The following is a 57,671-nucleotide window of genomic DNA, read 5'->3' as shown; positions in this document are numbered from 1 at the left end:
TGATAAAGGTCAGGGTTCCCATAATGAAAAGAGTCCTGGGTTCAAAACTTCTGGAAAGGAGAAGAAAAAGGTCTATTCCGATAAGCAAAATTAAGGTTACAAACGTCCCCACGTAAGAAAATAACACCGTCTCGAAGGCTTCAAGGTCAAAACCGGTAAACCGGAGGGCGTCTCTGTACTCAGGACTCACGCTTTTTTCGCATTTCCTGCTGAATGCATCCGGGTCCTGAACAGTCCATCCCCACTGCTTTGTTGTGGTTTTGCAGGCTCTTACATACCAGCTGCTTTCTTCCATTTTCCTGACCTCAGACAGTTATTTTTACTTCTGGCAGCTGTTTTTCTTCTGATCTTTGTTTTATCTCAGATGATTGTTTTCCTTTTCCGGCCCGTACACGGGAAAAATTTTCAAACCAGGTTTCCCACTGCCTGTAAAGCTCTTCAAGATCGGCTCTTGAGGTCGATTCGGGACCTGTTTCAAATCCTCTGTTACCTGTCTTGATGGAATCCGAAAGCAGCCAGAACATATTGTTTGCCTCGCTTACGGCTTCGGCTTCAAGCAGGAATGGACTGTGAACTCCTTCAGCCGCAATCCTTTCTTTTATCCGTGTCCTGAGTTCGATATTTTTCAGGGCACTGTCAATGGAAATTCCCCATTTCCGGGCAATCTTTCCTATAAGTTCGGACTGTCCCTGTTCAAGCACCTTTCCTGCAAGCAGGCAGTCCTGGGAGGCATCATAATGCATGATGTCGGTAAAGAGCTCGGAAGGTTCGGGGTTTTCTATCGATGTACCGGTCACTTCTGCAATCCGGCTCACCCTTTTTATCTTTTTCATGCTCCCCCCGGGCCTGATGCCTGAGCATATTATCACCGCATCGGTTGCCTTAAAAGAAGCAGGAGGGACTCCAAGGGTGTGTACGACTCTCTCGTATACGTTTTCAACGGATGAACCGTGGATGGTCCCTATAACGGAATTTCCGGCATTTCCTACCTGCATGGCTTCGTAGAGCACTTTAACTTCAGGCCCCCTGACCTCTCCAAGCACCAGAGAAGAACTCCCAAGCCTCAGGGCAGCCCGAAGTGCGGTTTCAGGGCTCATTTCCGCTCCGGACTTCAGGACCGAAGAATGGGAACTCATCCCCAGCACCTTCCAGCCCAGGTCCTGGAGCTGTTCTGTCGGGAGTTCGTGGGTGTCTTCAATTGTAAGGATCCTGTATTTCTGGGGGATTTCAAGCAGCATTGCCGAGAGGAGAGATGTTTTTCCGGCTCCCACTTCTCCGGCAACAAGGACCGAAGCCTGCCCGTCCATAAGAAAACTCAAAAACCCGGCTGCAAAAGGAGAAATAGAGCCTGTATTGATCAGTTTCGGCAGGGTCCAGGGTGTGAGGGAGTGTTTTCGGAAGGCGTATGCAAGCCCGTTTGCACTTAGCGGGTCTCCGATTACGGATACTCTTACCCCGAAAGCTTCAAGGTTAAGCTCAAGCACCGGGACCGCTTCCCCAAAGGGTCTGCCGCTAATGGTCCTGAACCTTGAAACAAGAGAATCAAGATCGTCCTGCGAGAGAAATACGTTGCTTGTACATTCTTCTCCATCCATCACAACGTGCACAGGGTTCGTATCGGCAGGGGCATTGATGTATACGTCTGTTATCCCGGCATCGGAAAGGAGGTCTTCTACGATCCCGAGCCCGTTCGTGTACCTTGCAAGGAGGTCGGCATAGCTTTCAAGTTCATCCGGACTGCAGGCTTTCCCGTTTTCCAGCAGTTCTTCGCCCAGCAGGTCTTTTGCCATGCGTTTGAAGTACTCCCTGGCTCCGGTCGGGTCTGCAAAAGCAAGATCCTTTGGCCTGTGCCGGATCATCCTTTTCCTGACCGTCTCAAGCAGCCTGAGTTCCTCCTGCCGCAGGTTATACTCGGGAGGCCTGAGCATGTACAGCTTTTCCGGCCTGTCGGTGTAGCGGTAAATAGAGACCTCAAGGTTTCTTCCTTCCCTGCCGTTTATGTCATAACATTCGAGAAATTCGGTATTTTCAGGAGCCTCAGTGTAAATTCTCGAACTGGAAAAAGGCGGTCTGACGTGAGATTTGATCCTGCCTTCGTAATCAAAAAAATCCTCATCTGGTCTTTTATTCTCTTGTTTTTTGTTATCTTGTTTTTTGTTCTCTGGTCTTCTATTTTCTTGTCTTCCATTCTCCTGTCTTTTGTTCTCTGGTCTTTTATTCTCGTTTTTCTTTCCAGTGCCGGGAAATGAGAACGGAATTTTTCCGGATAAAGAAGCAGGGTTTACTTCTCCCGAAATGTCTTCTATCAGGCTTCCGGTTTTCTTTCCTGCATTTCCTCCAATTGTTACCTTTAATTTTTTCCATTCCTTTTCTTCTGAACGGTTTACATTTTCTTCCGTACTTTCTAACCAGCCTGCTTCCAGACAATAACCGGACTTTTTGAGGACAGGAACTTCAGGAAAGCCAGACATTTTCTCTTCGATTTCATTCAGGACGCTGTAGAAACACTCCGAGCATGCGAGGCAGACAGGAGTTGCATCCTGAACTCTACCAGCCATTTTTCCATGAATAATCTTTCTCAGTTCCAGCCGGGCTTTTAATGGGTCAGTTTCCACGGTTTCGGCAAGGGCAGAAATTATCTCTTTTCTCTCAAGGCTGCACTCCATTTTATCGGGCCGGTCGCATGCCTCAGGCACAACTTCAGTGCTCCTGTACGCTGTAATAGTTCCCTTGAAGCCTGCCAGAGCATAAAGCAAAGCCAGGGATTTTCCTTCGTAGTCCCTTTCATAGAGCCTTGAGAGTACAAAACAGTCGGCATGAATTTCTCTTTGGAGGATGCCGAAAATGTTTTTCCTGCAGTGAGAATCATTAAGTGAAGACCCTGCATCACATTCCTTGCAGTTGATAGCAATCGTTTTTCGATTTTTCGTCTGCTTTATCCTGTGCGGGCAGCTTTCTTCTTCCTCTTTGTTTTTTCCTTGAAGCAGGCCCGGACTGAAGCTGTTAACAGCGTCCTGCAGGCTGCTGGCAGCATCCTGAAGTTTAAGCATTATATCCAGAATTCAAACCCCCATTTCCCCTAATTACTTTGAAATTTATATTCAAATGTATTAAACTTTTTCTATTAATCGCCCTTTTTATTTTTGTAGATTTAAGTTTGCTAATTTATATAAGAAGATACTTCCCGTTAAACCCTGATCCATGCTCTATTATTCGCGTGCAGGAAACGCTAAAATACCAAAAGTGGACGTTCAGATCCTCTGTCTGCTTGAGAAATAATTCCCTTTCCCCGGGAAGCGCTTTTCAATCCACAATTAATAGGACGCCTCCGCCAGCTTGTCTGGAGATCCTTCATAAAAAGAACTAAAGGTGAAAACAAGACTTGAAAATGAGTGCTATTAATGCGTATTTAATTCTGTTTTGTGTTTCTACGCACCGATGTCCTATGTCACTTATTATATTTGCTTTTTTATGCCACTTTTACTTTCTGGCTTTTTCTCTTCTTCTGTCTCTTTTTTGTCTGAAAGGCCGCTCTCCTGCGTCGAGCGTGACAAAAATGACGAGAGACAGCGAATGATGTTGTATGGGTCGAGAGATCTATAAATTAGTCCGCTTGAACGAGCGGAGCGAGTGAAACGGACCGCGTACTCCCGAGGCGCAATTCGGGCGAGGCGCAATTCGGGCGAGGCGCAATTCGGGTGGGTCAACTAAAGTATCTGTTTTTAGGTCTTACGTTAGGGGGAAGAGATACCAGAAAGCGACATTGACGTCCTGGTTGAGTTTGCCGAACGGAAAAGCCTGCTCACTCTGGTAAATATAGAACTGGAGCTTTCTGACTACCTGGGCATAAAAGTAGACTTGCTTACTGAGAAATCGATAAGTTCTTACCTGATTGATGGAATTAAAAAAGAAGCTAAAGTGATCTCTGAATGAAAAAGGACGATAGATTATATCTCAGTCACATTATAAAGTCAATTTATTAATTACTTTTACAACAGTTGTTCTCCTGTGGTTACTCGATGCAGGGTAGGTGCTCCAGGATGTACGCGACCCGGTCTTCCGGAGACATTCCTCTGGCTACAGCTGAATTTTCGGCGAAAGCTTCATAATAGATCGCAGGATCGGTCCATTCTGCGGGAAGATGAGGAATAATATCTTTTTCGCCGATGGTTTTGATGACCTTTCCCCCTGTCATGACAATAGACAATTCCGGGACGTCTCCGGTTATCTCCGCACCTGCCGCTATGATCGAACCTCGTCCGATCTTAATCTTTCGTCCGTCCGCGAGAACCGTAGTGCCGGCGCCAACCCAAACTTCAGGATCGAACTCGATGTCCCCTCCATTTTTGGAAATGACCTTTACTCTGGGCGCGAGCAAATCCCATGGAGAAAAGTTCAACGTGCATCCGGGATCCGTATGAATGTAGCTTCCCTGGTTTACTGTCATTCTTTTTTTGAGGACCGGAATGTCACCTTCTATTGTGACGGGTCCGGGGATAAGGCATATGCGAAGAGCTTCCTTTGACGAATTGCTAAAAAATATAAATAAGTCGTCCGAAGGCTCTATACTTTTTACTCTGTAAATTTTGGCATCGGACATCAGTGGAAGATCCAATGATCTGGTGAGGTCGGCGCTTACGTCTTGCGAGTCCAGATGCGCAAGTCCCTCGGGTGTCAAACGGCTTTCAAGAGTCAGGTGTTCGTGTGCCGAAAGATTCTCTATTGGACGGAAAAAGTTTCTGCCTTGCAGAAGAATTTTGTTCGCGTCGCCTACGACACAGTAGGATGGAATGTCTTTCGTAATGATAGTGCCAGGAAGAATAATGGCCTTTTCACCGATAGTAATAGCTTCGGCTTTTCCACTATTGACGACAACCGTGCCGCTCCCCAGCAACACACCGGAACCTACGTCAATCGGCCCCATTTTGTGCAAATGACGCTGGCTGGGGTGAAAAGGATGCCCAACAGTAATCAACAAAGCCTTTTGACCTATAACAGCTCCATCTCTTAGTGAAAGCCCACCATGCGCCATGAGGAGGGCTTCAGCGCCTACGCTGACGTTGTGGCCCAGCATGGTTCTGGAAAACATGTCTCCAGCAAACGGTATTTCCGCTTCCGGATCGAGCCTGAGGCTGTCGACATTGTTGGCTTTGTCCAAAATGTTGAAGACTCTTTTGAGGTTTTTCAGGCTCTTATCGGCAAGAAATTTTAGATACCGATCGCGCTGTTCGAACCAGAGAACCCGGATCGAAAGGTCCGAGGGATTCAGCAGCTCTCCCTTTGCTCCAAGTATCTGTCTTTCAAAAGAAATATCATTCACGTGGGTATCTCCTCAAAATATTGCGTAACACTTGTGGAAACTAGATTCCTACATAAAAAAATTTTGGCGTCATAGTCCCGTTCATAGAGCCTTGAGAGTACAAGACAGTCGGCATGAATTTCTTTTTGGAGGATTGAATCTTACTGATGATAATTATCAGACAGCCTGTTTAGGGTAAGGTGGCTGCACGCAATATTATTTGAAGATATTTAAAAACGCTATCAAGAAAATATATTGATTTTTGAACAAAATACTATGGAACCCTAATTTGACATATTCTGCTAATTAATACAGTATTTTCTTACACAAAACACATCGCATTGACATGCTATATTTTAGTAAAATGGATAATGTCCGGAAATCATAAGATGAAAGACAGAACTTTGAATTGTATTAAGAAAACAGAAACATGAAGCCCATTTTAACATTATAAAATGTGTGCTTCTGTCAAATATGGGATGGAATGTAGATTTCAAAACTATATGGTTGAATTACCGAGGCGCTAAATTATGGGGCTCGCCAAACGCTACACAAAAAACTTTCAACCTGAACCGAAAATATTAGCTTTTTCTCTCTAATTTTCTGGAATTTGCTCTTCTGCGAGACTGGATTTTCAATACTCAAAAACAGCTTCAATCGACAGCTCTGCCAGTTTCAGCACATCTTCTTTAAAGGCGAACAGGTTCTCAAAAACAGCTGAATCTTGTCCTCTCAGGAGTTCCTGCTTAACTCTCTTGCCCACGATATCATCGCTTCCCTCTATCAGCCTGAGAACAACCGAGCCGGGAAAGATTTTTGTCTCACAGGTGACATTATCGCAGTCCCCGTCTGTGATTCCAATGATCGGGATTCCAAGCCTGAAAAGGATGTCTCCTGCTATGGCTGTGGTGTCGTCTCCGATGGTGACTGCAAGTTTAGCCCCGGAAGCCAGTTCATAGGAATTTTCGGCGTCATGGTCTATAAGTACAACTTTTCCTGTCCCTGCCCCTGCCCAGGAAATAGGACCTGATTTTCGGGCGCTGGGATCTTCTTTTCTGGCATCCGGGAGTAAGGAATTGCTTCTTCGGATGTCCCCGCTTTTTACCCAGGCTCCGGCAAGGTCAACAGGGTCCCTTTTTTCGTAATTATGAAGTTTTTCGAGCCCGTGCTCCTTTATTTCTCCGCCTTCGATTGAGATAATGAAACCGTTTTCAGCAATTATTCTTACCCCGGAAGATAGGGCTTTTCCGATTACAAGCCCGTTTACAAGGATGTTTTCTCCGGGAAAAACACCTGAGATTTCGCGGATGATTCGGGCTTTTCCGGTTTTCGAGACGTTTTCTCTGGAAACAGGATTATGAAAGCTCAGAAGCTTTTCGGCAGGAAGTCCAAAGGCTTCAGAGAGTTTTTCAATGTAGCTGCCGGCTTTTTTGTTCAGGGGTATTAGCTTCCCGCTGGTACAGCCCGGGCTTTCTATCTGGATCAGTGGTTTCTTTTCAGGGTCCTTCAGGCGAGAGGCAACCTTTGCTCCAAAAATCATGCCTGTTTCGGGCGTTTTCCCCCTGTTAAGGAGGCATACAAGGTCTGAGGTTTCAAAAAAGGATTCAATGCAGGCGCTCGGCTTCAGGTGCCGGCTTATGTCTATAACATTTTCAAGCCCTGCGTCAAGGACAGCTGTCTTTCCCATGGTTCCGCCAAGCTGTGTCTCTACTTCACCTATGCAGGAAAGCTTTTCCAGAACGATTTCCGCTTCTCCCGAATCGATTACTTCGGGCCCGTGGATTACCAGACTGATTTTCATTCTCACTTGATTAACACTTAAGGGCACATGTTATATTACCCTTTATTCATCCCCTTGTGTGCTCCTTATACCTGCCTGAACAACGTGTTGTATAATAATTATCCGATTATTATCGAAAATTACATTACGCATTGTTACGTTCTGACAAAAACATAAGGAAAGAGGCAAAGAGATGGCTGACGTAAAAATTACCTGGCTTGGGCATGCTGCTTTTTTGCTCGAAGCCGAAAAGAAATTGCTGATTGACCCTTTTATTTCCGGAAACCCGAAAGCTCCATGCACCCCTGACGCTCTGGACCCCGACATCATAGCCGTAACCCACGGGCACCGTGACCACCTTGGAGATGCCATCGAGATCGGAGCCCGTACCGGCTGCCGGATCATCTCGATTCATGAGGTTGCAAACTATATAAAATCAAAAGGAGTCTTTGCCGAAGGCATGAACAAGGGAGGCACAATGGAAGTGGAAGGGGTGACCCTTACCATGACTCAGGCGCTTCATTCTTCCTCAATTGATGCTTCAGGCTTCAGTTTCGACGGAGGCAGCCCGGCAGGGTTTTTGATAGGTATTGGCGGGCATTCCTTTTATCATGCCGGAGATACGGGTGTTTTCGGGGACATGCAGCTTATAGGAGAACTCTATGAACCCGAAATCGCCCTGCTGCCCATAGGAGACAGGTTCACCATGGGAATAAAGGAAGCCGTAAAAGCTGTGGAACTGATCCAGCCCAAAATCGTTGTGCCAATGCACTACAACACCTTCGATGTCATCAAGCAGGACCCTGAAGAGTTCAGAAAAGCTGTGGAAGCAAAAGTTGATACGAAAGTAATTATTATGGAACCCGGAGAATCGATCGAGTTTTGATTTTCAGGGTTTTTCTTTTTTCTTTCTTCTTTGTTCCGTTTCGTTCTTTTTTTCTTTCGTTCTTTTTTTCATTCCTTCTATTTCTCAATAAAAATGAAGTGGAAAAAATAGAAGTAGAAAACCCGGGATTTCAGATCCCGAGCTTCTTTCTCTTTTCCATGATGTGCTGTTCGATCCCTTCAACTGCTTTCACTGCATCCATTTCCACGCTCATGACTCCGCCTGTAACTTCCCGGCAACCTTCTGTCAGCAGTTTGACAAGGTTCGGGCCTCCGGTGACGGTCGGGACAGGATTTACATAGGTGTAGAGCCCGAGCGCCAGGGCAAAGATGGCGTCGATTGTGGCTTTTTGCTCCATGTATTCGGGGGCTGCGGCAGCAACAGGAAGGTCCGGGACAGGGACTCCTCCGAGGGCTCCGGAGATTGCTCCCAGGAGGTCGGCAAGCCGTCCGGTGTCGGTGCAGGTCCCGTAACTGAGTACTGGAGGGACTCCGAGGGCTTCACATACGGCTTTCAGGCTGTCCCCTGCAAATTCCCTGGCTTCGGGGGAGCAGAGGCCTGCAACCTGCATGGCTCCATTCCCGCAGCCCATAGACAGGACCAGGATGTTCCTCTTGATCAGTTCTTTTACCACTGCAACGCTGTGCACATCCTGCCCGGAGTCCCTTAATGTAGTGCAGGATACCATTCCGACCACTCCTTTGATTGCACCGCTTTTTATGGCATCAAGGAGAGGGTCGAGGGTACCTCCGAGGGCGTCAAGAATGCTCTCGGTTGAAAAGCCGACAACTGCCTCTTTCATCGGGAGTTTCAGGGCGGTTCCAACCGAACTTTTCCTGTGTTTGAAGTTTTCAATTGCCATATCCAGGAGTTTTGCTGCCTGCTGATCGGCTTCTACCGGGTTGTAGTTCAGGCGCTCGGTGATACCTTCAAAAGCCACAAGTTCGCTTACGGGCATGAGTTTGAAGCCGTATTTCTTGGCGTAGAGGGGGGCTACCGGAAGCGAGCAGTTCATGTCTGCGGCAAAAAGGTCCACACTCCCGCTTGCGAGCACCGCTTCCTGAGAAATCCAGTTTCCGGTAAAACCGTAGAACACATCGTCTTCCTCCCACCTCTGGATCATTTCCTGCCCGGTTTCGATGCTGGCAATGATCCTCAGGCCTTTTGCCCCGGCTGCTTTTGCTTTCTCCTGCCACTCGGGCTTCCGGGCAAGCTGGACCATGGCAAAGCCTATGAAAGGTTCGTGCCCGTTCGGAAGCACATTTATGTACTCAGGGTCCAGCACGCCAAGGTCAACCCTCATCATGTGAGGCCTTGGGATGCCGAAAAGGATGTCCTGGCAGTACTCATTTACAATCTGGCTCTGGTATGCCATCGCAACTCCCAGGCGCATGGCTTTTAAGGCCAGGCTCACGTAGTACCCATCCACGTTTGTCAGGCAGGAGCTTGTTGAAAACATCATCTCCCCATAGATCCCGCCCGGGAAGATGTCCAGTTCCTTCCACTTCTCTTTTCTTTCCGGGGGGGCAAGGAGCTCCACAATCCGGCTCGGCTCGTAAGCCGGCCTGTTAAATTCTTTTTCTACAAACTCGCACAGGCGAAGGGCAACTTCGGAGTCCGTCCCGCTGGTTTCTAGCCCCAGCCGGCTTGAAAATGTCCTCAACTTTTCAGGTTCACTTATTTTGTAAGGGGTGTTGCCCTTTGCGGTTTCCCTCAAAGTCCGGATTGTCTGGTCTGTATGGTAGTGATAAGTCGAAGCCCCCATTACGTTCCTGAGCAGCATCATCCGCATTGCCATCCCGTCAGCAGTGATCCCGCATACCCCTCTTTTGTCCTTTTCAGCGTCCGAACGACAGGGCCCGTTGGAACACAGGTCACAACGGGCTCCTGCCATACAGAAAGTGCACCTCTTGTCCGGAACTCCACCTATTCCCTGAGCCTCATAGCGGTCCCAGACATTTGTCATATTATCTTCCTTTATCCGCTCATACATCTTTTGAACGGACTCGTGATAGGAAATCCTTTCTTTGTCCATGGTTATTACTCCCCGGTTAACTGCCGCTCCCTTCTCCTTCTTACCTCAAAGATCAGGAGGTCCCCTCCAGGCATTACATTGTATGAACATTTTCTTATGAAGCAAATATCAATCAGTAAGCCTGGTTGCAGTTATCAGTATATCGGCGCAGGAAATATTTACAATTAATTAGAAGCACGGTAGCTGTTAAGGAAGTATGCGGACTGTTTGAATAAGAAATGTGTTGACTGTTTGAATAAGAAATGTGTTGACTGTTTGAATAAGAAATGTGTTGACTGTTAAAATTAGAAGCGTGCTGACTGTTATACTGCATTATACCGAATTTGAGAAAAGGTACGGAAAAAAAGCTAATCCCAGAAGGTGCAGAAAAAAAGGCTGATCCTGGAAGGCACAATAAGAAAGGAAGAAGTTGTACTTGCGTTAGTTTTTTGTGCCTTCCATGGTTTGTGGAATTTATACCTTACTCAAAGTTATACATTATTCAACACTGTTTTCAAGACTGTTTATATATATATCTTATAAGTGTGGTTGTCCTCAACCCGGAAAGTTATTGATTCATCCTGTTCCGTTTCATAATCGAGGGACTTTTCGAGTGTAGTGTCGTAGACCTGTGTATTGTTTCCTGCGGTTATGTTTACGTTTACAAGAGCGCTGGCACCATTTGTATGTGCGTCGAATGCAACCAGTTTCTCATTATATTGCAGGTTTTCAAAACTTGCATCATATGTATTCCTGCTGATCTGGTTGTATTCATAAAATGACACTACGGTCATGTTGTTTGATTCATAGTTATCCACCCAGTTCTGGAACTTTGAGCGGCTTATTGAGTATTTTATTGCAGGTTCCAAATCAAGTTGATGGGAGAATACCGGATAGGAAATGCCTGCTTTTGATGCTGGCTCCCACCATTCCCATGTATCATCGTATAAGTTTCCTACATCCCTTTCCGCGTGAATTGCTGCGTCTCCGTTTCTCCAGGTCATTCCTAAGTTTTCGTATGCATAAATTGCATGCGTAAGGTTATCGCGATTTCTCAGGCAGCACCAGCTTGTTGGTTTCTGGCCTATTTTTTCAGACACGTACAGGTATTCTTCATCCATTACCCTGTATGCTTCTTCAAGTGGAAGGCTGTTTAACTCCTTTGTATAGTGTATGCCAACTTCCCAGGAATCGTTAACAACCAGATTGCGCAGGTACTCAACGTATGTGTCATTTGATTTCTCAAACATTCCCTTATCAAACCACATTGTACCTCTATACCCTTTGCTGTTCAGGTAGTCGATTCCTTCCCCGGTTGTATTCATTGGTAAAGGTCCGTCAAGTCCGAACGGGATCATCTTACTATCCCCGATTGCAGTTACGAGTTTCCTCTCCGTTGTCTGGTTTATATCGTATATGTCAACATCAAGGTAAGTTCCTTCTCCAAGGATAAAAGCGGTGAACTTGATATATCCACTTGAAAAATCGATATAAGGAAGCTTTTGCCTATCTAGATTATAGAACGGGGTAACGATGGAGTTTCCATCCTGTGCGTAAATTGTGTTTGTTTTGTTATAACCGTCAAATATTATTTTGAAATTTGTTTTTTCTGACGCGTCACCTAGAATAACTTTTTCGTATTTGGTTACTCCAGAAGAGTCTCTGTAATAACTTTTAAGTATAGTCTGACCCTCGCTTTCTCGTATAATCAGTCTTGAACCCGGACTATCCAGTTCAACAAAGCTTTGCGGGTCATCTGCATTTATGTCCATTGAGATTTCATAGGCACATTTTACCATTGGTGTAAGGTTGCATATGTACAGGGCCCCTGCCTGCCTTGGTTCCTCGAGGTAGTGAATTATCGGGACAGAGGTACATTCACAAAAAGTAAAAATATCCAGGGTGCTTCTAAAGTGCTCCAGGTATTCATTGATTCCAAAACAAGAGATAGTATCCATACCCGGAAGCAAACTGCATGGAATTAGAGGAAAGTCTCTTACATTATTATACTTCAGCCCTGTTGAAGTATTATTGAAAAACAGTTCTGATTCTTGCGTTGCATATATACTTGAATATAGTTTATCGTAAGCCTTTTCTCTCTGAACCTTTGCGATAAAAACATTAGCTGGAAGATTATTTATTTCAGAGTAGTTCTGTGAAAACAGGATGATGCTTCCCTGATTAATATTCTCAACCATTTTTGAGCTATCCGTATCCGGGGATGCGTATGCCTCTCCTATCCACAGGTAACTTATCATAAGTAGTATGAACATAAACACTTTTAGATGACTACAATTCCTCACTAAATCACCAAAATTAATTTATAATTTCCATCTCTACACTCACCATGAAGTTTTATACCTTTTGACTCAACAACCTTCGGAAGGGTATTCTGGAAGCTCTCCGCTTAACTGTTTTTAAAATTATATTTGGAATGTTTGGGTCTTGCTAATGTATGTAAATTTTTTCATTATCCTAAATTTATATTTTCCAGTAAAAACTTCGTTTTATCTATTATCACCTGTAAATTAATGTTTTCTTTTCCATTCGATTTGTTTTTATATAAATATACACGTGAAATTCCTCAAATAACAGGCACAAGAAAATGAAAGTACTTCTCAAATCACAGTATTTTCATGCCAGGAAAGGAATCACAGGGTTATTGAAACAACTACTAAAATTTATTGACAATTTTCTTAAATCTCTCAATAACGGTCTGAATCTGGGGTTTAACTAAGATGGGAAGTCCCTTCCTCGGAGCGAAGCAACAGGTGGGGTAGTTCACAGCGCAGATTTAATTTATATTTAAAACATAATTGTAACTATTGTTTACCTATAACATTTTATAGCATCAATACGAAATCACCGGCATGAACATGACGACAAATATAAAACAGATTCCACTCGCGTTCGGAAGCGGGGTTTTTGAGCTGAATATCCCTGAAAAAAACATTTCCAGCTTGATCCTGCCTTCGGAACCTATTAAAAAGGAGGATGGGGCTCTTTTAATCAGGAAAGCGCTCGAGAATCCCATAAAAAGCAAGAGACTTTCCGAGATTGTAAACCCGGAATCCAGGATTGCAATTATTGTAAGCGATGTCACGAGGCCCACTCCCACCGCAAAAATTCTTCCTCCTCTGCTTGAAGAGCTTTATTCAGGGGGAGCAAGGGATGAGAACATCACAATTATCTTTGCTCTCGGGCTTCACCGCCAGCAGACTGAAGAGGAGTCAAAGAAACTGGTCGGGGAGGATATCTACAAAAAAATCCGGTGCATCCAGCACGACACTTCCAGGTGCAAACGGATTGGGGTAACCAGCCGTGGCACTCCCATTGAGATCTTCGAAGAAGTTCTTGATGCTGATTTTGTTATTGGGACAGGGGGAATCGAGTTCCATTACTATGCAGGATACAGCGGTGGAGCAAAGTCCGTACTTCCCGGTGTAAGCTCTGAGGAGTCTGTGCTTACCAACCACAAAATGATGATCGAGGAAAATGCGGTTTCCGGAAGGGTAGACAGTCCTGTAAGGCAGGATATGGAAGAAGCTGCAAAGGTCTTTGGCCTTAAATTTATTCTTAACGTTGTGCTTGACAGCAAAAAAGGAATAGTTGCTGCCGTTGCAGGTGATTTTATCGAAGCCCACAGGAAAGGGGTCGAGATTGTGGACGCCATGTATAAAGTGTCCGTAGAACCTGCAGATGCTGCGGTCGTTTCCTGCGGAGGTTATCCTAAGGACATCAACCTCTACCAGGCAAACAAAGCCCTGGACAACGCAACCCAGGCTGTAAAAGACGGCGGCTCGATCATCCTTGTAGCGGAATGTGCCGAAGGGATAGGAAACCAGATCTATGAGTGCTGGAACCTGGAATGCAAAACTCCGGAAGATGCAATAGAGCGCTTCAAGCACTGCTTCGAGTTTGGAGGTCACAAGAGTGCAATCGTTGCAAAAGCTGCACAGAAGTTCAAGCTTTACCTTGTCTCGAAGCTTCCGGAAGATAAAGCCAGAACCGCATTCTTTACGCCGATGTCAAGTGTTCAGGAAGCCCTGGCTGCAGTCCTTTCAGAAAATCCTGATGCAAAGGTTCACCTGATGCCTCATGGGGGGCAGACCCTGCCTGTCAGAAAAGAAAATTGAAGGATTCTAAAGAGAACACAACAGGTCAAAGCGGCAGAAATTTCGGTCTCATTTCTCTTTAAAATCTGTATTTCTTTCTTTATTTTTCAGGGCCTCCAGACAGGCTGGCGGAGGCACTTGTATTTACCTGTGAATTAAAAAACGTTTATCGGGGCTAAGGAAAGTATTCTCTCAGCCCCGGAGTATTTCTCCAATGTATTGTTTTTCTTAATTGTGGTGTCGTTTTGTCGGGCGCTTTTTATCTGGCTGACAGGCCGGCCCAGATACGTTGCTGCGCAGGGAGAGAGAACTAAAAGCTTTCATCTCCGGTATTCCGTAAGAGATGTGCCAATAATCAGGGAAAATCAAAAAGAGAGGAAATAGAAAAAGAAGTGGCGCATAAAAATGCGCCTGATTTTTTTAAAAAAGGGAACAGGCTTAAATGCCTGTTGATTCAGCTGCCTTGTGTGATGCTGTCTCCGAGATTTCCTCTTCTTCGTCTTCAAACCTGAGCCTGTAAGCCTTCTTCAGGAATTCGGCTGAAGGTGGGACTGTCATAAGGCTTACCACTATCAGGGTAAGGAAGGCGAGTGGGGTTGCAACCAGAATAGGGTCCACAAGGGGCCAGGTGCCGGTAAGTAAAGTTTCCTTTCCGAAGATTGCCAGGCAGATCTTGAGAGGCACAGCTTCTTTTGCATGTACAAAGATCAACCAGAACAGACTGCTTATCGAGCCTACAACAAGGCTCGCAGTTGCTCCGGCTCTTGTTGTGCGCTTCCAGAAAAGTGCTCCCATGTAGAGAGGCAGGAAAGCGGAAGTGCACAGGCCCATGAACATGGCAGTAGCCCTCGCGATGATGCTTACTGGAAGGATGTAAGCCAGAGCGACCGAGACCAGGATGGTAAAGGCAATTCCTAACTTCGTAGCGTGGACGGCTGTTCCCGTGGACTTGCCGTTCATGAGGCCCTGCTGGTAGAAGTCGTGTCCTATGGATGTGCCCATTGTGTGGAACTGGGCAGCTGCAGTAGACATTGCAGCTGCTAGCAGGCTGAGCATGAAGAGTGCTACAAAGGTCTCGGGCATGGCCTGGTTCAGGAATTCGGGCATTATAATGTCAGTGTTCCCGCCCGCAACCTGAAGGGAAATCATGCCTGTAGTCCTGTAGAAGTAGACGTTGGAAAGAGCTCCCACTACGTACGCGACTCCTGCCATCATCAGGATAAAGGGACCTCCCACAAGAACTGCTCTTTTCAGGGAGCGGTCGTCTTTTACCGTCATGAACCTCACTGCGAGCTGTGGCTGGGCAAGCACCCCTATCCCAACTCCCAGGGTGATTGTGGAAATCATTGTCCACCAGATAGGGGAGTTGAAAGCCGGCATTGCAGTCCAGCCCCTGTGGCCCTGGTCAACAAGGGCTTGAGGAACAAGGCTTGCCATATCAGTAAGAGCCTGGTGGGCGCCTACAACTCCACCCAGTTTACTGTAGGTGAACACCAGCAGAAAAGCCATTCCCAGCAGCATGAGAGTACCTTGCATGGCATCCACGTACATTACTGATAAGAGACCACCTTTAATCACATACGAAGCAATGATAATAGTAAAGATAAGGAGAGCGAGGTTGTAGTTGATTCCAAGCGTGGTCTCAAGGAACCTTCCGGCCCCTATGAGCACACTTGCAGCGTAGAGAGGCATGAATACTGCTATTAAAAGCCCGGAAAAGCCCTGGATAAACCTGGACTGGAAGCGTTTTCCTATAAACTCAGGGTAAGTTATGGACCCAAGGTTCAGCCCCATACGCCGGGTTCGAGGGCCAAAGACCACGAAGGCGATGAAGATGCCGAAAAAGATGTTCATAAAGACTAGCCACAGAAGTCCCATTCCCAGTGAAGCGGCTACTCCTCCAAACCCTATTATTGCGGAAGTGCTGATGAATGCAGCTCCGTAGGAGAGAGCCATAATTGCCGGGTGCACCTGTCGGCCGGCGAGCATATACCCATCGGTCTGGGAATTCTTCTTATACCCCAGGCGGGCAACGTAGAAAGTGCACACAAGATAAATGAGAACAAACAGGATAAGAGTTGAAGTATTAACTGCCATAAAAATCATTCCTGAAGAATTCAAATTGTTGTTTTTTCGCAGGAGTTGTTAAAAAAAGTCTGATTAAAAAGGCACTTTGAGCTGAGGTTCCCGGCACAGCTTACTGGTCCTGAACCGCTGCTTTTGGAGTGCTGCTTTTCACTGTCTGCTCTTCGTCCTCGCCTTTCCAGTTCAATGCCCCGTAAACCATACATCCGAGAGCACTTAATACACAAGAAACATATGCAAGCCAGATCTGTGGATCATCGATTCCTAACATCTACTACACCTACCAATATAATCTTCTGCCACTAGTTAACATGACACTTGTTAGCATAGTACATAAGAGCTTTTTGTTATTTAAGTATATTGTCTGAGGAAATTCAAGATCGGAGTAGACATAAGGCGTAATGTTATGTAATGTAATTTCATGCCACAATGAATACGATCCTTTTTATAATGAACAAGGCCCGGATATCAACTATGAACCCAACTAACATGTAACTATGGACCTGAATGTTAATTGGAAATCGTGTGCAAAAAAAGACTCCGGCGGTGAGAAGACTCAGGAGAGGGAGAAGACTCAGGAGAGGGAGAAGACTCAGGAGGGAGAGAAGATTGTAGGTGAACCCCTTTCGGGGCTCATTCTTTTCTATTGAGGGATATTTCTCGGAAGTTCTTTATTTCAATGTACACTCAGTAATTTCCCCGCCGAGGTCTTCCCTGAGCATACCAACAGCTTTTTCAAAATCATCTGTCTGGCCAAGTACCCACATAAGCTTGACAAGGGCAGTTTCGGGAAGAGTATCTTCCCCTTCGATTGCACCGGCTTTCAGCATATCACGGCCCGTGTCATAAACGCGGTCGCAGATCCTGCCGTTAAGGCACTGGGATGTAACTATTACAGGCATTTTTGCGTCCCCAACCTTCCGGAGCAGGGGAATCCATTTTGTGGAAACGTGACCCAGACCCGTACCCTCAATAACAAGCCCTCTGTATCCGTTATTTATATAATAGTCAAGGACTGTCGGATCTGCCCCTGGAGTGAACTTCACAATGGCACACTTCGGTTCCATTCCCGGCTTGAATTTGAGGGGCTTTTCTCCACGTCTGGTATAGTCAATGAAAGTCTTTACTTCTCCTGTACTGTAGTCTACAGTCCCTATCGGAAGGGAGTTTACGGACTTGAAAGCGTCCCTGCGGGAGGTATGCATCTTCCTGACTTTCGTTCCGCGGTGGATTTCACAGAAATCATCAGAGGTTGTGCCGTGCATAACCACCACGATTTCGGCAATTTCGCTTATAGCAACCCTGGCTGCGCAGATTGCGTTCATGGCGTTGTCGCTGCTCGGACGATCTGCACTTCTCTGGGAACCCACGAAAACGATAGGCACAGGCGTGTCTATCATAAAGGATAGGGCTGCAGCAGAGTACATCATCGTGTCTGTCCCATGAGTGATGATTACTCCCTCAGCTCCGGCTTCTATTTCTTCGACAACTGCTTTCGCGAGGTTTTGCCAGGAGTCAGAGTCCATGTTTTCGGAGAGGATACTTGAGATTACCCTTCCTTTAAAGTCCGCAATTTCCTTCAGTTCCGGGATTGCTGCGAGGATATCGTCAGCAGTAAACTGGGATGTGACTGCGCCTGTACGATAGTCAATCTTGCTGGCAATTGTTCCGCCCGTAGAAAGGATTGCGATTTTTGGGAGCTTTTTTCCGGGTTCGGGAAGTTTTTCTCCCCTTGTTTTACATTCTTTTACGCCGTTTCCTCCTCCGTTTACAGTTTCTCCATTATTTTCCTGAAGGGTTACCCTTACCTTATCAATGGAAAAACCGGCGTTATACCCGCTGTTCATTTTTATTGCGATATATCCTTCCATGGAAGGCATTACTTTGCCTTCATAGACAGTACCGTTCCTTTCAATGCTTACCCGATCGCCCTGTTTGAATTCCATGAATGATCCCTTTCTGCTGATTTTTGAGATGCTGTATAATTTGTATGATACTATGAAGTCTAAATAATATTAAAGTTGAATGTGTTATTGAAACTAAATGTGTTATTGAATGTGCTTTTTATGTTTAGCTCACTTTATTCAGTCTTTCCTGTATTCTTCAACTACTGCAAGCAGGTTCTCAAAAGCCGAGTCGATTGAATCTTTAAGAGTTGCAATCTCCTGCTCGTTTAGTTCAAGTTCAGTCTGCCGCTTTCCAAGGTAATGCTGCATTTCTTCCGGAGCAGGCCCTCCTGCAATCTTTCTTCTCGTTATATTGGAGACCGGGTCAAGGGCTTCCTTTACCATCTTTTCCGTCAATCCCCTGCTTGAAAGCGACTCTCCAAGCACAACTTCAGCCACGGAGTCGATTTTTTCCATTGTGGGTTTTTCCATTTCCTTTGCAAGTATCCCGACAATCTGGTGGGCAGTCCTGAAAGGAATTCCGGTTTCTCTTACAAATGTATCTGCAAGCTCAGTAGCCGTTGTAAACCCTGTAATGGACTGGGCTGAAAGTACATCCTTATGGATTTTCATGGTCCTTACCATTCCTTCCATTACCCTGACCGATGCCCTGGAATTTTCTACCGAACGCCAGATATTGGGAGTTGCTTCCTGCAGGTCGCGGTTATAACTCAGGGGCAGGCCTTTGCAGATTGTAAGCAGGGACATAAGAGCTCCCACAGCCACTCCTGTTTTCCCGCGCATTAATTCTGCAGTATCCGGATTTTTTTTCTGAGGCATAATCGAAGAAGTGGAAGCGTACGTATCGTCCAGCTCTATGAAATTGAACTCGGAAGAAGACCAGATTACAAGTTCTTCAGCCATCCGGCTCAGGTTTATCATGAGGTTTGAAAATACTGAGGCGCATTCAATAAGGAAATCCCTGCTGCTAACCGCATCCATTGAATTTTCCAGCAGTCCATCAAAGCCCAGGAGTTCCTGAGTTCGTTTCCTGTTCAGGTTAAAGCCCGTAGAAGCAAATGCAGCAGCTCCGAGTGGGCAGAGGTTTACCCTGGAAAAAGCGTCCTGAACCCGGTCAAAGTCCCTGCCGAGAGCAGCTTCGTGGGCACAGAGGTGATGGGCAAGAGTAGTTGGCTGGGCATGCTGAAGGTGAGTAAAGCCTGGCATGAGGGTTTCAGTGTGTTTTCCTGCAAGGGTGACTAGAGTTTTTCTGAGGGCAAAGAGCTCTTCGAGCAGTCCGGTAAGTTCTTCTCTCAGGGTCAGCCTGATGCAGGTTGCAACCTCATCGTTTCTCGAACGCCCGGAATGCATCCTGCCTCCCACATCTTCCCCAACCATATCGATGAGCCTGGACTCAAGAGAGATGTGTATGTCCTCGTAGCTGAAGTCGAGCTTTTCCATCCCTTCTTCCCTTATTTTCAAAAGCCCGCTAAGGATTTTGCCGCAGTCTTCTTCCTTTATAATCCCCTGCTCTCTCAGCATTACCGTATGGGCAAGGTCCACTGCTATATCAGCATTAAAAATCCACCTGTCAGCCTCCATAGAGGAGGTATAATGTAAAATTTCTTTGTCCGGGGCAGCTTCAAGCCTGCCTCTGCGTAAAATGTTGCTCATCGGTTTTCCTCTGTATAATTGTGAAGTAAATCTGTATTGTGAAAGTCTTTATGTAATAATGATTCTGTGGGACATTGTGAAGTAAATCTATATTGTGAGAGTCTTTATTTAATAAGGGTTCTGTGAGATAAATGATATTGTGCGCTTGTATGAAGTCTCTATCACATTCTTAATTTGCAGGCATACAAGACGTATAAAATCCGCAGCGTGGTATTATTCCAAATACTTAAATATGAATCGGTTTTCAGGAAGTTTCCTGTAGGGTAAGTGTAATAATGAGGACTCGATGAGGACTCTTTAATGAGAACTCTTGCCATTTTTTCAAAAACATCCGAATCAGTACTCCGCTAATTTTCTATTCTTCATAAGGTTCTTCATAATATATGTCTCTTGATAACGGTATCTGCGGCGAAAAACTTGAAGTAAATTTCTATCTGGCTCCACATTGAGAATAGTTAAATATCTAGTGGACAACTCATTGATAAGCGTAATAATAGGGAAAGGAGTGGGGAGAATATGAACTATAAACTAATTATTATATCGTTGTTAGCAGTGGTAGCTTTGATGGGGGCACCCATGGCATCAGCTAAACCCAGCTTTTTAACATCTTTCAATCAGCACTATGAAACTGCAGGCACAAGGCTTGATTCATGCACTACCTGTCATAACGGGGAAGCCATAAATCCTTATGGCAGAGCATATTTAGGAAGTGGGAGAGATTTTACATCTATCGAAAATCTTGACTCGGATGGGGATGGATTTACGAATCTGGCTGAGATCAAGGCCTTGAATTTTCCCGGAAATCCTGATGATCATCCACAAACCACATCAGAAATTATACCTGAAACACCCGTAAACGTAACTGAGCCATCGGTCAATGAAACTCCGGAACAGCCAACTACTGAAGTGCCAGTAAGCAATGCAACTCCGGAACAACCAACTACCGAAGTCCCAGACAACGCAACTGAGGAACAGGAGTCCCCAGGATTTGAAGCTATTCCAGTGGTTGTCGGGTTATTAGCAGTAGTGTGCCTGATGAGAAGAGATATCCGGAAATAAAGCGTAAATTCGTTTAATGTCCGCAGCCTCAAAGTACAACCGAATCTCACCGATCTATGAGCTAATAGATTTGCCTCTGGAACTTCTCTTTTTCCGGAGATGGAGAAAAGAGGCACTTTCAGGCCTGAGCGGAACAGTTCTGGAAGTCGGGGTGGGGACCGGAAGGAATCTTAAATACTATCCTTCAAGCTCTCTGGTTACAGGAATAGATAACAGTGAAGGGATGCTTGAAAAAGCTCGGGAGAAAGCCGGAGGCATGCAAAATATCACTCTTCTCCTTATGGATGCCGAGCACCTGGAATTTCCGGGCAAGAGCTTCGATTACGTGGTTACGACTTTTGTCCTCTGCACAATCCCTGATCCTCTGAAAGCTCTTAAAGAAATGAGACGCGTCCTGAAAACGTCGGGAGAAATGATCAATTTAGAGCACGTTCGAAGCAGCAATTCCCTTATTTCCCTGTTTGAAGACTTAATCAATCCGGTTCTGTTTTTCCTGCTTGGGGATCATACGACCCGACATACCCTGAAGAATCTCGAAGAAGCTGGCTTTATCATTCAGGAAGCAAAAAAACTGGCATTTAAGGACGTTTTCAGGAAGATTCGGTCGAAACCTTAAAAGTTACGTATCCTCTTCAAATTCAAGGGGGAATTTTCTACCCCGAAAAATATACAATAATTTTGTCATACATTTATGAAGTTGATTGTGTCTCACAAGTATGTTTTTTATACCTGGCTAAATTTTTAATTTTCCAGCAAATCTGTGAAACTTATTTTTCCCCATATAATTTGAAGAGGATACAAAAGCTCTAATAAATGAAAATATAAAATAATGTAATAAAAATAGGTAAAATAAATGTAAAAATTACAAATTCAGGATTCAGCAATGGGGGGTTAATTTCTGGTCGAGGAAACCTTAAAAATCGAAGGAATGGCATGCAATCACTGCGTCGTAAGAGTGGGGAGAGCTATTGCTTCCGTGAAGGGAGTAGTAGAAGTGGATGTAAACCTGGAGAAAAGAGAAGTAGTTGTGAACTTTGAAGAATCCATGACTGACCTGGAAAAAATAAAGGCTGCTATCCGGGAAGCAGGGTACGAGCCCTTATGAATCCTTTTTTCTTATGTTGATCTATATTTTTCTGTTTGGCTCGGGTAGTATAAAAAAACTTCCAGCAAACTCAGGTCGTGGGACAAGTTACTGAAAAATCATATTCAAGAGGATGGATTGCTTCATATTTGGCCAAATGTGAAGGATGTGGGTCGTTTTGTCGTATTGAGAACTAATCGTAGATCTTTGCATCTGATATCATAGATAAAAAAATCGAATAATATTTGTTAAGTGATATACGGAGAGTGGTTGCAATAAATGGATTTATGGACAATTACGATTACGGCATGAGGGGGTATGGAGGTATGTTTTTCGGATCTCCAGGATGGGCGGCCAGTTACTGCCTAAAGAAAAGAAGAAGAACCGAAAAAGAGAAAGAAATTTAGGAGTGTTTAAGGCTAATCCCCGTCATTTTAATGGTGGGATACAGCCGTCAACTCCCTCATAATACGTCTGCGTCCAACGTTTTTAAACTTTTAAACCTATACCATATTGTCAAGTTTTTGCTGTTTGAGCTGTGAACGCTGAACAGGTCGGCTTGACTTTGCTCTGAACTTAAACTATAAGGTTCTTTGAAGAAGTTTCAAAGGTAAAAGTTTGAACGGTGTTGGCAAGACAAACATTATTTGCTCTAGGGCGGTATAGCATTGGTGCAAGCCCATAGATGCCTGCCAATTCATTGGCGGGAGCCGTCACAACAGGAAAAATTAAGAAAACATGAGATGAACAGAGAAGAAAGCACACGAAGTGCAGCTCAGACTATCTCTGCTACCTTCTTTTTAGATGCTTCAAACGCTTCTTTTGCCCTGGATTCGGTAAGTCCGGCTCCCATTGCAATTTTCAGGGCGGTTTCATCGGTGATCAGGTTCTCGGGGGCATGGGTATCGGTGTTCAACACAAGAGTTGCACCGATTTCGAGGGCAAGCCTTGCAACATGACCATTTGTCCTGTTGTGCCCGTTCCTTGCAGTAATTTCAAGGAAGATATTATTCTCTGCCGCAGTCTGGACATCTTCCTGAGAGATCAAGCCGGGATGAGCCAGGATATCTACATACTCGCAGGCAACAGACGCTGCATTTGTCCCGGGGGCGACAGGTTCGGATATGGTTTCTCCGTGCACAACCACGATTTCCGCACCCAGCTCTTTTGCTTTCTTTGCCAGGGGAGCAATCTTTCTTGGAGGGACATGCGTAAGCTCGACTCCGGACAAGACGCGAATATCCCATTCATTTTCCAGGTATTTTGCTTTCTTTGCAGCATCAAGAAGCTGTTCGAGGTTTGTATAGTCTGCATGGTCTGTAAGTGCAATAGCCTCGTAGCCGTGAATAACAGCCCGCCTGACGAGTTCGCTGGGGAGCAGTTCCCCGTCGCTGAAAATTGTGTGAGTATGAAGATCAATCAACCGGATCACCGTGTTTGAAACTCGTTTTATATATTACTGCTTGACTATTTTCATTGCTGAATGATATAGTTCACTTTATTAACTGAACTCCCTGATAAAATTACTCCGATTTTTCAGGACTTTCAGGATTTTCAGGATTTCCGGAGTTTTCAGGATTTCCGGAGTTTTCAGGATTTCCGGAGTTTTCAGGATTTCCGGAGTTTTCAGGATTTCCGGAGTTTTCAGGATTTCCAGAGTTTTCAGGATTGTCAGCCTTTCCAAGCCTTTCTGCAACTTCTGAAAACGCAAAATTCGGCTTGACATCTGTTATACTGATCCTGACCTTTTCTCCTACCTCAACTCCCTTTACGAAGACAACGAACCCTTCAATAAGCACTGCTCCATCCCCGCTTGAGCCGAGCTTCTCGATATCCACAACGAAATTGTCTCCTTTCCTTAGAGGAGCTGTAAGGAATTTCTTTCCGACAACGTAGATCTCCGCACTCTGCGATCTGGACGCTTGCGGGGAATAAGCCTTGACGTGGACAAAATTATCCCTGACTTTGTCCATGTAATCTTTGAACATGTCTCCCTGAAATACCTTTACCACAAAGTTTCCATTTGGTTTGAGTATCTTCTTTGCGCACTCAAGTGCTGAGGTTGAAAGCTCAATTGACCGCGCATGATCGTAAGACCAATTTCCTGACAGATTGGGGGCTGCATCACAGAGCACTACAGCTGCACCTTTTTCCCCGACGATCTTGATAATCTTCTTTATTGTCGAGTCTGCATTTATGTCGCCCATGATGGTCTCGACTCCTTCAATCGGAGTGATCCTTTGCAGGTCTACGCCCAGAACCTTCCCTCCGGAAAGCTCTTTTGCAACCTGAAGCCACCCGCCCGGAGCTGCACCTAAATCAACAACCGAATCTCCCCGATTGATAATTTTATGTTTCTCATTGATCTGTTTGAGCTTGTAGGAAGCCCTGGACCGATACCCATCCTCTTTTGCCTGATGATAATAATAATCTCTTCTATCTCTTGCCATTGCTTACCTTCCCTGCATTGAAAGCTGATATAGCTTGCGCAAAAGTCTGTTTGTCAATAATTGCCAAGGTATTGTTTGGAATCACACATATCGATCATGTTAAAATCAATATATATCAACTGTATTTTAGTGGAATAAATAGTTGAGAATCTTCTGAATCCTGTATCTTCTGAATCCTGTATCTCCTGAATCCTGTATCTCCTGAATCCTGTATCTCCTGAATCCTGTATCTCCTGAATCCTGTATCTCCTGAATCCTATATTCCCAGAATCCTATATTCCCAGAATCCTATATTCCCAGAATCCTTATACTTCAACATCAACCTTCTTATTCTTACGTTCGTTCATACTGAATAAAATTACAGAGCAAATTAATACACTCACAGCGACCCATACTGCTTTAACTCCAATAAATAACGTAAGCAACCCTCCCAAAATAGCTCCTGCTAAAAACGAAAGGTTAATCGTAGAATACCGAAAAGCTTGCAGAGCTGATTCACGGTCTTTTTTTGTGAAAGCAATATAAGCTTCCTGTGTAGCTGAACGTAAATTTCCTGTGATCATGGTTGTACTATAAGGAGAATCAACCAATTTGCGAAATGAAGATACCTGAACTGAAGAGACAAATGAAACCGCAACAGTTACAATGATATTCGGACTCGTGTAGGGTATAAAGCCTATGATGAAAAGGACTGCAATTTCAAGAATTAAAACGGCCCTTTCGGAATCAGGTATAAACAGGCGCATTGAAGGTTTTTTTATCATCTCAGCAACCACTACTCCGACTATAAATGCCAGAATCGGGACCGCGTGAAGCATTGCTTGCCCCCATTCTCCTGTTGCGGCTTCTATGCCCATGAGTACAACATTTCCGGTCTGGGCATTGGCGAAAACACCGCCTCTCCCTACGAATGTATAAGCATCCAGGAATCCTCCCACAATTGCAAGAAGTATTCCAAGCTCCACAGATTCGGGAGTCAGATTACGGAAACGTATTTTTCGTCCATCATTCAGCATTGGCATCTTTATCACTCAGAGCTCAAAGAGCCCGATTTAACAGTAACAAGCCTGCCCCGTATTTATATTTAACCCATATTATATTATATAGAAAACTCTATTAAAAACGATTATTATCTACAAGGAAAGTGCTCTCCTTGAGTTTATTGCAGTAGAGAACAGTTTGTAAGGACAAAAGGAAGAAAATGTAGTGTCAAGCGTAATGGATTCAAATATGGATTCAAAAATGAATTCAAAAAACGCACATGATATTCTTCAAATAACATGCCCACAGAAATGAAAGTACTTTTCAAATCACAGTACTTTCATGCCAGGAAAAGGAATAAAGATTCGTGCACCCCTAACTTAGGAAGGTCTTTCTTTAATCACCATTATCGGATATGGGACAGAATATGGTCCTGATTGATTTGCAGAAACTCCTGCAACAATAATATCAGGATAGGGGCTAAACTTCCCTGACTTCTACCTTTTTTGAAAATATCTCACAGCAAATGCTTTCCGGCACTTCACAGTACATCTTTTCCGGCACTTTACAGCAAATACTTTCGGTTTCTTCACAACAGATATCTTCTGCAGCTCAAAACTGTTCTAAGGATTTCTTCCCCGCTTATCTTTTCCATCTTAATATCAGCCGGCTTTTCGATAATCTCAAGGTTCAGAGGGAGGCGCTTCTGGGCATCCTTTATCAGCTGGGCATCTCCGCTCATGATAACACGGTCTATTCCGGGATTTTCTTCAAGGACTGTTCTCAGGGTCTCAAAGACTTTGTCCATATGGTGGGCAATATCCTCTTCCCTGAGGCGTTCGAAACGGCGCTGGGAAAAGCCTCCCTTGCTGTGCTTTTCCTTGACGCTGCTCTTGATATATTCTTCCGTATCGAAGACCCTGGCATCAGGGGCAAAGCCTATGAAAGACTCGCCGGCATGCAGGACAAGAACGAGCATGCGGTAGTCGGTGTTCAGGCTTTCTTCAAGAGGAGCGATCTCAAAACTGTCCTTAAGTTGCCAGGCAGAAGAGGGGACAGGGACAGGAGGGACTATGGCTTCGGAAATCATGCGGTGCAGGTCGTAGAAAAAGACCAGGCCCGTCTCAGGGTCAAGCCTATCAAGGAGGGAACGGGTTTCCTCTTCGACCAGGCCAAGGGTTTTTTCGTGAAGTACAGCTGAAAGGCGAGTTCCGGGGGGAAGATAAACGGTTAAAAGGTCATTTGCAGGAGAGTGAAGGGACTTGAGTTTGGAAAGGTAAGCCTTAACAGCCGACTGGCTCAGGGTTTCAACTCCGCGAAACTCCAGCTTGCCCCGGGACTCATCCCTGATTGTTTCAAGTTCGTGGGAAAGGGTATGGGTCCGGACGAGCTCCTGGTTTAAACGAGACTCAGCTTCCTGCCTGTCAGCAACTGCCTGCCTTGCAAGGGCTTCTTTCTTTTCGAGCTGGTTTTTCGCACTCCGAAGGCCAAGTTCGAGTTCAACTATCCTGGAGTTAAGCCTGTCAACCTCAACCTCCAGACGGTCTTTTCCGGAGATTTTTCCTAGAATGGTGCCGAAACCTTTTTTTCCATCTGCGGTAACTTCTCTTTTTGCAGCTTTTTTATCGGTCATCTGCCTTCCTGCCCTTTCTCATAATATCTAATCCCATCCAGGAAACTCCCAAAAGTAACTGGACTGTATAATATTAGTAATACCTTATTAATTATGCGAATCACATTACCGGTGCTATAAGCCAGTTACAGATAAGCGGGGACGGCATTGAAGATATTATATAATTAATACGGCATTTATTACCCAGGACAACTATTAAACTACCAGCTATGCCTGATAATAGAAGTTATATTTCAGATAATTAATACGGGATTTATGGCACAGGGCAACTATTAAACTATCAGCTATGTCCGAAAATAGAATTTATAGTTAGAGAATAGAATTGATTGTCTGAGAATAGAAGCTATATTTCCTGCAATACTTACTAATAAAATGGAGCCTCTATCTGATTTATCCGTTCTTTATATTTCGAAAGTTTTAAGAATATCATATTTAATGTCACTTTGATTTTCAGGATTTTTTCCAAAAAAGGGAGATAATTTCCATACTTAATTCTTATAGATTACTTCGGTGCCTGAATGAAAAAACCATTGAAAAAGTCTCAAACGCAGGAGGATCAAATGAATCCTGACCAGAAAAATCCACACGTTTCCGGACTGGAACCTGAGAATTCAGGTCAAAATGAACCGGATGGAGTAAAGTTGAAGGATTGGATGGACAGGAAAAATCCTGCCCGGATCAAGGCTGAGAAAATCCACCCTACTCTATGGATCCAGGGACAGAAGAGTTCTTCCCTTGCCGGGAAAACTATTGTCCTCGGTGTTACAGGGAGTATTGGAGCGGTCAGGGTAGTTGAACTTGCAAGGGAACTGATCCGGAATGGGGCAGAAGTCCATGCAGTCATGACCGAGGCTGCAAAGCATATCCTGCACCCTGACGCCCTGCACTATGCTACCGGAAACCCTGTAATTACGGAACTCGGAGGCAGGGTGGAGCATGTGGAATTTTGCGGGTTTAAGGGCAGGGCAGACCTCCTCCTGATAGCGCCGGCAACAGCAAATACCATAGGAAAAATCGCGTACGGAATAGACGATACCACAGTTACCTCTTTTGCAACAACCGCTCTTGGCTCCGGCATTTCTGTTATGGTTGTCCCCGCAATGCATGAGTCCATGTACAGGCACCCGGCTGTGATTGAAAATGTAGCGAAATTGAAAAGCTGGGGGATCTCCATGGTGGGCCCTAAGTTTGAAGAAGGCGTTGCAAAAATTGCCTCAAACGAAGAAATAGTGCTCGAGGTGGAAAGGGCGCTTGGGAACCGGAGCCTTGAAAACCGGAAAGTGCTTATAACAGGCGGTTCCACTGCTGAAAGCCTTGACCCTATCCGCATCCTCACGAATCGGGCCTCCGGAAAGACAGGCAAAGAACTTGCCCTTGAAGCTTACCGCAGCGGAGCTGATGTAACCCTTGTGCACAGGGACAGGCTCGGGCTTGCAGGGATCAGGGAAGTCTTTGCCGAAAGCGCTGCGGAAATGACCGAAGCCGTGCTCTCGGAACTGGAAAATGGGTATGATGTCCTGATAAGTTCTGCAGCAATTGCAGATTATACAGCCGAACCTTCTCCGGAGAAGATCAAATCGGGAGGAGATTTTGTGCTCAAACTGAAACCCACTCGAAAACTGATAAAGGAATGCAGGGAAAAACACCCTGAACTCGTGATCATAGGCTTTAAAGCCGAAACAGGAGTCGGGAAAGAAGAGCTCCTTAGAAGAGCAGCTGTAACCCTTGAAGGAACAAAACTCGATATGATTGCAGCAAACGATGTAGGAAAAGGTGGAATGGGTACTGAAGAAAATGAACTTTACCTGCTTGGAAAAGGAGAGCCCAGGCATGTCAGCGGAAACAAGCGCAAACTTGCAGCCTGTATCCTTGAGGAGGTAACCGGAATTTTAAACTCACGACAGGTCCTCTGAGAACCTGATCGATTTCTGGAAATTAAAACCAACTAACGGAGCTGGTACAGTACCTGATCTGCTTTATCGGCTGACTCTACAAATCATCCTGCACAAGATTCTACAAAACAGAAATGAACTTTGAAAAATAGCTTAAACAACAAAAAAGGCGTTTTCTATGTATACATACGAGAGTGAAGGGGCTGACTTTTTAGCAAAAGCATATGCTCCAGGGCATATAACAGGTTTTTTTCAGATTCATGAGCATAAAGACCCCCACCAGAAGGGATCTACTGGCTGCGGAATTGTTCTGAATGGAGGAGTTACGACCGAGGTAATGGTTGGAAAATCCGTGGAAAAGACCGAGATTTTCCTCAATGGAAAGAAAGTTGAAGGCAGAACCACCCGTACAGTGATAGAGATGTTAACCGATGTGCCTTTAAGAGTAAAGAGCTGGGCTGAAATCCCGATTGGGTGCGGGTTTGGGGCCTCGGGGGCAGGAGCGCTCGGGACAGCTTATGCTCTGAACAGGGCGCTTTCCTTAAATAAGACCGTAAAAAGCCTGACTGAATACGCTCATGTAGCTGAAGTCGTTAACCGCAGCGGACTTGGAGACATTGCTGCCCAGTCCAATGGCGGAGTGGTAATCAGGCTGCAGCCCGGAGGCCCCGAATTCGGAAGCGTAGACAGAATTCCGGCTCCTGAAGCAAGAGTTTTCTGCATTGCGCTCGGGGAGATTTCTACAGACTCTGTCCTGACAGACGAGATTGCAGCAGGAAGGATTAATTCTGCAGGAAAAGCCGCAATGTCCGAACTGCTTAAAAAACCCACTCTCGAAAACTTTATGCATCAGGCAAAAGACTTTGCCAGCAATACAGGCCTCATGAGCAGTACGGCAAAGGATGTAATTGAGGTTGCACATGCGAGCGGAGGAATGGCTTCTCAGGCAATGCTTGGAGATACGGTTTTTGCAATCGCCCCCTACAGCCAGGAATTTATGCTCTACGAAGCCCTTCAGGAATTCGGGCAGGTTCTGGAATACGGTATAGGGACCTGTGTACCGAGATTGATGTATGAGTGAGCCTCAAGGCAAAAATCTATTTACTTTTTTGAACATCAGACAAGAAAATATTAATTTGCAGAAAATTTGCATATAAAGAAACTATGCTATATAAGGAAACTATAATCGAACGAAGTGACTCAATAAAATTATAAAGCTGACAAGTAAAAAGGTAAGCGACATATATGACCGATATACCCCAAGACCACCCGAGGTACGAATCCCTGCTCTCCCGTGAAAAGGTTGCAGCCGGGGTAAAGATGGGAATTACAAGTATTCAGGGGCTTATTGCCCAGGGAAGAGGCGAAAGCTTTGACTACCTTATAGGCGAGCGCAGCACCGAATCTGCCCTCTATGCAGAAAGGGCGGCAGTTGCTGCACTCCTTCTGGCAGAAAACCCGGTTATTTCCGTAAATGGTAACGTCGCAGTCCTGGCTCCTGAAAAAGTCGTTGCCCTGGCAGACATTACCGGAGCCAAGATTGAAGTAAACCTCTTCCACAGGACTGACACCCGGGTGCACCTCATAATAGAACACCTGAAGGCCAACGGAGCTTCAGAGGTGCTTGGAAAGAATCCGGACGCAAGCCTTGAACTCTCCCACGCTAGAAGGCTTGTGGACAGCAAGGGGATCTATACGGCAGATGTCGTGCTAGTTCCCCTAGAGGACGGAGACCGCTGTGAAAAACTTGTAGAGATGGGAAAGACTGTCATAACAATCGACCTGAACCCTCTTTCACGGACCTCCAGAACCGCCACAATATCAATTGTAGACAACCTCACAAGGGCTCTCGAAAATATGGCAAAGCTTGCACAAGAAATGAAAAAGGAGAAGAAAGAAGAACTTGTGAAGCTGATAACGACTTACGAGAACAAAAAAGCCCTCTCAGAGGCCATTTCCGAAATTCAGGAACACCTCAAAACCCTGATTGCAGAAGTAGAATACTGAAAGCAGGATACTTACATGGACCTGATAGAAAAAACGAGGGAATTTGCGGTTACCTTCCACGAAGGGGAACCCAGTTCCCACGATATGTCCCATATAACCCGCGTAGAAGCCCTCTGCAGGGAAATCCGGAAAGAAGAGGGAGGAGACCTTCTCATTCTCCAGCTCGCAGCTCTTCTGCATGACGTAGGGGTTATCAAAGAACATGAGGAGGGGGGAGACCATGCCCTCTACAGTGCGGAGATAGCCTCCGAATTCCTGGGGAGGGCAGGCGTTGAAAAAAAGACTATTGAAGCTGTGGCATACTGCATCCTGAATCACAGGTTTAGCGGGGGGAAAAGCCCGGAAACAATAGAAGCCAGGATCCTTCAGGATGCCGACAGGCTTGATGCCCTGGGAGCGATTGGGATTTTCAGGTCTATCCTTTCAATGGGAGCTCTCAGGATGCTGAAGCATTTAACAGGAATAGATAAAGGTCCCTCAAAAAAGACTGTCTATGTTCAGGACCCTGTTGAAGGCTTTAACGAATACATGCACTACAAGCCTTTCACAATCCCCAAAAAGCTGAATACCGATGCAGCAAAGAGGATTGCAACAGAAAGGCTGAAGATAATGCACCTCTACCTTGAAGCTCTGAACCTGGAAACCGGAGCCAGCGAGTGAGAGCAGATAAGAGATCTAATTTTACGGATTTTGGGCAGAAAAATCTCAACACTCCAAAAGCCGGGTTATCGTCTGAAATCCTGTAAAACTTCATACAAATTTTCATACTTTACCAGACTGAAACATTTTTATAAAGATATGCACTTTATTAAGATTACAGGATAATTCTCAGGATTAAAGGACAATTCTCAGGACAACTTTTTTAGGAAAACTTCTTTAACTTCAGTTAATTATCTAACAAGTTGCCTTTAAATAAAGTTGCCTTTAAATAAAGTTGCAGTTCAATACCCTACTACACTTCAATACCCTACTACACTTCAATACATTACTACACTTCAATACATTACTACATTTCAATACATTACTACATTTCAATACCCTACTACAAAACCTGACGGATATGATCACATGGCTGACATAATAATAAAAAATGCTTACGTTTTAACAATGGATCCTGATGCGGGAGACCTTAAAAACGGGACTGTTGTTATTGAAGACGGAAAGATCACGGAAATCGGGGAAAAAACAAAAGAAAGTGCCGACACCGTGATCGATGCAAAAGGTTCGGTAGTAATGCCAGGGCTTGTAAACACGCACACCCATGCAGCAATGACCCTTTTTAGGGGTTATGCCGACGACCTTCAGCTTGCGGAGTGGCTTGAGAAACATATCTGGCCTGCCGAGGCCCAGCTGAAGGCAGAAGATGTTTACAAAGGCAGCCTGCTCGCATGCCTGGAAATGATCAAATCCGGAACAACATCTTTTGCAGATATGTATTTTTTTATGGATGAAACTGCAAAGGCTGTTGAAGCATCGGGACTTCGAGCCTCCCTCTCCCACGGCCTGATAGAGCTCTGGAACAAAGAAAAAGGAGAGGCTGACCTCAAGGAAGGAAAGCGCTTTGTCCAGGCCTGGCAGGGAGCAGCCGACGGCAGGATAAAGACCATGTACGGACCTCATGCCCCGAATACATGCTCGGATGAGTTTCTTGCAAAGGTAAAAGAAGAGGCCAGCAGGGACGGAGCAGGCATCCATATCCATGTCCTGGAAACCGAAGCCGAACTGAATGCAATGAAAGAAAGGTACGGGAAGTGCTCGGTGCACCTGCTCGAAGACCTGGGGATTTTCGGCCCTGATGTGCTTGCTGCCCACTGTGTATGGCTATCGGACGGGGACATAGAGATTTTAAGGAAAAGGGGAGTAAATGTATCCCACAATCCCATAAGCAATATGAAACTGGCATCCGGAATTGCCCCGGTATATAAGATGCTGGAAAAAGGAGTGAATGTCACCCTTGGCACCGACGGCTGTGCTTCAAACAACAACCTTGACCTGTTTGAAGAAATGAAGACTGCTGCCCTTCTGCATAAAGTGAACACATGCAACCCTACTGCTCTTCCGGCTCGCCAGGTACTTGAAATGGCAACCGTTAACGGGGCAAAAGCCCTTGGCACGGAAACCGGAATGTTGAAGGTGGGAAAGAAGGCAGACCTGATCATTGTGGACATGAAAAAACCGCATCTTACTCCCTGTTTTGACGTTCCTTCCCATCTGGTATACTCTGCAAGAGGAAGTGATGTCAGGACAACAATCGTGGACGGAAAAGTCCTTATGGACAATTACAGGGTACTTGTGCTGGATGAGGAGAAAGTGACAGAAGATGCCCGGAAAGCCGCAGAAGAGCTTGTAGCAAGGGTAAACGCCTGAAAAATCCATGCCCTGGTATAGTCCATGTTCTGGTGTAATGCTTTAAAGTATACTGGAACAATATACGGGAAAAATAAATACTAGAAACCCGAATACACCACAGATTTATTTTATTTAATCTGTACCCGAAGTAAAAATTTGTGCGAATTCGAAAAATAAGCCTATCTACTATAATCGAATATAACCATCGAATTCAACCGCCTATCTGATAATGACGGGATTATTATGACCGAAAAAGAACTCGTAGAATCCGGAAACATGAAAATGGAATGGGCAAGAAGCCACATGCCTGTGCTTGCAATCATCAGGGAGAAGTTTGAGGAAGAAAAACCCCTGAAAGGGCTTAAAGTAGGAATGGCCCTTCACGTAGAAGCAAAGACCGCAGTCCTTGTCGAGACCCTGGCTGCAGGCGGCGCACAGGTTGCAATTTCAGGCTGCAACCCCCTGAGCACCCAGGACGATGTGTCAATGGCTCTCGATACCCGGAAAAATATAAGCTGTTTTGCAAAATACGGGTGCAATACCAGCGAGTACTATGAAGCTATAGATAAAGTCCTTGACTTTGAACCTGACATCACAATCGATGACGGGGCAGACCTGATATTCAAACTCCACAAAGAAAGGACAGGTATGCTCCCGAATATCCTCGGAGGCTGCGAGGAAACCACTACAGGGGTCCACAGGCTTCATGCCATGGAAAAGGATGGCGCACTTAAGATGCCGGTAATAGCGGTAAACGATGCCATGACCAAATATCTCTTTGACAACCGCTACGGGACAGGTCAGTCAGCCTGGGACGGGATTAACCGGACCACAAACCTCCTTGTAGCAGGCAAAAACGTTGTTGTTGCAGGCTACGGCTGGTGCGGGCGCGGGGTTGCAATGCGGGCTACAGGACTGGGAGCAAATGTAATCGTCACTGAAATAGACCCCATCCGAGCCCTTGAAGCCAGAATGGACGGACACAGGGTCATGAGAATGGCAGACGCTGCAAAAATAGGAGAGATCTTTGTAACGGCCACAGGAAACCGCGATATCCTTACAGCCGACCACTTCAAGGTCATGCAGGACGGGGCAATCCTTGCAAACTCAGGACATTTCAATGTGGAAATCGACATGGAAGCCCTTGCCTCCCTTGCAAAAACAGTCAGGACCGTCAGACACAATATCAAAGAATATGACATCGGGAACAGGCGCATAAATGTCATAGCCGAAGGCAGGCTTGTAAACCTCGCTGCCGGTGACGGGCACCCTGCCGAGGTCATGGATATGAGTTTCGCAAACCAGGCTCTCTGTGTGCGCTACATTGCCGAAAACAATCTGTTGAACGGAGTCCACGGAGTCCCCAGGGAACTTGATACCTATGTGGCAACACTGAAGCTTGAGTCAATGGGCATAAGCACCGACAAACTCACTTCCAAACAGGAATGCTACATGAACGGCTGGGAGTGCGGGACGTAATCAGAAAAGAAGCAGCAGAGACTATTTTCAGTAGCTTTAAGCTTTAATCCTTAAAGTGCAGTGAATATTGGATATATTTCCAGCTTAGGAAAAATGATAGTATTTACTGCACCTGATTTTTAATAACAAAGTAATCTATATATATAGAAATACTTTCAACATCTGATATAGATTTTATTTTTTTTAAAAAATTCAGTGTATAAAATTTCTGTTTTTTTGCATAATTTCCAAAGTAATTTTTACTGAAAAAGAATCTACTTAAAAAGGATAAACATAAAGAACATAGTGAACACTTGAAAATCTAGCCATAACTCATTGCAGACCCTGTTTTAAGATAAGAATAGATTGGGATATGCCCGGAGAAGATGTGAAATGGAAAAAAGCCTCAGAAAATCTGGTATTGATAATATCAGGGATATTCCCTGGGGAACACACTTCTGCCAGTTCTACCAGACAAAAGAAGATTTAATAGACATACTTGTCCCCTACTTCAAAGCAGGGCTCGAAAATAATGAATTCTGTATGTGGGTCACATCGCAACCTCTGGGAGTAGAAAGCGCAAAAGAAGCTCTTGAAATGGCTGTTCCTGACATTGATGCTTACCTTGAAAAGGGGCAAATCGAAATTATTCCCCACAATTACTGGTATGTAAAAGAGGGTAGATCCGGTTCGGAAGAAGGTGGATCCGGATCGGAAGAGGGTGTATTCGATTCGGAAAAGGTCTTAAACGGCTGGATTGAAAAACTCAATCATGCCCTTGCCAGTGGATACGATGGCTTGAGGTTGAGCGGGAAAACTTTCGGGCTGGAAAAAGAAGGTTGGAATGGTTTCATTGAATACGAAAAAGAAATAGACAACATTATCGGCAACTTTCATATGATGGCTCTATGCACCTATCCTCTCGACAGGTGCCACGCAACCGAGATAATCGATGTGGTCATCAATCATCAGTTCGCTTTGATAAAAAGGGAAGGAAAATGGGAGCGGATAGAAAGTTCCAGGCGCAAAAAAGCAGAAGAGGAAGCTGCTCAGGCTGCAAAAGACTGGGAATATACCTTTGATATTGTGCCGGACCTGATAGCCATACTTGATGCTGAATATGGGGTTGTTCGTGCAAACAAGGCCATGGCGGCAAGATTGGGGGTGACGCCGGAAGAGTGTATCGGGTTGACCTGCTATCGTGTTGTCCATGGGATGGACGAGCCCCCCTCTTTTTGCCCGCATCGGCAATTACTTGAGGATGGACTTGAGCACACCAAAGAAGTTCGCGAAGAAAGCCTTGGTGGCGATTTCATAGTAACCGTCTCACCATTGCATGATTCCGAAGGAAAACTCACTGGATGTATTCATGTCGCCCATGATATCACCGAGCGCAAACGGGCAGAGGAGGCACTGCGCCGGAGTGAGCAGCGCGTCAGGCTGAAGTTGGAGAGCATTCTCTCGCCTGATCGGGAGATGGCTAACCTGGAGCTTGCTGATATCGTTGATGTCCAGGCGATCCAGTCCCTAATGGACGATTTCTATAAGCTTGCTCAAATTCCCATGAGCCTGGGGGATCTCAAAGGCAATTTTCTGGTGGGTGTCGGATGGCAGGAGATCTGCACCAGATTCCACAGGGTTCACCCCGAAGCCTGCAAGCACTGCATAGAAAGCGACACAAAACTATCCGCGGGCGTTGCCCCTGGAGAGTTTAAACTGTACAGGTGCAAGAACAACATGTGGGACATAGCGACCCCCCTCATTGTGGGCGGCCAGCACGTCGGCAATATTTTATCAGGGCAGTTCTTTTTTGAGGACGAAACTCTGGACTATGAGCTTTTCCGGGCCCAGGCTAAAAAATACGGCTTCAATGAGGAGGAATACATAGCAGCACTTGAAAAAGTACCACGGTTGAGCAGGGAGGCTGTGGACACAGGCATGACCTTCTTCATGAAGCTTGCCCACATGTTCTCACAGTTAAGCTACAGCAATATCAAGCTGGCCCAATCGCTGTCGGAACGCGATTCCCTGGTAGATGCGTTACGGGAGAGCGAGGAGCGTTTCCGGGCAGTCCTTGAGAACTCACTCGATGTGGCTTACCGGCGAAACCTTCAGGCCGACTGCTATGATTACATGAGCCCGGTAGTAGAGCAGATCACCGGCTTCTCTGCCCAAAAGATGAGCGCCATGAGCATCAATGAAGTTCTTGATCACGTTCATCCCGATGACCGTCCCCCGGTTACTGCGGAACTGGCCCAGGCATTCGATACAGGCCATGGAACCCTCGAGTACCGGTTCAAGCGCAAAGACGGAAAGTACCGCTGGTTAGCCGATCACTTCACGGTGATCAAGGACCAGAATGGCATGCCTCTTTTCAGCGGAGGTATCATCCGCGACATTACCAGGCAAAAGCAGGCTGAGGAAGCACTGATAAGAAGTGAGAATAAATTCCGTACATTGGCTGAGAATTCTCCTGACGTGATTTCCCGCCTTGATAGACAAAATCGATATATGTATGTTAATCCTGCAGCTGCGGAACCTTATGGCAGCTCTCCAGAAGAAATCGTTGGGAAAACTAATAGTGAACTTGGGATGGACCCTGAAAATGTGAGATTCTGGGAAGGGCATTATGAAAATGTTTTCACCACAGGCAAACCCGAAACAATGGAATTCCATTATAAATCGCCTCAAGGAAAAGAATACTATTTTAATACAAGAATAGTACCGGAATTTGTTGGCGGCGAAGTGTCTTCTGTTCTTGCTATTTCCCGTGATATTACAGATGAAAAAGAAGTAGAAGCTAAGTTAAAAGAAGCATATGAAAATTTAGAAAAATTAGTTGAAGAACGAACACGGCAGCTTGCGAAGGCTTATAACTCGTTGAAAGAGAGTGAAAAAGGTCTTGCTGAAGCTCAAAAAATGGCTCATATTGGAAATTGGGATTGGAATCTTGTAACTGGTGAAGTATACTGGTCTGACGAACTGTATCGTATTTTTGGACGCGAGCCTCAAGAATCGGGTGCATCTTTCGATGAACTTTTAAATTATGTACACCCCGAAGACCGGGACTATTTGAGTAATGTCATTAAGAAAGGATTAAATGGGAAGCCCCATGGCATTGATTACAGAATTGTCCGAGCTAGTGGGGAAGAACGCGCAGTCCATGCCCAGAGCGAAGTTATTTTTGATGAGGAAAATATACCTATTCGAGCGAAGGGAATAGTTCAGGATATTACTGAGCGGAAAAAGGCAGAGGATATGCTAAAAGAGAACGAGGGCAAATTGAAAGCTCTTTTTAATCTGCTGCCTGTTGGAGTTTCAATCATCGATAAAGAAAGAAATATCCTGGATTCAAACCTTGCTCTGGAAAGAATCATGGGTCTCTCCAGATCAGATTTGCTCAACGGAAAGTATGGAGCCCGAAAATATATCAGTTCAAATGGAACGAAAATATCGGCCGAGGAGTTCCCCAGCGTAAGGGCTTTGAAAGAAAAAGGGTCGATTCAAAGTTCTGAAATTGGGATAATCAAGGAGGATAGCAGCATCATCTGGACGGATGTGAGTGCAATCTCTCTGCCGTTTTCTGATGGGCAAGTAGTTGTTACCACAAGGGACATCACCGAAAGCAAAAAAACCGCAGAAGAACTTCAAAAAGCCGAGGAAAAGTACCGTATAGTTACGGAACGGACAGGGCAACTAGTATACGATTATAATATAGAGGGAAATGCTGCGAATTGGGCAGGCAGTATCAAAGAGTGTACAGGATATACTCCAGATGAGTTTAGAAATACGAGTCTTAAGTTCTGGCGATCTCGTATTCATCCGGAAGATCTGAATAGGTACCTGGAAAATTATGACAAGTATATAAGTTCTGGAGAAGCTTACAGGACAGAGTACCGTTTTAGAAAAAAGAATGAAGAATATGTTTACTTTGAAGATAATGGGATCTGCCTTAGAGACAAAGAAGGTAACGTAAACAGAATTCTTGGGGTAATTAAAGATATTACAGAAAGAAAGAAGGCAGAAGGGAACCTTAAAACTATCGAGATTGCCCGTAAAAAGGAAATTCATCACAGGATCAAGAATAACCTGCAGGTAATTTCGTCCCTTCTTGACCTTCAGGCTGAAAAGTTCAACAACAGAAAATGTGTAAAGGATTCGGAAATTATGGAAGCCTTCAGGGAAAGCCAGAATAGGGTTCTATCTATGGCTCTTATCCATGAGGAACTGCATGAAGGCAAAGAAATCGATAAACTGAAATTTTCGCCATACCTTGAGAAACTCGCTGAGAACCTTTTCAAGACATACAGCCTTGGAAATGCCGATATCAGCTTAAGCCTGGATCTCGAAGAGAATGTTTTCTTTGATATGGATACTGCAGTCCCGTTAGGGATAATTATTAATGAACTTATTTCCAATTCCCTCAAACATGCATTTGTAGATAGAGACAGAGGAGAAATCCGGATCAAGCTCTATAGAGAAAAAACCGGGGAATGTAAGAAAAATAGAACCGGAGGCAAAAAAGAAGATTTTAAGCCCACCAGTTTCGTTTTAGCAGTTTCAGATGATGGGATAGGTGTACCTGAAAGTTTTGATTTGAAAAATCCCAACCGGCTCGGCATACAGCTGGTAATCGCCCTTGTAGACCAGTTAGAGGGTGAACTTGAATTAAAAAGGAATTCTGGAACTGAATTTATCATAAGGTTCACAGTGGAAGAAAAGCAGTAAAAAAGAAAAGCAGTAAAAAAGAAAAGCAGTAAAAATCCGTATTTCGAGAAATTTGTTTACCTGTAATCTTATTCCATGTTATATATCTAATATTTAGACATATAATGTCCAACAATTACTTAAGTTTCCGGGAAACTTAACCTGAACCCGATTAAATAACTGATTTATCTATAAAATGATTGATTTGATTGATTTAATACTATGATTAATAAGTGATATCAATTGATGCTTCATTTTTGCAATTGATGCTTCATTTTTGGAGAGGTAACTGTCGGGAAAGCGGCAAGTGATTGAAAATCGGGGCAAAAGTTTCCGTCTAACCCGAATATATGGAGAAATAAATAGAATTTTGACTTTACTTTTAAAAAAGTAAAAATTCTCGTACATATAACTTTCCGGAAGATGCAGAAAAATATATGGATAAATTCAACACACATTAGTAAAATTTGAGGAATTATTTAAAAAATATGGGGAAAAAAGCAAACCAGGCGTAAACTATAAATAGAATAGCTATAATTAGAGGGTTGCACTGGCGTAAGAGGTGCTCCCTAATGCAGCGGGGCAATAGGGTGGCATGCTAAGAAATTAGCCTTCCGTGGTGCAAAATACAGAGGTAGAGAGATAAGCAAAGCGGGCCCGTAGCTCAGTCCGGCAGAGCGACTGGCTTTTAACCAGTCGGCCTAGGGTTCAAATCCCTACGGGCCCGCCATGTTCTTTATTATAACCGGTGGATAGGCCATCCGCAGGAAATGTCCAGTAAGTTTTTTGAGATGCTTTATTTTTGGAGGAAAGGATTTGACAAAATTCAGCCTGCTTGACCATGAGTCAGTCCCAAAACATGAGATAATTGCAGAGGGCGAATTAAAGTCTGTTTTAAGCAAATTTTTAATTGAGAAGGAACAGCTTCCGAAAATTAAAGTGCAGGATCCTGTTAGTAAAGAAATAGGAGCTGCCGTCGGAGATGTTGTGAAAATCACAAGAAAAAGTCAAACTGCAGGGGAAGCAGATTATTACAGACTTGTGATTGAGTAAGCGGGGGGGAATTAAAACCGCTTGCATGATCACATTTTTTTCACGGAACATCTTTTTGAATCCCATGCACCATCGTACGGAAAGATTCAATAACTGCATAAAGATCTTAGGATCATCGTTTATTTATTTTCATTTTAACAAAGCAAAGAGGGTGCTATCATCACGTTAGAAAGCAGTATACTGTCGCAGGCTTATTTTACACGGGACAAGATAGTGCAGCACCATATAGACTCATTTAACAAGTTTATAGATTACGGGCTGCAAAAGATCATAGACGAACAGAGAATTATAGAGACCGACATTGAAGACACCTATCTCAAACTTGGCAAGATCCGGGTAGAGCATCCGGTGGTAAAGGAGGCAGACGGGGCAATTGAGAAACTGTACCCCAACGAAGGAAGGCTCAGGAACCTTTCGTACTCAGGCCCCCTCTACCTGGAGATGAGTGTCGTAAAAGAAGGAATTGAGTCCGAAATAATAGAAGCAAAGATCGGGCAACTTCCTATTATGGTCAAATCCAAAATCTGCAACCTTCTCGGGCTTAGTGATACCGAGAAAGTTCGCTATGGAGAAGACCCTCTGGACCCCGGGGGATATTTCATCGTCGGAGGTACGGAAAGGGTAGTCATGACCCTTGAAGACCTTGCCCCCAACAAGATCCTTGTTGAGTACGGAGAACGTTACGGTGACTCTATAGAAGTTGCAAAGGTATTCTCCCAGAAAAGAGGATACAGGGCACTCGTAATAGTGGAAAGAGGGAGAAAGTCCCTGCTTGAAGTGTCTTTCCCTTCAATATCCGGCAGAGTGTACTTTATTACACTTATGAGGGCTCTCGGGATAGTAACTGACGAAGATATCGTAAACGCAGTTTCAAGTGATCCCGAAATTATTAAATTCATGCTGGAAAACCTTGAAGAAGCCGAAGTAGAAACCCAGGAAGAAGCAATCGAGAAGATTGGAGCGAGGGTTGCTGCAGGGCAGGCCAAGGAATACCAGATAAAAAGAGCAAACTACGTTATTGACAGGTATCTGTTCCCTCACCTCGGAAACGACATGAAAGAGAGGACTTCAAAAGCCCATTTCCTGGCAAGAATGGCTGAATCCTGTTTTGAGCTTGCACTTGGCAAGCGTACTGAAGATGACAAGGACCACTATGCAAACAAGAGGCTGAAACTTGCAGGTGACCTGATGGAAGACCTCTTCAGAGTATCCTTCAACAGGCTGGCAAGAGACATAAAGTATCAGCTCGAACGTGCAAACATGAGGAACAGGGAACTTAATGTTGCCACAATTGTAAGGGCAGACGTCCTGACTGACCGCCTGCAGCACCCCCTGGCAACAGGAAACTGGGTTGGAGGAAGGACCGGTGTTTCCCAGCTTCTTGACCGGAACGATTACATCTCTACCCTTTCCCACCTGCGCCGCGTAATTTCGCCGCTTTCCCGTGCCCAGCCTCACTTCGAGGCTCGTGACCTGCACGCAACTCAGTGGGGACGTCTCTGTCCTTCCGAGACCCCTGAAGGTCCAAATTGTGGTCTCGTGAAAAACTTTGCCCAGATGGTCGAACTCTCTACAGGAACAGAAGAGATAGAGAGCATAAAGAAAATGCTCTACGACCTTAATGTCGAAAAAATAGTTGTAAAGGTGCCCGAAATCCCGGCAAGAATAAAAGAAATATTACTTGATGAATTCGGGGAAGAGATTGTTGAAGAGTTTGAAGAGCCTCCAGAACCCGAAAGCAAATACAAAGATGAGGACTTCTACGATTATTCAGATATGGACGACTCCGGATCGTTCAGTGACTGAGGGGTTGATGTCAGATGACTAAAGCAAAAGTATTCATAAACGGAGAGCTCGTCGGGACTCATGACAACCCTGCAGAACTCGCAGAAGAGCTCAGAAAGATGAGGCGGCAGGGGCTCATATCCAAGCAGGTCAACATAGCTCTTAATGACAACACCAGGGAAATAATTATAAACTCCGATATGGGCAGGGCAAGAAGACCTCTCGTGGTTGTAGAAAAGGGAGTCCTGAAGGTAAATGATGAGCACGTACAGAAACTGAAGAACAAAGAAATCACCTTTGATGACCTCGTAAAAGAAGGTTGTGTGGAGTATCTGGACGCAGAAGAGGAAGAAAATGCTTACATTGCACTCTATGAGTCCGACATTACCTCCAAGCACACCCATATGGAAATAGACCCTGAACTTATACTTGGCATCTGTACCGGAATGGTTCCCTATCCGGAACACAACGCTTCCCCGCGTAACACCATGGGTGCAGCCATGATCAAGCAGTGCATCGGAGTATCCACAGCAAACCAGAAACTCAGACCGGATACCCGTGCCCACGTCCTGCACTACCCGCAGAGGGCGATGACAAGGACAAGGACTTCCCTGTCAATCGGTTTTGATGACAGGCCTGCAGGCCAGAACTTCGTGGTTGCAATCCTGTCATACGAAGGGTATAACATTGAAGACGCTCTGATTTTCAACAAGGGTTCAATCGAGAGAGGACTTGGTAGAAGCCATTTCCTCAGGACCTTTGAAGGGGAAGAAAGGAGATATCCTGGTGGGCAGGAAGACAAGTTCGAGATCCCTGACTCCGAATACCGTGGAGCACGCAGCGCTGATGCGTATGCAAATCTTGACATAGACGGGCTTGTAAACCCTGAGACCCCCGTAGGTCCCAACGATGTGCTTATAGGAAAGACAAGTCCTCCGAGATTCCTGGAAGAGCCTTCTGACTTCGGGATTGCAGTTGAGCAGAGGAGAGAAAGCTCTGTTACCATGCGGTCCAACGAAACAGGGATTGCGGACACGGTAATTCTTACAGAATCCATTAACGGAACCCGCCTTGCAAAGGTAAAGGTAAGGGACGAGAGGATTCCGGACATCGGAGACAAGTTCGCTTCCAGGCACGGGCAAAAAGGAGTTATTGGCTTAAAAGTCCCGATTGCAGACATGCCGTTTACGGCATCAGGCCTTACTCCGGACCTGATGATTAACCCGCACGCAATTCCTTCACGTATGACTGTAGGTCACGTTCTGGAAATGATTGGTGGAAAAGTAGGTTCCATGGAAGGCAGACGAGTGAATGCAACAGCCTTCTCAGGAGAAAAGGAAGACGACCTTAGAGAAGCCCTGAAAAAGCACGGCTTTGCTCACACAGGAAAAGAGATTTTCTACGATGGAGCAACAGGCAGGATGGTCCCTGCAGATGTCTTCGTTGGTGTGATCCTTTACCAGAAACTGCACCACATGGTTACCTCCAAAATGCATGCAAGGTCCCGTGGACCTGTACAGGTGCTCACCCGCCAGCCGACCGAAGGTCGAGCAAGAGAAGGTGGTCTAAGGTTCGGTGAAATGGAGCGTGACGTACTGGTAGGGCACGGCGCTGCCATGTCCTTAAAAGAAAGATTGCTGGACGAGTCTGACAAAGTGGTGGAACTTGTCTGCTCGCACTGTGGAATGATTGCAACGTTCGACAAGCAGCGGAAAGTCTCTTTCTGTTCAGCCTGCGGTGCTGACACGGATATATACCCCGTTGAGATGAGCTACGCGTTCAAACTATTACTTGATGAGATTAAGTCCCTCGGGGTTGCTCCCAGGCTCAATCTTGAAGATGCTGTATAAGGTGAGGTGGACATATGGCAAACGTACCTCCTATTCCAAAAAGAATCGCTTCTATCAAATTCGGCTTATTGTCCCCGAAAGAGATCCGTAAGATGAGCTCAACGCCCATCATTACGGCCGACACTTACGATGACGACGGATTTCCAATTGACATGGGGCTTATGGACACGAAACTCGGGGTTATTGACCCCGGGCTTCGCTGCAAGACATGCTCCGGCAGGGCAGGCGAATGTCCCGGGCACTTCGGGCACATTGAACTTGTTGCCCCTGTTGTCCACGTTGGCTTTAACAAAGTAATCCGAAAACTCCTCAGGGCAACCTGCAGAAAATGCAGCAAAATTCTGCTGGACCCGACCCAGAAACAGAAGTTTCTGGATCAACTCGTTGCAGTTGAAGAAATCGGGCACATGCCTGATGACCTCATTAATGAGGCATATAAAGAAGCCAGCAAGGTAAAGACCTGCCCCTACTGTAATGAAGAACAGCTCGATATCAAATTCGAAAAGCCCACCGAATACCTGGAAAACGGAGAGAAGCTGACCCCTACCGAGATTAGGGACCGCTTTGAAAACATCCCGGACGAGGACATAAGGGTTGTCGGGATGGACCCGAAGAATGCAAGGCCAGAGTGGATGATCCTTACAGTCCTGCCTGTGCCTCCTGTTACGGTGCGCCCTTCGATCACTCTGGAATCCGGGCAGCGCAGTGAAGACGACCTGACCCACAAGCTGGTAGACATTATAAGGATCAACCAGAGATTCCAGGAAAACAGGGAAGCAGGAGCTCCACAGCTTATCATTGAGGACCTGTGGGAGCTTCTTCAATACCACGCCACCACATTCTTTGACAACTCGGTTTCAGGAATACCCCCTGCAAGACACAGATCAGGCAGACCTCTTAAGACTCTTTCCCAGCGTTTAAAAGGTAAAGAAGGAAGGTTCAGGGGAAGTCTGTCAGGTAAGCGTGTTAACTTCTCTGCCCGTACCGTTATATCTCCTGACCCGAACCTGAGCATAAATGAAGTCGGTGTCCCCATGCCCATTGCACGGATTCTGACAATGCCAGCAGTGGTGACCCAGAGGAACATCGAACATCTCAAGGTCTATGTAAGGAACGGCGAAGACATTCACCCCGGAGCAAACTATGTGCTCAGGTCCGACGGCAGGCGCATAAAAGTAACCAATATGAACAAGGACGACCTTGCCGATAAACTGGAATTCGGCTGGGTTGTGGAACGACAGTTAAAAGACGGCGACATCGTGCTCTTCAACAGGCAGCCTTCTCTGCACAAGATGAGTATCATGGCCCATTCTGTAAAGGTTCTGCCTAACAAAACTTTCAGGCTGAACCCTGCAGTCTGTCCTCCTTACAACGCTGACTTTGACGGGGACGAAATGAACATGCATGCCCTCCAGACCGAAGAGTCAAGGGCCGAGGCAAAGATCCTCATGCAGGTTCAGGAAAACATCCTATCTCCACGTTTCGGAGGTCCCATTATCGGTGGGATTCACGACCACATTTCAGGACTTTTCCTTCTGACCCGTTTTGAAAACCATATTACCAGTTACGAGGCTTACGACCTTCTTAGGAAGAGCCGTGCACGCAACCTGCCTGAACCGACAGGCCACGACGAGGACGGGAAACCTTACTGGACAGGAAAACAGATTTTCAGCCAGATCCTGCCTGAAGGCCTTAATATGGAGTTCACAGCCCAGGTCTGCGCACACTGTGATACCTGTAAGAAAGGGGAATGCCAGAACGATGCCTATGTGGTAATTCGGAACAGTGAACTCCTTATGGGTACGATAGACGAAGCGGCCATAGGGGCATTCAAAGGAAGAGTTCAGGACCGTATTATCAAGGAAATAGGTCCCGAAGCTGGGTGCAAGTTTATAGATGATATGACCAAGCTTGCAATCCGGGCGATTATGAGGACAGGCCTGAGTTTCGGGATAGCTGACGAAGATATTCCGAAAGAAGCCAGAATCCAGATCAATGAGGTTCTCGCTAAAGCTGAAGAAGCCGTGCAGAACCTTATCAAATCATATCAGAATAAAGAGCTTGAACCCCTCCCCGGAAGAACCCTTGATGAAACAATTGAAATGAGCATCATGCAGAAGCTCGGAAAGGCCAGAGACGAGACCGGTGGAATTGCAGACAGCCACATGGGGCTTGAAAATTCAGCAGTTATCATGGCGCGTTCAGGAGCAAGAGGTTCAATCCTGAACCTTACCCAGATGGCAGCCTGTGTTGGCCAGCAGGCAGTGCGTGGAGAGCGCATTCGCAGAGGATACTCAGGCAGGACTCTGACCCACTTCCAGGAAGGTGACCTGGGATCAGATGCCCACGGGTTCGTCAAGGCAAGTTACAAGAGCGGGTTAAACCCGACAGAGTATTTCTTCCACGCAATCGGTGGTAGAGAAGGTCTTGTGGACACTGCGGTCAGGACATCACAGTCAGGGTACCTGCAGAGGAGACTTGTCAATGCTCTCCAGGACCTGGAAGTCCAGTATGACCTCACGGTAAGGGATACCAGAGGTGTGCTTGTGCAGTTCAAGTACGGAGAAGATGGGATTAACCCAACAAAAAGCGACTTCAGCAAACCCGAGACCATCCACAGGATTGTCCGTTCCGTAATAAACAAGAAGGTGGCATGATGAGTATTAGCGAAGCTACCATAGACAGCATGATAAAAGATCTGCCTTTTCCTTCTAACATATTAAGTGCCCTGAGGGAAGATGTTCTCAAAGCCGGGGTAAGCAAGAAGGAAATGGAAGAGATCATAGAAAAGGCAATGGAAGAATATGAGGTCTCATGTATCGAACCCTGTGACGCTGCAGGTGTGGTTGCAGCCCAGTCCATAGGGGAACCAGGTACTCAGATGACCATGCGTACCTTCCACTACGCCGGTGTGGCCGAGATTAACGTTACTCTCGGTCTGCCTCGTCTGATCGAAATCGTAGATGCCCGAAAAATTCCGAGCACTCCGATGATGACAATCGCCCTTTCCAAAGATAATCCTGAAGATTACGCTTATCACAGGGAAAAAACAAGAGCCCTTGCCTGGGAAATTGAAGCGACAAAAATCGATCATATCGCTGACGTGACCACTGACCTTTCCCAGATGAAGCTTATAATAGACCTGCACGAAAAAGCAATGGAAGGCAGGAATATTACAATAGACCAGGTGAAAGAGAAGTTCAACGAAGAACTGAACGTGCTGGTCAACATCTCTCCTGACATAGATAACCAGATTGTTATCACCCCGGGAGAGCCTTCTTACAGAGAGCTGCTCCAGCTTGCAAAAAGCATCCACAATGTAACTCTCAAAGGTATAGAAGGGATCAAGCGAGTGGTGGTCAGAAAGGAAGGTGAAGAGTACACCCTCTATACAGAAGGCTCAGCTCTGCGTGACGTACTTCAGTTTGAAGGAGTGGACAGGACCCGAACCAGCACAAACAACATTAATGAAATCTATGAAGTGCTGGGAGTCGAGGCTGCAAGAAATGCAATTATCAAGGAAGCCACAGATACCCTGCGTGAACAGGGTCTTACCGTGGATATCCGGCATATTATGCTTGTAGCAGACATCATGACCTGCGACGGGGAAGTAAAACAGATCGGTAGACACGGAATTTCAGGTGAAAAAGCCAGTGTATTTGCCCGTGCAGCTTTCGAAGTTACTGTCAATCACCTTCTGGATGCAGGAATGCGGGGAGATGTGGACAAGTTGGAGGGTGTCACAGAAAATATCATTGTCGGTCAGCCTATTCGCATGGGCACCGGAGATGTGCACCTTGTAAGCAGAAAGACGGGAAGAATTGAAGCTGAGGAAATCGAAGCCGAAGAAGAATGAAGTTATGCCGGGAAAAACTCCGGGTTTAACCTATAATTATTTAAATATATAACCTGATAGAAGACCAAGTTCAGATCAGGTATACATTACCTTAATAGACTTCATCAAATCCTGCTGCAGAAACTTGAGTCCGCGAGGCTCATAACCAGAAAATTGATATAAGGCATCAGGTATTTAGAGTACCATATACTCACCACGCTTGGAATCTTTATTTAGAAAGAGATAGAGTAGATGAGCTAATTTGAGACAGAGTTGATGAAAATGAAGATCAATGTTGATAAATCTCTTATCAAGGCTGTGAAAACAGGAAAAGTAATAGTTGGAGCCAATCGGACCATGGATGCAGCAGCAGACGGCTCTGCAAAAATGGTGGTCCTGGCATCAAACTGCCCCGAAGACGTTAAAATGAAAATACAGGCAACAAATGTTCCGATCCTGGAATACGGTGGCACAAGTGTAGAACTCGGGCCCGTATGCGGAAAGCCCTTCACGATTGCAGCCATGGCAATCCTCGATGCAGGAGAATCGGATATCCTGGCAGCTACAGCTTGATAAAAAGGAGTTGCAACGTCTTGGGTGAAATAAGACTTACTGCAGAAAGCATCCAGTACATTGCATTGTTTGAAAACATGACCCGAGCCAAAATACTTGACTGTATTCCGGAAGAGGAAAGGCTCGTTTATGTTGTAAAGCAGGGTGATATGGGGCTTGCAATAGGCAAAAACGGAGAGAGTATAAACCGTGTTAAAAAAGCCCTGGACAAACCTATTGAGCTTGTGGAATATTCAGAGGATCCTATAACTTTTATAAAGAATGCCTTCGGACCGGTATCCGTAAGTTCAGTAAATCTTACAACCAAAAATGGCAAGCGATTAGCTTATGTAGAGGTACCCAATAAAGAGAAGGGGCTTGCCATCGGTCGCAACGGCAAGAACATAGAGAAAGTGAAGATGCTTGCCCGTCGTCACCACACTATAGAAGATGTGATCCTGCAGTAATATCCCACTAATTTACGTTGATCCATTAATCCGGCGTTGAAGGACAATTCTGGCATTTAATGCCACAATAGGAAACTGTGATCAATTTTTAACAGGAGAAATTTACAATGGCTAAAGGAAAATATGCAGCTAATATACTCAAACAAACCAGGAAAGATGCCCGCTGGAAAGATAACTACTACTGCAGGCGTGTTCTTGGTCTGAACGTGAAAGCTGACCCTCTTGGTGGCGCACCGCAGGGTCGGGGTATAGTATTAGAGAAGGTAGGAGTTGAAGCAAAACAGCCGAACTCCGCAATCCGAAAATGTGTAAGGATCCAGCTCATTAAAAATGGGCGTCAGGTAACCGCATTCTGTCCTGGAGACGGTGCAGTAAACTTCATTGATGAACACGATGAAGTTACCGTGGAAAGGATCGGAGGCCGTATGGGTGGTGCTATGGGTGATATTCCCGGCGTACGTTTTAAGGTAATTGCCGTAAACAACGTGTCTCTGAACCAGCTGGTTATTGGCAGATTGGAAAAACCCAGGAGATGATTTTTGTGTACAAAATTTTCGGCAAATGGGACCCAACAGAAGTTGAAGTAAGAGACTTTGGAATTAAGCGTTACGTCAGCCTTACTCCTGTAATCGTCCCCCACAGCAGCGGAAAGCATGCAAGGCAGCAGTTTAACAAATCCGAAATTTCCATTGTTGAACGCCTGGCAAACAACCTGATGAGGACTGAAATCAACAGCGGAAAGAAACAGGTAACCCTCCGTGCAGTTGAGGAAGCTCTGGACATTATAAACAAGAAGACCCAGCAGAACCCTATCCAGGTTCTCGTGGAAGCCATTTCAAATGCCGGCCCCAGAGAAGAAGTGGTCAGGCTGAAGTACGGCGGCATCTCCGTTCCAAAAGCAGTTGATACTGCACCCCAGAGACGTGTGGACACTGCTCTGCGGTACATCAGCATGGGAACAAAGGCCGCATCTTTCAAATCCAGACGCACAGTCGCAGAATGCCTGGCAACCGAAATCATAGGCGCTGCAAACCGCGATACGAAATCCTTCTCTATCAACAGAAAGGATGCAAAGGAAAGAGTTGCAAAGGCAGCACGCTAATCAATTTTGCGGGTTGCACCGATTTAAAAATACATTTTATAACTAAATTATATTTTTTTAAAAGGTATCAGCATGGGACGAAGGAAGAAAATGGTCGAGCGCGTAACGACGCTCATGAATGAACCAGAGAAAATCCGAAATATCGGTATCGTTGCGCACATTGACCACGGAAAAACCACATTATCGGACAACCTGTTAGCAGGCGCCGGCATGATTTCAAAGGAACTTGCCGGAAGACAGTTGTTCATGGACTCCGATGAAGAGGAACAGGCAAGAGGTATTACAATTGATGCCTCGAACGTTTCCATGGTTCACACTTACGACAATGAAGACTACCTGATCAATCTGATTGACACTCCCGGGCACGTTGACTTTGGTGGAGACGTTACCCGTGCCATGAGAGCCGTAGACGGTGCAGTTGTGGTCGTGGACGCAGTCGAAGGTACGATGCCCCAGACCGAAACCGTGCTCAGGCAGGCCCTCAGGGAACACGTCAGGCCCGTGCTTTTTGTCAACAAGGTAGACAGATTAATCAATGAGCTGCAGGTTGATTCTCAGGAAATGCAGGTTCGCCTTGGCAAAGTAATTGACCACGTGAACAAGCTCATCAAGAACATGAATCCGGAGAAGTTCAAGGCAGGCTGGAAAGTAGATGCAGCAGCCGGAACTGTCGCATTCGGTTCAGCTCTTTATAACTGGGCAATCAGTGTGCCTATGATGCAGAGGACCGGGATTTCATTCAAGGAAGTCTATGACTACTGTAAGGCCGAAGACATGAAGGCTCTGGCAGAAAAGTGTCCTCTTCACTCAACTGTCCTTGATATGGTCATCAGGTACCTGCCAAACCCTCTTGAAGCCCAGAAGGGAAGGGTACCTGCTATCTGGCACGGAGATGCTAACTCTGAAATTGGCAAATCCATGGCTGCTGCAGATGCAGCCGGTGACCTTGCTTTCATGGTAACGGACATTTCCATAGACCCTCATGCAGGAGAAGTCGCAACCGGAAGGCTGTTCAGTGGATCTTTTACTCGTGGAATGGAAGTTTACACCTCCGGGACTGCAAAAAAGAGCAGAGTCCAGCAGGTAGGTATCTTCATGGGCCCCGAAAGGCTCGAAGTGGAGAAAATCCCTGCAGGAAACATTGCTGCAGTTACGGGCTTAAAAGATGCAATCGTAGGGTCTACAGTTACAACCCTTGATGGCATGACACCTTTTGAAAGCATCAGGCACGTAAGCGAACCTGTGGTGACTGTGGCTGTAGAAGCCAAGCACACCAAGGACCTTCCCAAACTGGTCGAAGTCCTCAGGCAGGTCGCAAAGGAAGACCCGACTCTCCAGATCACCCTGGACGAGGAAACCGGGGAACACCTGATGGCCGGGATGGGAGAACTTCACCTGGAAGTCATTGCCCACAGGATCGAAAGGGACAAGAATGTGGAAATTACCACAAGTAAGCCTATTGTGGTCTACAGGGAAACCATCAGAAGAAAGATCGAACCTGTGGAAGGAAAGTCCCCTAACAGGCACAACAGGTTCTATATTTATGTGGAACCCCTTGACACTGCAATTGTCGATCTGATCAAGTCCGGTGACATCAGCATGAACATGCCCGAGCTTGAGCGCAGGCAGAAACTCATGGAACTCGGCATGAGTAAAGAAGAAGCAAAAGGCATTACTGGGATCCTCAATTCCAACATCTTTATAGATGTTACCAAGGGTATCCAGTATCTGAACGAGACAATGGAACTGGTGCTTGACGGGTTTGAAGAAGTCATGAAAGCAGGTCCTCTCACAAGAGAACCCGTGGCAAACATGAAGTGCGTGCTTGTAGATGCAAAACTTCACGAAGACGCAATTCACAGAGGTCCGGCCCAGGTCATCCCCGCATCAAGGCAGGCCATCCAGGCAGGGATGCTTATGGCAGAAGACAGCCTTCTCGAACCTTATCAGAAGGTCTTTATCCAGGTGCCCCAGCTCACAATGGGCGGTGCAACAAAGGAAATTCAGGGCCGCCGTGGAATTATCCTTAACATGTCCACAGAAGGAGACCTGGCAATTATCGAAGCCAGAGTGCCTGTGGCCGAGATGTTTGGATTTGCAGGAGAGATCAGGTCAGCAACCGAAGGACGTGCTATGTGGAGTACTGAATTCGGAGGCTTTGATATCGTACCAACCAGCATCCAGACTGAAGTAGTAGGTCAGATCAGAGAGAGGAAGGGTCTCAAGAAAGAACTTCCGAAATCTGCTGATTACCTTTCAATGTAAGCGGAATTTATTCCGCTTTTCCTTAATATTTTAAAAGTAATACCTATTTCCTTTGGAATGAAGAAAAAAGATCTCGACTGACCTGGAAGGGAAAAGAATCCCTATCGGTTCGAGGATAAGGCCAATCGGAAAGCTTTAAGTCAAGGTATACCTATATTGGGGAAAATAGTCCAGGCCGCTGGATATTCATACAGTACCAGTTCAAGGAAAAAGGCCGGAAAAAGGGAAACTGACAATATTGATTTAACAAAATAATATAGGAAGTGGATGAATCAATATTGAGATTTGCCCTAATCTTAATATAGTAAATATTTGATATACGAATTAAACTCATCCAGAATTACAGGAGAATTATAAATATGGCAGCAGAAAAACCACACATGAATTTAGCAGTGATTGGTCACATTGACCACGGAAAGTCAACTTTCGTAGGACGCTTAATGTACGATGCAGGGGCTGTAGCTCCACACATCATTGACAAGTTTAGAGAAGAAGCAAAGCAGAAGGGTAAGGAATCCTTTGCCTTCGCCTGGGTTATGGACTCTCTTAAGGAAGAGCGTGAAAGAGGTATCACAATTGACATCGCTCACAAGAGATTCGACACAGACAAATTCTACTTCACAGTCGTAGACTGCCCTGGCCACCGTGACTTCGTAAAGAACATGATCACAGGTGCTTCCCAGGCTGACGCTGCAGTTCTCGTCGTTGCAGCCCCTGATGGTGTCATGGCCCAGACCAAGGAACACATCTTCCTTTCCAGGACCCTCGGTATCAGCCAGCTTATTGTTGCAATCAACAAGATGGATGCAGTAGAATACAGCGAAGCCAGGTACAAGGAAGTTATCGAGCAGGTATCCGGTATCCTTAAAATGATCGGGTTCAAGCCAAGCGAAATCCCCTTCATCCCAACCTCCGCATTCCATGGCGACAACATCATCAAAAGCAGTGCAAACACTCCCTGGTATAAGGGTCCCTCCATCATGGATGCCCTCAACAACCTCAAAGAGCCTGAAAAGCCATCCACTCTCCCTCTCAGGATCCCTGTGGAAGACGCATACACCATCTCCGGTATCGGAACTGTGCCTGTAGGCAGAGTAGAAACCGGTGTCATGAAGAAAGGTGACAAGGTCGTTTTCATGCCCGGAGGTATAACCGGTGAAGTTAAGTCCATTGAAATGCACCACGAAGAAATTCCACAGGCATTCCCTGGAGACAACATCGGATGGAACGTCCGCGGTATCGGCAAGAACGACGTCCGCAGAGGAGACGTTTGTGGCCCTGTTGACAACCCACCAAAGGTTGCTGAAGAGTTTGTAGGACAGGTAGTGGTCCTCCAGCACCCCTCCGCAATTACTGCAGGTTACACCCCTGTATTCCACTCCCACACCACTCAGGTCGCATGCCAGCTGATTTCACTTGACAAGAAGCTGGACCCGAAGAGTGGTCAGGTTAAGGAAGAAAACCCGACCTTCCTTAAGGCCGGAGACGCAGCAATCGTTACCATCAGACCAACAAAGCCGATGGTTATCGAGCCCGTAAAAGAAATTCCACAGCTCGGCAGGTTCGCTATCCGTGATATGGGTATGACAATTGCCGCCGGTATGTGCATGAGTGTTAAGCAGAAATAACACTCTCCTTTTTTCATTTTGTAAGGAGAAAAAAGGTTATGCAAAAAGCTAGAATAAGATTGTCAGGCATCAGTCCCAAGGATCTGGATGGAGTCTGTAACCAGGTAAAGTTAATTGCAGAAAGGACAGGAGTAAGCATTTCAGGGCCTGTTCCGCTTCCAACAAAGAAGCTTGTAGTTCCCACAAGAAAAAGCCCCAGCGGGGATGGAACTGCAACCTGGGACCACTGGGAAATGCGCGTACACAAGAGGCTCATCGACATCGCAGCCGATGAAAGAGCACTCCGTCAGCTCATGAGAATCCAGGTTCCCAAAGACATAAACATCGAGATTGTACTCGAAGGATAAATGCAAAAAAAGACAGGTTACAGAAATCTTCTGTATCCGGTCTTGCAAATTCCTTTTAACTTCGTTATTTCAGAATATTTACTCATCCACTTTTTGAGAATTTACCGGCAGCTGCCTGCTTCAGGGATTTTCAGTCCGCCGGAATATTCTGCAAATCTGTTCTGTCTTTTGTTCTACGCTTTTACTTCAGATTTTTAACTTCACCTTTCACTTTCAACTTGACTTCAGATTTTTATTTCAGATTTTTAACTTCAATTTCTTCTGCGAACCCTGCTTAAAAGCGATTCTCTGCGGTGTAGGTAATAGTTTTTGTGCCATTTGCAGAAACCGTCACTCTGAACTCAATGGTAAAAGCATCAGTTTTTCGGTACTCGTCTGAAGTTTCCAGGATTTCCCATTCTCCGTAGAGATGTTCCACGACAATCACGTCCTGAGGTTCGGACTTGCTGTTGTTAATTTGTATCTCGTAGCTGACTCTCTCTACGTTATCACTTATGCGCTGGTAATCGGTCTGGTTTCGTGTGACTGTAAGGTCGAAGGCCGAACCGATAGTCAGTTTGAGTTCCTCGCCCAGAGGAGTATGCCCTATACTGTCTTCACCCAGGAACTGGAGTTCACCTGCAGAGTCGGTTTTATAAACTCTTACGACACCTGCCGGAAGAGGCATACCAGGCCCGGTTTCCTTTGAGTTTTCAAAGGTAAGGAAAATTCGGACTCTCTTACTCAGAGAACTATCATAGATGAGCTCCTTTTCCACAGGCACGGAGTCTATAGAAAAAAGTGATATCTGCTTTTCCTGATTATTTTTCAGAGTTGCCAGCCTGTCAAGGGTATAGAGATGATATTCGGAAATGGACTCTTCGGTAAAGGATGGCACTGATTCTTCAGCTACAGCTCCTTCGGCACGTTCTGGCAGAGGCCGTACAGGGGGAGACGCACGGTTTAGTTCTCCGGAGACAAGTTTCAGGGCGGCATTTTCATAGGTAATCCCTGCCCTGTTGTCAATATTAGCCCAGCCCCTGATATCAGCTTCAGTGTCATCGGCATTACTTTTCAGGACATAATTTGCTTTCCAGCTTAGACCTTCTGTCAGGTAGGACGTAAGGAGTTTGCGCGTTCCCGAAACAGGGGAATAAATCTGCCAGATAATAGTCGGTTTTGTTGAAAGTTCTGAAGCGTTCTGCAGTTCTATCTTAGAGATATCTTGAAGCACTATAACTTCACCTGATTCAGTTTCCAGGACGACACTCCCGCCCTCAGAGCTGAGCAGCCTGCCTGTGTAGACATCACCGTTTGTGCCCGTTACGGTTATCTCCCTGCCAAGGTACTTTTCAAGTAACCCGGAACTGCTCGCAAGGTCATATTCATAGTTCTGTTCAAGCACAGTCACCTCCCCACCCTCAGGGTCTTCGACCATAACCGATGCAGGGATTATTTCGGAAGCAATGTCCGTATATTCCACCCTGTTGGTCCCGCTTTCAAGCTCTATATCTCGCCTTTCTTTTACAAGGGCAAGCCCCTGTTCATAAATTGTAAGATCCAGATTCCCTCCGGCTTCAACTGCTCCTGAAGCCAGAATTCCCGGAGGATCTGCGGCTGGAATTTCCTCCGAAATTCCCGGATCTGATCCGGTTTGATTTTTTTCACTGCCGGACACATTTGCCTGAGCAATGCCTTCAGATTGCAGAGGCATATAGGCTGAAAAAAGTAATAAAAACCCTGTAAGCCCTGTAATAATCCATAAAAAGTATTTCTTCACTCCCATAGTATAATCATTGGGGGTTCGGATTTATATAGATATGATTTTATAGAAAAACTATAGAAGATTGACTGAAAAGAGCAGAAAAACGAATTTCTTAAACTGACTCTTGAAAAAAGCAAATTATAAAGTAAGAGGTCAAAAAGTGATAGAATAAGAGGGCTAGAAGCCCCCTTAAATAATTATTCATATTTTTCCTTTAAGCCGGAGTCCGGAATATTTTCACGCATTTCATTACGGCTCAATATCTGTGTCCCACTGTGAAAGAGACTTTTTTCGAACCGTCTGCAGGCACGGTCACTTCCCATTCGGCAGTGTAAGCATCCGTCTTTTCATAAGTATCGGAACTGGCGGTAATCTCCCAGTCTCCGTAGAAATGTTCCACGATCCTGATTTTCTGTGCTTCAGGCTTATGGTTATTTAATTCAATCTCATAGCTTTCCCGCCATACATTAGTGCCTACCTTTTTGTAGTCGGTCTGGGTTCTGGTGCCGGTTACATCAAAAGCGCTTCCGACAACAACTTTGACTTCCTCATCTTTTGGGGTGTGGTCTATACTGTCTTCCCCGAGGAACTGGAGCTGCCCTTCGGAATCAGCTTTGTATACCCTCAAAACTCCGGCAGGGAGAGGCATTCCAAGGCCTTTTTCTTTTGAGTTATTCAGGTTCAGGACTACTTGCACCTTATCACTTTTTGAAACATCAAAGATAAGTTCCTTTTCCACGGGCACGGAATCCGCAGAGAGCAGGGAGAGCTGCTTGACCTGTTTATCTTTCAGGGTAGCCGGCCTTTCAAGGGTATAGAGATGATACTCAAAAAGGGACTCTTCAACAAAGCCTCCCTCTGACATATCTTGTGCTGCTTCTTCTGCAACCTCATTCTCATAACGACTCGGCTGCGGTACAGCTATACGGTGAACTTCACCTGCAACGAGCTTCAATTTGGCATCCTCATAGGTGGTCCCTGCCCCATTGTCGACACTGACCCAGCCCTGGATATCAGCCTTTGTATCATCTGCATTCGTCTTTACGATGTAGTCTGCTCTCCAGCTCATGCCGTCCGTAAGATAGGAAGTAAGGACATCCCGGCTGCCTGCTACAGGAGAATAGACCTGCCAGACCAGAGTGGGTTTTGTAAGCAAGTTTGCAGAGTCAGGGAATTCCACTCTTGAGACCTCGGAAAGAGTTACAACCTTCCCATCACTTAACCTGAGCACTATCCCGCCGTCATAGCTGAGAAGAATTCCTGTATATGTATTTCCTTCTTTTTCGGTTACAGTAATCTCCTTGTCCAGGAATTTTCCCAGAAGCTTCTGACTGCTCACAAGATCATACTCATAGTTCTGTTCAAGCACAGCAGTATTTTTGTTCTTTGTGTCCTCAAACATTACAGAAGTCGGGTCAATGAGAGCAGCAACATCCGTATACTCAACCCTGTTGACCCCGATCTTTAAATCGAGTTCCCTGCGTTCTTTTACAAGGGCAAGGTTGTCATTATAAACCGTAACCTCGGTAGCTGCATCTGTCGCCGCAGCCCCTGCCGTAAGCAACTCCAGAGGATTTGAAGGTTTGATACTGGATATTGCACTGGAAGAGGATTCAATACCATTAGCAGCGATTTCATGCTCATCAACCTGAACCGTGACTTCAGCAGCTCCAGGGTATCCAAG

Annotated in this window: 42 protein-coding genes, 1 tRNA gene and 1 pseudogene (2 of these 44 cut by a window edge); 28 read left to right on the top strand and 16 right to left on the bottom strand. The window is 45.6% G+C overall.

The annotated features are described in order from the left end of the window. On the bottom strand, positions 1-295 hold the 5' portion of the coding sequence (locus tag EO92_RS09330) for a hypothetical protein (RefSeq protein WP_048171107.1). The gene continues 1,643 nt to the left of window position 1, outside the view; only the first 295 of its 1,938 coding nucleotides appear in the window; it begins with the start codon at positions 293-295; the stop codon falls past the left edge of the window. Positions 296-305: 10 nt separating this feature from the next. Then, positions 306-3,050: a type II/IV secretion system ATPase subunit gene (locus EO92_RS09325; protein ID WP_048171105.1), complete on the bottom strand. Its 2,745-nt coding sequence runs from the start codon at positions 3,048-3,050 to the stop codon at positions 306-308. 697 nt (positions 3,051-3,747) lie between these two features. Between EO92_RS09325 and EO92_RS18520 the strand changes: the two genes are divergently transcribed. After that, positions 3,748-3,933, top strand: coding sequence for a nucleotidyltransferase family protein (locus tag EO92_RS18520; protein WP_369793138.1), 186 nt, complete (start codon positions 3,748-3,750; stop codon positions 3,931-3,933). 79 nt (positions 3,934-4,012) lie between these two features. On the opposite strand, the gene EO92_RS16710 is transcribed toward EO92_RS18520, so the two are convergent. Both EO92_RS16710 and EO92_RS09315 read right to left on the bottom strand, forming a co-directional pair. Next, entirely contained in the window at positions 4,013-5,320 is a 1,308-nt protein-coding gene (locus EO92_RS16710) for a hypothetical protein (protein WP_052734321.1), read from the bottom strand. Positions 5,321-5,933: 613 nt separating this feature from the next. Then, positions 5,934-7,100 carry a DUF2117 family protein gene (locus tag EO92_RS09315; RefSeq protein ID WP_048171126.1) on the bottom strand — a complete coding sequence of 389 codons (1,167 nt, stop codon included), beginning with the start codon at positions 7,098-7,100 and terminating at the stop codon, positions 5,934-5,936. A 172-nt stretch (positions 7,101-7,272) separates the two neighbouring features. On the opposite strand from EO92_RS09315, the gene EO92_RS09310 reads away from it, so the two are divergent. Next, positions 7,273-7,965: a metal-dependent hydrolase gene (locus EO92_RS09310; RefSeq protein ID WP_048171103.1), complete on the top strand. Its 693-nt coding sequence runs from the start codon at positions 7,273-7,275 to the stop codon at positions 7,963-7,965. Positions 7,966-8,095: 130 nt separating this feature from the next. Here EO92_RS09310 and cooS read toward each other — a convergent pair whose 3' ends face one another. Both cooS and EO92_RS09300 read right to left on the bottom strand, forming a co-directional pair. Continuing rightward, positions 8,096-10,000: an anaerobic carbon-monoxide dehydrogenase catalytic subunit gene (gene cooS, locus EO92_RS09305; RefSeq protein ID WP_048171100.1), complete on the bottom strand. Its 1,905-nt coding sequence runs from the start codon at positions 9,998-10,000 to the stop codon at positions 8,096-8,098. Positions 10,001-10,503: 503 nt separating this feature from the next. Beyond that, positions 10,504-12,237 (bottom strand): hypothetical protein, encoded by a 1,734-nt coding sequence (locus tag EO92_RS09300; RefSeq protein WP_235283268.1) that lies wholly within the window; start codon positions 12,235-12,237, stop codon positions 10,504-10,506. A 618-nt stretch (positions 12,238-12,855) separates the two neighbouring features. Between EO92_RS09300 and larA the strand changes: the two genes are divergently transcribed. Next, on the top strand, positions 12,856-14,115 hold the full coding sequence (gene larA, locus EO92_RS09295; protein ID WP_048171124.1) for a nickel-dependent lactate racemase: 1,260 nt from the start codon (positions 12,856-12,858) through the stop codon (positions 14,113-14,115). 417 nt (positions 14,116-14,532) lie between these two features. On the opposite strand, the gene EO92_RS09290 is transcribed toward larA, so the two are convergent. Together EO92_RS09290 and EO92_RS18280 are read right to left on the bottom strand one after the other, a co-directional pair. Then, positions 14,533-16,191 carry a sodium:solute symporter gene (locus EO92_RS09290; RefSeq protein ID WP_048171097.1) on the bottom strand — a complete coding sequence of 553 codons (1,659 nt, stop codon included), beginning with the start codon at positions 16,189-16,191 and terminating at the stop codon, positions 14,533-14,535. 100 nt (positions 16,192-16,291) lie between these two features. Then, entirely contained in the window at positions 16,292-16,450 is a 159-nt protein-coding gene (locus tag EO92_RS18280; RefSeq protein ID WP_200894968.1) for a symporter small accessory protein, read from the bottom strand. Positions 16,451-16,676: 226 nt separating this feature from the next. Between EO92_RS18280 and EO92_RS17720 the strand changes: the two genes are divergently transcribed. Then, positions 16,677-16,829: a hypothetical protein gene (locus EO92_RS17720; RefSeq protein ID WP_156165773.1), complete on the top strand. Its 153-nt coding sequence runs from the start codon at positions 16,677-16,679 to the stop codon at positions 16,827-16,829. A 21-nt stretch (positions 16,830-16,850) separates the two neighbouring features. Here the strand turns inward: EO92_RS17720 and gatD are convergent, their stop codons facing one another. Both gatD and argH read right to left on the bottom strand, forming a co-directional pair. Continuing rightward, the gene (gene gatD, locus EO92_RS09285) at positions 16,851-18,125 is read right to left on the bottom strand and encodes a Glu-tRNA(Gln) amidotransferase subunit GatD (protein WP_048171095.1); all 1,275 of its coding nucleotides are present in this window, start codon (positions 18,123-18,125) and stop codon (positions 16,851-16,853) included. Between the two features lie 138 nt (positions 18,126-18,263). After that, positions 18,264-19,739 carry an argininosuccinate lyase gene (gene argH / locus EO92_RS09280; protein WP_048171093.1) on the bottom strand — a complete coding sequence of 492 codons (1,476 nt, stop codon included), beginning with the start codon at positions 19,737-19,739 and terminating at the stop codon, positions 18,264-18,266. Positions 19,740-20,315: 576 nt separating this feature from the next. Here argH and EO92_RS09275 point away from each other — a divergent pair. From EO92_RS09275 to EO92_RS18275, 4 genes are all read left to right on the top strand, one after another. After that, on the top strand, positions 20,316-20,798 hold the full coding sequence (locus tag EO92_RS09275) for a PGF-CTERM sorting domain-containing protein (RefSeq protein ID WP_156165772.1): 483 nt from the start codon (positions 20,316-20,318) through the stop codon (positions 20,796-20,798). Positions 20,799-20,814: 16 nt separating this feature from the next. After that, a complete protein-coding gene (locus tag EO92_RS09270) occupies positions 20,815-21,414 on the top strand; it encodes a class I SAM-dependent methyltransferase (protein ID WP_048171089.1) in 600 nt (199 codons plus the stop codon). A gap of 282 nt (positions 21,415-21,696) precedes the next feature. Next, positions 21,697-21,903 (top strand): heavy-metal-associated domain-containing protein, encoded by a 207-nt coding sequence (locus EO92_RS17125; protein WP_156161081.1) that lies wholly within the window; start codon positions 21,697-21,699, stop codon positions 21,901-21,903. A 245-nt stretch (positions 21,904-22,148) separates the two neighbouring features. Continuing rightward, positions 22,149-22,289: a hypothetical protein gene (locus EO92_RS18275; RefSeq protein WP_200896757.1), complete on the top strand. Its 141-nt coding sequence runs from the start codon at positions 22,149-22,151 to the stop codon at positions 22,287-22,289. A gap of 368 nt (positions 22,290-22,657) precedes the next feature. Here EO92_RS18275 and EO92_RS09260 read toward each other — a convergent pair whose 3' ends face one another. The 4 genes and pseudogenes from EO92_RS09260 to EO92_RS09245 form a co-directional block, all read right to left on the bottom strand. Then, the gene (locus tag EO92_RS09260) at positions 22,658-23,305 is read right to left on the bottom strand and encodes a histidinol phosphate phosphatase domain-containing protein (protein ID WP_048171087.1); all 648 of its coding nucleotides are present in this window, start codon (positions 23,303-23,305) and stop codon (positions 22,658-22,660) included. A 232-nt stretch (positions 23,306-23,537) separates the two neighbouring features. Next, a pseudogene (locus EO92_RS09255) lies at positions 23,538-24,332 on the bottom strand (23S rRNA (uridine(2552)-2'-O)-methyltransferase); the annotation flags it as partial. Positions 24,333-24,637: 305 nt separating this feature from the next. Next, the gene (locus EO92_RS09250) at positions 24,638-25,354 is read right to left on the bottom strand and encodes a YoaK family protein (protein ID WP_048171085.1); all 717 of its coding nucleotides are present in this window, start codon (positions 25,352-25,354) and stop codon (positions 24,638-24,640) included. 548 nt (positions 25,355-25,902) lie between these two features. Beyond that, complete coding sequence (locus tag EO92_RS09245) at positions 25,903-26,946, bottom strand: Vms1/Ankzf1 family peptidyl-tRNA hydrolase (protein ID WP_048171083.1); 1,044 nt, start codon at positions 26,944-26,946, stop codon at positions 25,903-25,905. A 653-nt stretch (positions 26,947-27,599) separates the two neighbouring features. Here EO92_RS09245 and coaBC point away from each other — a divergent pair. The 20 genes from coaBC (at position 27,600) to rpsJ (ending at position 54,243) form a co-directional block, all read left to right on the top strand. Then, positions 27,600-28,859: a bifunctional phosphopantothenoylcysteine decarboxylase/phosphopantothenate--cysteine ligase CoaBC gene (coaBC, locus tag EO92_RS09240; RefSeq protein ID WP_048171121.1), complete on the top strand. Its 1,260-nt coding sequence runs from the start codon at positions 27,600-27,602 to the stop codon at positions 28,857-28,859. Positions 28,860-29,016: 157 nt separating this feature from the next. Further along, positions 29,017-29,919 carry a pantoate kinase gene (locus EO92_RS09235; protein WP_048171081.1) on the top strand — a complete coding sequence of 301 codons (903 nt, stop codon included), beginning with the start codon at positions 29,017-29,019 and terminating at the stop codon, positions 29,917-29,919. Positions 29,920-30,083: 164 nt separating this feature from the next. After that, positions 30,084-30,845 carry a 4-phosphopantoate--beta-alanine ligase gene (locus EO92_RS09230; RefSeq protein WP_048171079.1) on the top strand — a complete coding sequence of 254 codons (762 nt, stop codon included), beginning with the start codon at positions 30,084-30,086 and terminating at the stop codon, positions 30,843-30,845. Positions 30,846-30,860: 15 nt separating this feature from the next. Beyond that, positions 30,861-31,505: an HD domain-containing protein gene (locus EO92_RS09225; protein WP_048171077.1), complete on the top strand. Its 645-nt coding sequence runs from the start codon at positions 30,861-30,863 to the stop codon at positions 31,503-31,505. A gap of 408 nt (positions 31,506-31,913) precedes the next feature. Further along, a complete protein-coding gene (locus tag EO92_RS09220; RefSeq protein WP_048171075.1) occupies positions 31,914-33,212 on the top strand; it encodes an amidohydrolase family protein in 1,299 nt (432 codons plus the stop codon). 225 nt (positions 33,213-33,437) lie between these two features. Further along, complete coding sequence (locus EO92_RS09215) at positions 33,438-34,673, top strand: adenosylhomocysteinase (protein WP_048171073.1); 1,236 nt, start codon at positions 33,438-33,440, stop codon at positions 34,671-34,673. Positions 34,674-35,045: 372 nt separating this feature from the next. Then, positions 35,046-39,380 (top strand): PAS domain S-box protein, encoded by a 4,335-nt coding sequence (locus EO92_RS09210; RefSeq protein WP_048171071.1) that lies wholly within the window; start codon positions 35,046-35,048, stop codon positions 39,378-39,380. Between the two features lie 632 nt (positions 39,381-40,012). Further along, a tRNA-Lys gene (locus EO92_RS09205) sits at positions 40,013-40,089 on the top strand. Between the two features lie 86 nt (positions 40,090-40,175). Next, positions 40,176-40,412, top strand: a complete 237-nt coding sequence (locus tag EO92_RS09200) for a DNA-directed RNA polymerase subunit H (RefSeq protein WP_048132370.1) — start codon at positions 40,176-40,178, stop codon at positions 40,410-40,412. Between the two features lie 213 nt (positions 40,413-40,625). Further along, complete coding sequence (locus EO92_RS09195) at positions 40,626-42,218, top strand: DNA-directed RNA polymerase subunit B'' (protein WP_048171070.1); 1,593 nt, start codon at positions 40,626-40,628, stop codon at positions 42,216-42,218. A gap of 14 nt (positions 42,219-42,232) precedes the next feature. Next, a complete protein-coding gene (rpoB, locus tag EO92_RS09190) occupies positions 42,233-44,047 on the top strand; it encodes a DNA-directed RNA polymerase subunit B (RefSeq protein WP_048171068.1) in 1,815 nt (604 codons plus the stop codon). 14 nt (positions 44,048-44,061) lie between these two features. After that, positions 44,062-46,704: a DNA-directed RNA polymerase subunit A' gene (locus tag EO92_RS09185; RefSeq protein ID WP_048171066.1), complete on the top strand. Its 2,643-nt coding sequence runs from the start codon at positions 44,062-44,064 to the stop codon at positions 46,702-46,704. Further along, positions 46,701-47,903 carry a DNA-directed RNA polymerase subunit A'' gene (gene rpoA2 / locus EO92_RS09180; RefSeq protein WP_369793135.1) on the top strand — a complete coding sequence of 401 codons (1,203 nt, stop codon included), beginning with the start codon at positions 46,701-46,703 and terminating at the stop codon, positions 47,901-47,903. Before EO92_RS09185 ends, rpoA2 begins: the two co-directional genes overlap by 4 nt. A 255-nt stretch (positions 47,904-48,158) precedes the next feature. Next, positions 48,159-48,455: a 50S ribosomal protein L30e gene (locus EO92_RS09175; RefSeq protein WP_082106093.1), complete on the top strand. Its 297-nt coding sequence runs from the start codon at positions 48,159-48,161 to the stop codon at positions 48,453-48,455. 20 nt (positions 48,456-48,475) lie between these two features. Then, complete coding sequence (locus tag EO92_RS09170) at positions 48,476-48,901, top strand: NusA-like transcription termination signal-binding factor (protein WP_048171063.1); 426 nt, start codon at positions 48,476-48,478, stop codon at positions 48,899-48,901. A 107-nt stretch (positions 48,902-49,008) separates the two neighbouring features. Next, the gene (locus EO92_RS09165) at positions 49,009-49,437 is read left to right on the top strand and encodes a 30S ribosomal protein S12 (protein WP_048136451.1); all 429 of its coding nucleotides are present in this window, start codon (positions 49,009-49,011) and stop codon (positions 49,435-49,437) included. Continuing rightward, positions 49,434-50,003, top strand: a complete 570-nt coding sequence (locus EO92_RS09160) for a 30S ribosomal protein S7 (RefSeq protein WP_048171061.1) — start codon at positions 49,434-49,436, stop codon at positions 50,001-50,003. The genes EO92_RS09165 and EO92_RS09160 overlap by 4 nt, the downstream gene beginning before the upstream one ends. Before the next feature lie 72 nt (positions 50,004-50,075). Beyond that, entirely contained in the window at positions 50,076-52,268 is a 2,193-nt protein-coding gene (locus EO92_RS09155; protein ID WP_048171059.1) for an elongation factor EF-2, read from the top strand. 359 nt (positions 52,269-52,627) lie between these two features. Then, positions 52,628-53,896, top strand: a complete 1,269-nt coding sequence (tuf, locus tag EO92_RS09150; RefSeq protein ID WP_048171058.1) for a translation elongation factor EF-1 subunit alpha — start codon at positions 52,628-52,630, stop codon at positions 53,894-53,896. Between the two features lie 38 nt (positions 53,897-53,934). Next, positions 53,935-54,243 (top strand): 30S ribosomal protein S10, encoded by a 309-nt coding sequence (gene rpsJ / locus EO92_RS09145; RefSeq protein ID WP_048136447.1) that lies wholly within the window; start codon positions 53,935-53,937, stop codon positions 54,241-54,243. Positions 54,244-54,517: 274 nt separating this feature from the next. Here the strand turns inward: rpsJ and EO92_RS09135 are convergent, their stop codons facing one another. Together EO92_RS09135 and EO92_RS09130 are read right to left on the bottom strand one after the other, a co-directional pair. After that, on the bottom strand, positions 54,518-56,008 hold the full coding sequence (locus EO92_RS09135; RefSeq protein ID WP_052734320.1) for a DUF4139 domain-containing protein: 1,491 nt from the start codon (positions 56,006-56,008) through the stop codon (positions 54,518-54,520). 235 nt (positions 56,009-56,243) lie between these two features. Continuing rightward, a protein-coding gene (locus EO92_RS09130) for a DUF4139 domain-containing protein (RefSeq protein ID WP_048171054.1) crosses the window boundary here: on the bottom strand, positions 56,244-57,671 show its 3' portion. The gene runs 69 nt beyond the window's last position; 1,428 of the gene's 1,497 nt are visible here — the last part of the coding sequence; the start codon falls outside the window, past its right edge; it ends in the stop codon at positions 56,244-56,246.

Source organism: Methanosarcina sp. 2.H.A.1B.4, from assembly GCF_000979385.1.
Taxonomy (GTDB): Archaea; Halobacteriota; Methanosarcinia; order Methanosarcinales; family Methanosarcinaceae; genus Methanosarcina.
The sequence above is the reverse complement of the archived record's forward strand: the minus strand, read 5'-3'. Positions and strand labels throughout refer to the sequence as shown.

Excerpts from the sequence above, each read along its gene's own strand:
- EO92_RS09325 (WP_048171105.1), bottom strand. The coding sequence starts at position 3,050 with ATGCTTAAACTTCAGGATGCTGCCAGCAGCCTGCAGGACGCTGTTAAC.
- EO92_RS09315 (WP_048171126.1), bottom strand. The coding sequence starts at position 7,100 with ATGAAAATCAGTCTGGTAATCCACGGGCCCGAAGTAATCGATTCGGGA.
- EO92_RS09310 (WP_048171103.1), top strand. The coding sequence starts at position 7,273 with ATGGCTGACGTAAAAATTACCTGGCTTGGGCATGCTGCTTTTTTGCTC.
- cooS (WP_048171100.1), bottom strand. The coding sequence starts at position 10,000 with ATGGACAAAGAAAGGATTTCCTATCACGAGTCCGTTCAAAAGATGTAT.
- EO92_RS09300 (WP_235283268.1), bottom strand. The coding sequence starts at position 12,237 with ATGATAAGTTACCTGTGGATAGGAGAGGCATACGCATCCCCGGATACG.
- larA (WP_048171124.1), top strand. The coding sequence starts at position 12,856 with ATGACGACAAATATAAAACAGATTCCACTCGCGTTCGGAAGCGGGGTT.
- EO92_RS09290 (WP_048171097.1), bottom strand. The coding sequence starts at position 16,191 with ATGGCAGTTAATACTTCAACTCTTATCCTGTTTGTTCTCATTTATCTT.
- EO92_RS18280 (WP_200894968.1), bottom strand. The coding sequence starts at position 16,450 with ATGTTAGGAATCGATGATCCACAGATCTGGCTTGCATATGTTTCTTGT.
- EO92_RS17720 (WP_156165773.1), top strand. The coding sequence starts at position 16,677 with ATGGACCTGAATGTTAATTGGAAATCGTGTGCAAAAAAAGACTCCGGC.
- gatD (WP_048171095.1), bottom strand. The coding sequence starts at position 18,125 with ATGGAATTCAAACAGGGCGATCGGGTAAGCATTGAAAGGAACGGTACT.
- argH (WP_048171093.1), bottom strand. The coding sequence starts at position 19,739 with ATGAGCAACATTTTACGCAGAGGCAGGCTTGAAGCTGCCCCGGACAAA.
- EO92_RS09275 (WP_156165772.1), top strand. The coding sequence starts at position 20,316 with ATGGCATCAGCTAAACCCAGCTTTTTAACATCTTTCAATCAGCACTAT.
- EO92_RS09270 (WP_048171089.1), top strand. The coding sequence starts at position 20,815 with ATGTCCGCAGCCTCAAAGTACAACCGAATCTCACCGATCTATGAGCTA.
- EO92_RS09250 (WP_048171085.1), bottom strand. The coding sequence starts at position 25,354 with ATGCCAATGCTGAATGATGGACGAAAAATACGTTTCCGTAATCTGACT.
- EO92_RS09245 (WP_048171083.1), bottom strand. The coding sequence starts at position 26,946 with ATGACCGATAAAAAAGCTGCAAAAAGAGAAGTTACCGCAGATGGAAAA.
- coaBC (WP_048171121.1), top strand. The coding sequence starts at position 27,600 with ATGGACAGGAAAAATCCTGCCCGGATCAAGGCTGAGAAAATCCACCCT.
- EO92_RS09235 (WP_048171081.1), top strand. The coding sequence starts at position 29,017 with ATGTATACATACGAGAGTGAAGGGGCTGACTTTTTAGCAAAAGCATAT.
- EO92_RS09230 (WP_048171079.1), top strand. The coding sequence starts at position 30,084 with ATGACCGATATACCCCAAGACCACCCGAGGTACGAATCCCTGCTCTCC.
- EO92_RS09225 (WP_048171077.1), top strand. The coding sequence starts at position 30,861 with ATGGACCTGATAGAAAAAACGAGGGAATTTGCGGTTACCTTCCACGAA.
- EO92_RS09220 (WP_048171075.1), top strand. The coding sequence starts at position 31,914 with ATGGCTGACATAATAATAAAAAATGCTTACGTTTTAACAATGGATCCT.
- EO92_RS09215 (WP_048171073.1), top strand. The coding sequence starts at position 33,438 with ATGACCGAAAAAGAACTCGTAGAATCCGGAAACATGAAAATGGAATGG.
- EO92_RS09210 (WP_048171071.1), top strand. The coding sequence starts at position 35,046 with ATGGAAAAAAGCCTCAGAAAATCTGGTATTGATAATATCAGGGATATT.
- rpoB (WP_048171068.1), top strand. The coding sequence starts at position 42,233 with ATGACTAAAGCAAAAGTATTCATAAACGGAGAGCTCGTCGGGACTCAT.
- EO92_RS09185 (WP_048171066.1), top strand. The coding sequence starts at position 44,062 with ATGGCAAACGTACCTCCTATTCCAAAAAGAATCGCTTCTATCAAATTC.
- rpoA2 (WP_369793135.1), top strand. The coding sequence starts at position 46,701 with ATGATGAGTATTAGCGAAGCTACCATAGACAGCATGATAAAAGATCTG.
- EO92_RS09175 (WP_082106093.1), top strand. The coding sequence starts at position 48,159 with ATGAAAATGAAGATCAATGTTGATAAATCTCTTATCAAGGCTGTGAAA.
- EO92_RS09165 (WP_048136451.1), top strand. The coding sequence starts at position 49,009 with ATGGCTAAAGGAAAATATGCAGCTAATATACTCAAACAAACCAGGAAA.
- EO92_RS09160 (WP_048171061.1), top strand. The coding sequence starts at position 49,434 with ATGATTTTTGTGTACAAAATTTTCGGCAAATGGGACCCAACAGAAGTT.
- EO92_RS09155 (WP_048171059.1), top strand. The coding sequence starts at position 50,076 with ATGGGACGAAGGAAGAAAATGGTCGAGCGCGTAACGACGCTCATGAAT.
- tuf (WP_048171058.1), top strand. The coding sequence starts at position 52,628 with ATGGCAGCAGAAAAACCACACATGAATTTAGCAGTGATTGGTCACATT.
- rpsJ (WP_048136447.1), top strand. The coding sequence starts at position 53,935 with ATGCAAAAAGCTAGAATAAGATTGTCAGGCATCAGTCCCAAGGATCTG.
- EO92_RS09135 (WP_052734320.1), bottom strand. The coding sequence starts at position 56,008 with ATGGGAGTGAAGAAATACTTTTTATGGATTATTACAGGGCTTACAGGG.